The sequence below is a fragment of the Planococcus sp. 107-1 genome (genome assembly GCF_021513255.1).
Lineage (GTDB): Bacteria > Bacillota > Bacilli > Bacillales_A > Planococcaceae > Planococcus.
The window spans coordinates 1,381,219-1,438,889 of record NZ_CP090977.1; the positions used below are offsets into that span (position 1 = coordinate 1,381,219).

At 44.8% G+C, this 57,671-nt stretch carries 50 protein-coding genes, 1 tRNA gene, 3 pseudogenes, 1 riboswitch and 1 other annotated feature (2 of these 56 only partly in view); of the genes and pseudogenes, 46 read left to right on the forward strand and 8 right to left on the reverse strand.

Annotated elements, in window-relative coordinates; all coding sequences use genetic code 11:
- From pheS to L0M13_RS07365, 5 genes are all read left to right on the forward strand, one after another.
- Positions 1–886, forward strand: the 3' portion of a protein-coding gene (gene pheS / locus L0M13_RS07345) for a phenylalanine--tRNA ligase subunit alpha (RefSeq protein ID WP_235198933.1). Its footprint begins 152 nt before the window's first position; the window shows 886 of its 1,038 coding nt (coding positions 153–1,038); its start codon lies beyond the left edge, outside the window; its stop codon occupies positions 884–886.
- Positions 887–900: 14 nt separating this feature from the next.
- Positions 901–3,303: a phenylalanine--tRNA ligase subunit beta gene (gene pheT / locus L0M13_RS07350; protein ID WP_235198934.1), complete on the forward strand. Its 2,403-nt coding sequence runs from the start codon at positions 901–903 to the stop codon at positions 3,301–3,303.
- Positions 3,304–3,495: 192 nt separating this feature from the next.
- Entirely contained in the window at positions 3,496–3,873 is a 378-nt protein-coding gene (locus tag L0M13_RS07355; protein WP_235198935.1) for a type IV pilus modification PilV family protein, read from the forward strand.
- Positions 3,870–4,268 carry a PilW family protein gene (locus L0M13_RS07360; protein ID WP_235198936.1) on the forward strand — a complete coding sequence of 133 codons (399 nt, stop codon included), beginning with the start codon at positions 3,870–3,872 and terminating at the stop codon, positions 4,266–4,268. Before L0M13_RS07355 ends, L0M13_RS07360 begins: the two co-directional genes overlap by 4 nt.
- Positions 4,269–4,279: 11 nt before the next feature.
- Complete coding sequence (locus L0M13_RS07365) at positions 4,280–5,332, forward strand: hypothetical protein (RefSeq protein WP_235198937.1); 1,053 nt, start codon at positions 4,280–4,282, stop codon at positions 5,330–5,332.
- Between the two features lie 208 nt (positions 5,333–5,540).
- On the opposite strand, the gene rnhC is transcribed toward L0M13_RS07365, so the two are convergent.
- Positions 5,541–6,473 carry a ribonuclease HIII gene (rnhC, locus tag L0M13_RS07370; protein WP_235198938.1) on the reverse strand — a complete coding sequence of 311 codons (933 nt, stop codon included), beginning with the start codon at positions 6,471–6,473 and terminating at the stop codon, positions 5,541–5,543.
- An 84-nt stretch (positions 6,474–6,557) separates the two neighbouring features.
- On the opposite strand from rnhC, the gene zapA reads away from it, so the two are divergent.
- The 13 genes and pseudogenes from zapA (at position 6,558) to L0M13_RS07435 (ending at position 21,382) form a co-directional block, all read left to right on the forward strand.
- Positions 6,558–6,818: a cell division protein ZapA gene (gene zapA, locus L0M13_RS07375; RefSeq protein ID WP_235198939.1), complete on the forward strand. Its 261-nt coding sequence runs from the start codon at positions 6,558–6,560 to the stop codon at positions 6,816–6,818.
- Between the two features lie 5 nt (positions 6,819–6,823).
- Positions 6,824–7,360, forward strand: coding sequence for a CvpA family protein (locus tag L0M13_RS07380; protein WP_235198940.1), 537 nt, complete (start codon positions 6,824–6,826; stop codon positions 7,358–7,360).
- A gap of 62 nt (positions 7,361–7,422) precedes the next feature.
- On the forward strand, positions 7,423–9,126 hold the full coding sequence (polX, locus tag L0M13_RS07385; protein WP_235198941.1) for a DNA polymerase/3'-5' exonuclease PolX: 1,704 nt from the start codon (positions 7,423–7,425) through the stop codon (positions 9,124–9,126).
- A 12-nt stretch (positions 9,127–9,138) separates the two neighbouring features.
- A pseudogene (locus L0M13_RS07390) lies at positions 9,139–11,498 on the forward strand (endonuclease MutS2).
- A gap of 22 nt (positions 11,499–11,520) precedes the next feature.
- Positions 11,521–11,934 carry a DUF350 domain-containing protein gene (locus L0M13_RS07395; RefSeq protein WP_235198942.1) on the forward strand — a complete coding sequence of 138 codons (414 nt, stop codon included), beginning with the start codon at positions 11,521–11,523 and terminating at the stop codon, positions 11,932–11,934.
- Positions 11,935–12,174: 240 nt separating this feature from the next.
- On the forward strand, positions 12,175–13,866 hold the full coding sequence (locus tag L0M13_RS07400) for an AMP-binding protein (RefSeq protein WP_235198943.1): 1,692 nt from the start codon (positions 12,175–12,177) through the stop codon (positions 13,864–13,866).
- 146 nt (positions 13,867–14,012) lie between these two features.
- A complete protein-coding gene (locus tag L0M13_RS07405; protein WP_235198944.1) occupies positions 14,013–14,597 on the forward strand; it encodes a fatty acid metabolism transcriptional regulator FadR in 585 nt (194 codons plus the stop codon).
- A 17-nt stretch (positions 14,598–14,614) separates the two neighbouring features.
- Positions 14,615–15,388 carry an enoyl-CoA hydratase gene (locus tag L0M13_RS07410; protein ID WP_235198945.1) on the forward strand — a complete coding sequence of 258 codons (774 nt, stop codon included), beginning with the start codon at positions 14,615–14,617 and terminating at the stop codon, positions 15,386–15,388.
- Between the two features lie 20 nt (positions 15,389–15,408).
- On the forward strand, positions 15,409–16,182 hold the full coding sequence (locus tag L0M13_RS07415; protein ID WP_235198946.1) for an electron transfer flavoprotein subunit beta/FixA family protein: 774 nt from the start codon (positions 15,409–15,411) through the stop codon (positions 16,180–16,182).
- Positions 16,183–16,306: 124 nt separating this feature from the next.
- On the forward strand, positions 16,307–17,272 hold the full coding sequence (locus L0M13_RS07420; RefSeq protein WP_235198947.1) for an electron transfer flavoprotein subunit alpha/FixB family protein: 966 nt from the start codon (positions 16,307–16,309) through the stop codon (positions 17,270–17,272).
- Between the two features lie 378 nt (positions 17,273–17,650).
- Positions 17,651–17,965 carry a thioredoxin gene (trxA, locus tag L0M13_RS07425; protein WP_036806063.1) on the forward strand — a complete coding sequence of 105 codons (315 nt, stop codon included), beginning with the start codon at positions 17,651–17,653 and terminating at the stop codon, positions 17,963–17,965.
- Between the two features lie 49 nt (positions 17,966–18,014).
- Positions 18,015–19,811: an excinuclease ABC subunit UvrC gene (gene uvrC, locus L0M13_RS07430; RefSeq protein WP_235198948.1), complete on the forward strand. Its 1,797-nt coding sequence runs from the start codon at positions 18,015–18,017 to the stop codon at positions 19,809–19,811.
- A gap of 37 nt (positions 19,812–19,848) precedes the next feature.
- Positions 19,849–20,022, forward strand: a riboswitch (Lysine riboswitch).
- A gap of 145 nt (positions 20,023–20,167) precedes the next feature.
- A complete protein-coding gene (locus L0M13_RS07435) occupies positions 20,168–21,382 on the forward strand; it encodes an aspartate kinase (protein WP_235198949.1) in 1,215 nt (404 codons plus the stop codon).
- Between the two features lie 71 nt (positions 21,383–21,453).
- On the opposite strand, the gene L0M13_RS07440 is transcribed toward L0M13_RS07435, so the two are convergent.
- Positions 21,454–21,855, reverse strand: a complete 402-nt coding sequence (locus L0M13_RS07440) for a YslB family protein (RefSeq protein WP_235198950.1) — start codon at positions 21,853–21,855, stop codon at positions 21,454–21,456.
- A 222-nt stretch (positions 21,856–22,077) separates the two neighbouring features.
- Between L0M13_RS07440 and L0M13_RS07445 the strand changes: the two genes are divergently transcribed.
- The 26 genes and pseudogenes from L0M13_RS07445 to L0M13_RS07560 all read left to right on the forward strand — a co-directional run bounded on the left by L0M13_RS07445 (position 22,078) and on the right by L0M13_RS07560 (position 48,670).
- Positions 22,078–22,668, forward strand: a complete 591-nt coding sequence (locus tag L0M13_RS07445) for a succinate dehydrogenase cytochrome b558 subunit (RefSeq protein ID WP_311195664.1) — start codon at positions 22,078–22,080, stop codon at positions 22,666–22,668.
- 45 nt (positions 22,669–22,713) lie between these two features.
- On the forward strand, positions 22,714–24,462 hold the full coding sequence (gene sdhA / locus L0M13_RS07450) for a succinate dehydrogenase flavoprotein subunit (protein WP_235198952.1): 1,749 nt from the start codon (positions 22,714–22,716) through the stop codon (positions 24,460–24,462).
- Between the two features lie 18 nt (positions 24,463–24,480).
- Positions 24,481–25,251 carry a succinate dehydrogenase iron-sulfur subunit gene (sdhB, locus tag L0M13_RS07455; RefSeq protein ID WP_235198953.1) on the forward strand — a complete coding sequence of 257 codons (771 nt, stop codon included), beginning with the start codon at positions 24,481–24,483 and terminating at the stop codon, positions 25,249–25,251.
- A gap of 130 nt (positions 25,252–25,381) precedes the next feature.
- Positions 25,382–25,846, forward strand: a complete 465-nt coding sequence (locus tag L0M13_RS07460; RefSeq protein ID WP_235198954.1) for an acyl-CoA thioesterase — start codon at positions 25,382–25,384, stop codon at positions 25,844–25,846.
- Positions 25,847–25,921: 75 nt separating this feature from the next.
- A complete protein-coding gene (locus tag L0M13_RS07465) occupies positions 25,922–26,374 on the forward strand; it encodes a MarR family winged helix-turn-helix transcriptional regulator (protein ID WP_235199283.1) in 453 nt (150 codons plus the stop codon).
- A 16-nt stretch (positions 26,375–26,390) separates the two neighbouring features.
- Positions 26,391–27,194, forward strand: coding sequence for a glutamate racemase (racE, locus tag L0M13_RS07470; protein WP_235198955.1), 804 nt, complete (start codon positions 26,391–26,393; stop codon positions 27,192–27,194).
- A 76-nt stretch (positions 27,195–27,270) separates the two neighbouring features.
- The gene (rph, locus tag L0M13_RS07475) at positions 27,271–28,020 is read left to right on the forward strand and encodes a ribonuclease PH (protein ID WP_235198956.1); all 750 of its coding nucleotides are present in this window, start codon (positions 27,271–27,273) and stop codon (positions 28,018–28,020) included.
- Positions 28,017–28,622 carry an XTP/dITP diphosphatase gene (locus L0M13_RS07480; RefSeq protein WP_235198957.1) on the forward strand — a complete coding sequence of 202 codons (606 nt, stop codon included), beginning with the start codon at positions 28,017–28,019 and terminating at the stop codon, positions 28,620–28,622. Before rph ends, L0M13_RS07480 begins: the two co-directional genes overlap by 4 nt.
- 139 nt (positions 28,623–28,761) lie before the next feature.
- Positions 28,762–28,835, forward strand: a tRNA-Arg gene (locus L0M13_RS07485).
- Between the two features lie 115 nt (positions 28,836–28,950).
- Positions 28,951–29,250, forward strand: a complete 300-nt coding sequence (locus tag L0M13_RS18705; protein WP_397443523.1) for a TIGR04104 family putative zinc finger protein — start codon at positions 28,951–28,953, stop codon at positions 29,248–29,250.
- Positions 29,251–29,474: 224 nt separating this feature from the next.
- Positions 29,475–29,543, forward strand: a pseudogene (locus L0M13_RS18710) (hypothetical protein); the annotation flags it as partial.
- Between the two features lie 60 nt (positions 29,544–29,603).
- Positions 29,604–30,032, forward strand: coding sequence for a hypothetical protein (locus L0M13_RS07490; RefSeq protein ID WP_235198958.1), 429 nt, complete (start codon positions 29,604–29,606; stop codon positions 30,030–30,032).
- Positions 30,033–30,049: 17 nt separating this feature from the next.
- On the forward strand, positions 30,050–30,454 hold the full coding sequence (spx, locus tag L0M13_RS07495) for a transcriptional regulator Spx (protein ID WP_235198959.1): 405 nt from the start codon (positions 30,050–30,052) through the stop codon (positions 30,452–30,454).
- Between the two features lie 92 nt (positions 30,455–30,546).
- A complete protein-coding gene (locus L0M13_RS07500) occupies positions 30,547–31,527 on the forward strand; it encodes a tetratricopeptide repeat protein (protein ID WP_235198960.1) in 981 nt (326 codons plus the stop codon).
- Positions 31,528–31,630: 103 nt separating this feature from the next.
- The gene (gene tig, locus L0M13_RS07505; RefSeq protein WP_235198961.1) at positions 31,631–32,944 is read left to right on the forward strand and encodes a trigger factor; all 1,314 of its coding nucleotides are present in this window, start codon (positions 31,631–31,633) and stop codon (positions 32,942–32,944) included.
- Positions 32,945–33,157: 213 nt separating this feature from the next.
- Positions 33,158–34,431, forward strand: a pseudogene (gene clpX, locus L0M13_RS07510) (ATP-dependent protease ATP-binding subunit ClpX).
- A 136-nt stretch (positions 34,432–34,567) separates the two neighbouring features.
- The gene (lon, locus tag L0M13_RS07515; RefSeq protein WP_235198962.1) at positions 34,568–36,895 is read left to right on the forward strand and encodes an endopeptidase La; all 2,328 of its coding nucleotides are present in this window, start codon (positions 34,568–34,570) and stop codon (positions 36,893–36,895) included.
- Entirely contained in the window at positions 36,892–37,473 is a 582-nt protein-coding gene (gene yihA, locus L0M13_RS07520; RefSeq protein WP_235198963.1) for a ribosome biogenesis GTP-binding protein YihA/YsxC, read from the forward strand. Before lon ends, yihA begins: the two co-directional genes overlap by 4 nt.
- Positions 37,474–37,866: 393 nt before the next feature.
- Positions 37,867–39,234, forward strand: coding sequence for a glutamyl-tRNA reductase (gene hemA / locus L0M13_RS07525; protein WP_235198964.1), 1,368 nt, complete (start codon positions 37,867–37,869; stop codon positions 39,232–39,234).
- 84 nt (positions 39,235–39,318) lie between these two features.
- The gene (gene ccsA / locus L0M13_RS07530; RefSeq protein ID WP_235198965.1) at positions 39,319–40,149 is read left to right on the forward strand and encodes a cytochrome c biogenesis protein CcsA; all 831 of its coding nucleotides are present in this window, start codon (positions 39,319–39,321) and stop codon (positions 40,147–40,149) included.
- A gap of 17 nt (positions 40,150–40,166) precedes the next feature.
- Positions 40,167–41,096 carry a hydroxymethylbilane synthase gene (hemC, locus tag L0M13_RS07535; RefSeq protein ID WP_235198966.1) on the forward strand — a complete coding sequence of 310 codons (930 nt, stop codon included), beginning with the start codon at positions 40,167–40,169 and terminating at the stop codon, positions 41,094–41,096.
- On the forward strand, positions 41,089–41,808 hold the full coding sequence (locus L0M13_RS07540) for a uroporphyrinogen-III synthase (RefSeq protein WP_235198967.1): 720 nt from the start codon (positions 41,089–41,091) through the stop codon (positions 41,806–41,808). The genes hemC and L0M13_RS07540 overlap by 8 nt, the downstream gene beginning before the upstream one ends.
- Positions 41,789–42,769, forward strand: coding sequence for a porphobilinogen synthase (hemB, locus tag L0M13_RS07545; RefSeq protein WP_235198968.1), 981 nt, complete (start codon positions 41,789–41,791; stop codon positions 42,767–42,769). The genes L0M13_RS07540 and hemB overlap by 20 nt, the downstream gene beginning before the upstream one ends.
- A complete protein-coding gene (gene hemL / locus L0M13_RS07550; RefSeq protein ID WP_235198969.1) occupies positions 42,770–44,056 on the forward strand; it encodes a glutamate-1-semialdehyde 2,1-aminomutase in 1,287 nt (428 codons plus the stop codon).
- Between the two features lie 250 nt (positions 44,057–44,306).
- A complete protein-coding gene (locus L0M13_RS07555) occupies positions 44,307–45,338 on the forward strand; it encodes an AbrB family transcriptional regulator (protein ID WP_235198970.1) in 1,032 nt (343 codons plus the stop codon).
- Positions 45,339–45,379: 41 nt separating this feature from the next.
- Positions 45,380–45,601: a binding site (T-box leader), on the forward strand.
- Positions 45,602–46,033: 432 nt separating this feature from the next.
- Entirely contained in the window at positions 46,034–48,670 is a 2,637-nt protein-coding gene (locus L0M13_RS07560; protein WP_311195638.1) for a valine--tRNA ligase, read from the forward strand.
- Positions 48,671–49,115: 445 nt separating this feature from the next.
- Here the strand turns inward: L0M13_RS07560 and L0M13_RS07565 are convergent, their stop codons facing one another.
- The 3 genes from L0M13_RS07565 to L0M13_RS07575 all read right to left on the reverse strand — a co-directional run bounded on the left by L0M13_RS07565 (position 49,116) and on the right by L0M13_RS07575 (position 52,012).
- Positions 49,116–50,207, reverse strand: coding sequence for an NAD(P)-dependent alcohol dehydrogenase (locus tag L0M13_RS07565; protein ID WP_235198971.1), 1,092 nt, complete (start codon positions 50,205–50,207; stop codon positions 49,116–49,118).
- Between the two features lie 159 nt (positions 50,208–50,366).
- The gene (locus L0M13_RS07570) at positions 50,367–51,152 is read right to left on the reverse strand and encodes an ATP-grasp domain-containing protein (protein ID WP_235198972.1); all 786 of its coding nucleotides are present in this window, start codon (positions 51,150–51,152) and stop codon (positions 50,367–50,369) included.
- A complete protein-coding gene (locus L0M13_RS07575; protein ID WP_235198973.1) occupies positions 51,149–52,012 on the reverse strand; it encodes an ATP-grasp domain-containing protein in 864 nt (287 codons plus the stop codon). The genes L0M13_RS07570 and L0M13_RS07575 overlap by 4 nt, the downstream gene beginning before the upstream one ends.
- 73 nt (positions 52,013–52,085) lie before the next feature.
- Between L0M13_RS07575 and L0M13_RS07580 the strand changes: the two genes are divergently transcribed.
- Both L0M13_RS07580 and L0M13_RS07585 read left to right on the forward strand, forming a co-directional pair.
- Positions 52,086–53,282 carry a bifunctional folylpolyglutamate synthase/dihydrofolate synthase gene (locus L0M13_RS07580; RefSeq protein ID WP_235198974.1) on the forward strand — a complete coding sequence of 399 codons (1,197 nt, stop codon included), beginning with the start codon at positions 52,086–52,088 and terminating at the stop codon, positions 53,280–53,282.
- Positions 53,283–53,330: 48 nt separating this feature from the next.
- Positions 53,331–55,034 (forward strand): sensor domain-containing diguanylate cyclase, encoded by a 1,704-nt coding sequence (locus L0M13_RS07585; protein ID WP_235198975.1) that lies wholly within the window; start codon positions 53,331–53,333, stop codon positions 55,032–55,034.
- 42 nt (positions 55,035–55,076) lie between these two features.
- Here L0M13_RS07585 and L0M13_RS07590 read toward each other — a convergent pair whose 3' ends face one another.
- The 3 genes in view from L0M13_RS07590 to L0M13_RS07600 are tightly spaced (at most 46 nt apart) and all read right to left on the reverse strand, a layout consistent with a single transcriptional unit that may run on beyond the window.
- Positions 55,077–56,879 carry a hypothetical protein gene (locus tag L0M13_RS07590; protein ID WP_235198976.1) on the reverse strand — a complete coding sequence of 601 codons (1,803 nt, stop codon included), beginning with the start codon at positions 56,877–56,879 and terminating at the stop codon, positions 55,077–55,079.
- A 46-nt stretch (positions 56,880–56,925) separates the two neighbouring features.
- The gene (locus tag L0M13_RS07595) at positions 56,926–57,465 is read right to left on the reverse strand and encodes a PulJ/GspJ family protein (protein ID WP_235198977.1); all 540 of its coding nucleotides are present in this window, start codon (positions 57,463–57,465) and stop codon (positions 56,926–56,928) included.
- Positions 57,452–57,671 carry the 3' portion of a prepilin-type N-terminal cleavage/methylation domain-containing protein gene (locus L0M13_RS07600; RefSeq protein ID WP_235198978.1) on the reverse strand. It continues 197 nt past the right edge of the window, so only the last 220 of its 417 coding nucleotides appear in the window; its start codon lies off the right edge, out of view; its stop codon occupies positions 57,452–57,454. Before L0M13_RS07600 ends, L0M13_RS07595 begins: the two co-directional genes overlap by 14 nt.

The window sequence follows — 57,671 nt, forward strand, 5'->3', positions numbered from 1 at the left end:
TGAAGAACGTCCGAAAATGGGCGCACTAGTCAACGTAGTTCGTGAAGAAGTCACGACTTCGCTTGAAGAACGCATGGTGATTCTGGAAGAAGAAGCGATCAATCTGAAGTTGCAAAGTGAAACGATCGATATCACATTGCCAGGGCGTCCTGTTCGTACAGGAAACCCGCATCCATTAACGCGCGTTATCGAAGAAATCGAGGATTTATTCGTATCGATGGGTTATGAGATCGCTGAAGGTCCGGAAGTGGAAAAAGATTATTACAACTTTGAAGCTTTGAATTTGCCGAAAGGCCATCCAGCCCGTGATATGCAGGATTCCTTCTATATTACGGAAGACATTCTGCTTCGTACGCATACATCGCCGGTACAAGCCCGTACGATGGAAGCAAAAGGCGGCGAACCGATTAAAATCATCTGCCCAGGGAAAGTATATCGCCGCGATAACGACGATGCGACGCATTCCCATCAATTCACGCAAATCGAAGGATTGGTCATCGGTGAAGACATCCGCATGAGTGATCTTAAAGGGACGTTATCCGTATTCGCGAAGAAGATGTTCGGAGACGACCGTGAAATCCGCCTTCGTCCGAGTTTCTTCCCGTTCACAGAGCCTTCTGTTGAAATGGATATCTCGTGCTTTAAATGCGGAGGATCTGGCTGCAACGTCTGCAAAAAAACCGGATGGATTGAAATTCTTGGAGCCGGAATGGTGCATCCGAACGTACTTGAAATGGCCGGCTATGATTCAAAACGCCTGACAGGATTTGCTTTCGGCATGGGGCCGGAGCGTATTGCAATGCTGAAATACGGCGTAGAAGACATCCGCCATTTCTATACCAATGATGTCCGCTTTTTATCCCAATTCCAGCGCACTGAAGTTTAAGGAGGAAATAAAACATGCTCGTATCCATTAAATGGTTGAAAGAATATGTAAATACACAAGAGTTAGACCCGGCTGAACTGGGCGAGAAAATTACCCGTTCAGGCATCGAAGTGGACGCAGTCATCGACCGTTCACATGGCATGACGAACGTCGTAGTCGGTTACGTTGAATCATGCGAGAAACATAAGGAAGCGGATAAATTATCGATTTGCCAAGTAAATGTCGGAGAAGATGGCATTGAACAAATCATCTGCGGCGCACCGAATATTGCGGCTGGCCAAAAAGTCATCGTTGCCCGCCCTGGCGCTAAATTGCCAGGCGGCGTGAAAATCAAAAAAGCGAAGTTGCGCGGTGAAGTTTCAAACGGGATGATCTGCTCACTTCAAGAACTGGGCATTGAAGGGAAATTGGTTCCTAAAGCATATGCAGAAGGCATTTACGTGCTTCCGGAAAACGCAGAAATCGGTTCTGATGTTGTAACGAATTTTGACCTGGATGACACCGTACTTGAACTTGGCTTGACTCCAAACCGTGCAGATGCAATGAGCATGCTAGGTGTGGCTTATGAGGTCGGCGCTATTTTATCAGAAGAAGTAAAACTGCCGGAAGCAACATACACAGAAGCAGCGGATACGGCAGCGTCAATGCTGACATTGAACATTGATGCACCGGAAGCGAATCCGCTTTATGTGGCGAAAGTCATCCGCAATATCGAAGTGAAAGAGTCGCCGATGTGGCTGCAGCAGCGGTTAATGGCAGCAGGCGTCCGTCCGCATAACAACGTCGTCGATGTGACGAACTTTGTCTTAATGGAATACGGCCAGCCGCTACATGCGTTTGATTATGATTCTTTGAAGACCGGAAATATCACAGTTCGCCATGCGAAGCAGGACGAATTGATTACGACGTTGGACGATGCAGAACGGAAATTATCGCCTCATCATTTAGTGATTACAAACGGCGAAGAGCCGGTTGCCTTAGCAGGGGTTATGGGCGGCGCGAATTCAGAGGTAAGCGATTCGACAACAACGATTGTCATCGAATCTGCTTATTTCGCATCAGGATCGATTCGTCAAACTTCGAAAGACCATGGATTGCGCAGCGATGCGAGCTCACGCTACGAAAAAGGCGTTGACCCGAACCGTGTCATTCCTGCAGCAGAACGTGCTGCAAGCTTGATCGCAGAACTTGCCGGAGGAGAAGTGCTTGCAGGATCCATCATTTTTGATGAGCTTGAGCGCGAAGAAAAAATCGTGAAAGTAAGCCCGGATTTCATTAACACCCGTCTTGGAATGAAAATTCCATTTGAAGACATGCTTGAGATTTTGGAGCGCTTGAAGTTTAAAACGGAAGCGGCAAACAACCAACTGATTATTTCAGTGCCTACTCGACGCCAGGATATTCAAATTGAGGAAGATGTTGTGGAAGAAATCGCACGCCTTTACGGCTACGACGAAATTCCTGCCACTTTGCCTCAAACGGAAGCACGCCCAGGCGGTTTGACGCCGTATCAAGCGAAGCGCCGCATGGTCCGCCATTTCCTTGAAGGTGCAGGGTTATTGCAAGCGACGACGTATTCATTGACATCTGAGAAGTCGGCGAAGCAATTTGCTTTGACGGAAACGGATACGACAAGATTATTGATGCCGATGAGCGAAGAACGCAGCATTCTGCGCCAGAGCTTGTTGCCGCATTTATTGGATTCAGTGACACATAATACAGCTCGCCGCATCGATTCAGTGGCGCTGTATGAAACAGGCGCTGTGTTCTTGAAAACAGAGGATGAATTATTGAACGAAGAAGAGCATCTGGCAATTGCCATGACGGGCTTATGGCTCGATAATAGCTGGCAAGGCGAGAAGAAACCAGTCGATTTCTTCGTGCTAAAAGGCATCGTTGAAGGGCTTGGTGAAAAATTGGGTGTTGAATTGTCCTTTGAACGTGGACAAATGGACGACCTCCATCCGGGAAGAACGGCATTCATCATTCATGACGGACAGCGGATCGGCGTCATTGGCCAATTGCATCCGACAGAACAAAAAGAACGTGATTTGAAAACCACTGTCGTTCTCGAATTGAATTTAGCTGAACTATTGAATTTAGCAGCGGATCCATTGCTTTACACGCCGGTACCGCGCTACCCATCTATCACACGCGACGTAGCACTTGTATTGTCGAAGATTGTGGAAGCGGGCACGATTGAAAAAGTCATCCGAGGCGCTGGCGGCAAATTGCTGAAAGATGTCCGTGTCTTTGACTTGTACGAAGGCGACAAGATGGAAGCAGGCAAAAAATCAGTAGCGTTCACGTTAACGTACTTTGATCCAGAGAAAACCTTGACGGACGAAGAAGTCGTAGCCGTGCATGATAAAGTATTGAAAGCTTTAACAGAAGTTGGAGCAGAACTGCGGAGTTAATTAAATGAATAAGTAGAAGAGGCGGAATCAGTAAGATTCCACCTCTTCTTTTTTTATGTGAAAAAAGACCTTAAAGGTATTGTAAAAAATATTAAAAAATAACCACTTAAGTTCCATTAATATGGTAATATTAAGTTGTTAATTAATGGTATATAAAGAAAATAGTTAAAATTCGATAAATGGAGGTTGTATATGAAGAAAAATATAAAAAGTGAGAAAGGATTAACATTGGTAGAGGTTCTAGCAGCAACCGTTATTTTGGGGATCGTTCTAATTTCATTTATGTCTTTTTTTGCTCAATCTGCAAGATTCACTGTCCATAATAGCGAAAAGTTAACAGCTGTTGAGGTTGCGGAGGACGTAATGGGAGAAATTAGACAAGGAAAAACAGCCATTCCCACAGCTAAATACAAAAACTTTGAAATTTTTATTGCTGTAACGGATGGTCCAGCCAATACAAAGTTAAAAAAAGCCGTCATTACAGTGAAAAACACCTCGAAAAGCGAGTTGAAGAGCAAGGATTTTGTAACTGAAATGTACTTCAAACCGGCTAGCGGGGTGTCGTCATGAGAAATGAACGTGGAATATCTTTAGTAGAGATATTAGCTGCATTAGCCCTTGTAGGGATCATTATGGCTTTAGCAGTGTCTGTATTCGTAAACGGATCCAAAGCTTCAGTAAGGTCAACAGCAAACCAAAGAATTCAACAAGAAGCAAATTACATAGTAGAAGTAATTAGAAGCGAATACTTAAAAAACACTAGCGAGACAATCAAATTAGAGATAAAAACGGGAGGAAGTCCCGAAATCTTATTGATGAATGGAAAAAAGATTTCAGAAGGCTATGATTTTAATTCAACCACCCTTTTGATTGAACGAGTCAAAGACGTAAAATTTAATTTGGAATTAAAGTCTAATCAAGACAGCCAACATAAAATTGAAACCACTTTTAGTAAACTGCGATAAGGGGGATTGAAGTGAGACATATCAAAAACGAAAATGGCTATGCGTTAGTCATGGTTATATTGTTGGTTGTTGTTTTCACCACTCTAGGCATGGGATTGTTAGCGATGAATATAAACGCAAACAAGCAATTTAATGTGAAAGAAGATCAAGTGCAAGCAAGGCATCAGGCGGAGATGGGTGTACTGCATTATAAAGAAGAAATTAAAAGAGTTGTAGAAAGCTATGATTTCGTAACATATAAAAATAAAAGTGAACAAGAAAATTTAATGCTGAATGGGGATTTGCTATGTAATAAAATAAATTCGATAAAAATAATTAAACTTTCAGATTTAAATGATAAAAATTATGAAGTAAGTATTGTTTCTCCATGTAAAACTGCTACAGATAATCAATTAACAGTAGAAATATTAAGCGTAGGTAAAACCCTGAGTACTTTTAAATCTATAAAAAACACATTCAAAATGAGTCCACCAACTATATTAGCTAATCAACCGATAAAAAAATTTCCAGAGAAACCAAATCGTCCATCAAACTACACACCTAAAAACTCTAATGATCCTTTAGATGAGAGTGGATACGTTGAAATTACAGTGCCGTTTATAACTAAGAAACAAGAGCATCATTTTAAGGATCATTTTGTGATAAGTGGAGTTAAAGGTAATGCATTCACAGTAGGAGGTGGTAAAGAAGATAAAGTTTTGGTTGAAAAAGACCTATATATGGATGGGAATTTATATATTCAAAACCATGCATGTATTTTAGTAAGAGGAGATTTAATAATAAATGGGGATTTAACAAGCCAATCTAATGGTGGGGAAATTAATATTATCGTTTTCGGGGATGCGCTAATCCTTGGTAATGAAAATTTAAAGTCAGATGATCATTTGTTTGTGAAGGGAGATGTCTATTTAAGTCAAAATAAAACAAAAATCTTAAAGTATAATAAAGGAAGTTCTGGTAATTGTAAAGCTCCTGACTCTTGGTATGAACCTTTAAAACCAATACCTGATATAAATAAATATCGCTGGGAAGTACAAGATTCAATTGATCCAGTATATTTATAATGAAACTTTATAAAGAATTCAATACATAGCTACTATTTATGGAGGTAGTAATTAAATAAGTGAGTAAAAAGTAAACCGAAAAAAGCAGAATCCCAAGATTCTGCTTTTTTCTGTCCATCTTTATAAGGGTTCAAGTAATCATTTTGTAATCAAAATGTGCTAGTAATCTTTCCTAAGAATGATAAAATAAGAATATTCCAAAAAAATCTTAGTAGCGTTTTTTATTCGCCAATGCTTGGGCTTTCTTCGTGTTCGCAAAATGGGCTTTTGTGATGTTTTTTAAATAGCTCTCGCCGTGCTTCAATAAAATCTTGGCAGCAGCTTCATCCACTATTTTTCCGGCGCCTTTTGGCAAAGTGACACCGGTTTCGCTGCTCATGCGGTCCATTTCTTCCAAGAAAGCGACTCGCGCAATGATGGATGCGCAGGCAACGGAAACGTGGAGGCCTTCCGCTTTTGTCGAGAACAGGACATTTTCCTGGATGATTTCTTTTTCATCTTTTATGTGTTTATAATAAATGCCGCGTTCAGCAAATTGGTCGATCAAAATGGCATCCGGCTTTTCCGGTGCGATTTTACGGAGTACATGTTTTAATGCTTGGTTGTGCATCAAGGCTTTGATTTTTCCTTGCGACCAGCCTTGTTCCTGCACGCGGTTGTATTTTTCATTTTTTAAGGTCAATACGCTATGGGCAAACGCCGCTTTTAGGTCTGGAGCAACGCTGCGCATCCAGGCGTCAGTCAGCTGTTTGGAATCTTTTACGCCGAGCTCGTGGGCAAGCGCCACTTTATCCGCCGGAACGTAGCAGGCAGCGACAGTGATCGGACCAAAGAAATCGCCGGTCCCGGTTTCATCTGAACCGAGTACGGAAAGTCTGGCGAAATTCGGAGGCAGCTGATCACCTTTGGCTGTGGATGTTTTTGCGGCTGCGGCCTCAACTTCTCCCCAACGCGCAGCTTCCCGTTCGGCACCGGCACCTTGGAACATCACTTTTCCGGACGTGTAGACCGTGACGACTGCATCCGTTAATTTGGCTGTAAAGCGGATGTAAGGCGCTTTCGCGGCCACTTGTTTCGGCTTATAATGGGCAATGATTTGGAGGAGACTTTCCTCCGGCAGTTTCAACACAATATTTGACATGAAGGCGCCTCCTTTCTTATGATTCACATTGTACGCGTGTTCATGTTATGATTATCTATAGCATTTCTAAGGAGGGGTGGAGCATTGTCGGATGAACATAAAATAACGACTTCAGTCGAAATCTACGGCTATACCTATAAAATTGTCGGTACGGAAACATCCGGTCATATGCGGCAAGTGGCCTCGATGGTGGATGAAAGTATGCGTGAGTTCCATGCGATGAATCCATCTCTCGATAGTTCGAAGCTGGCAGTTTTGACCGCCGTCAATACGGCACATGAATATCTTAAACTGAAAGAGCGGGTAGAACAATTAGAAAATGAATTGAGAAAGTTGAAGGGTTGACGTAGATGCTTGATATTATTTTATTGATTTTATTGATTGGCGGCATAATCGTAGGCGCAAAACGAGGGCTGGTTCTTCAGCTGATCCATATGGTTGGATTTGTCGTGGCGCTCGTTGTCGCTTATCTCTATTATAAACCGCTCTCGGAATATTTTGTGCTGTGGATCCCGTATCCGGCTGTCAACGATGAATCCCGTTTCACGATGGCCATCGAACAGCTGGACCTGGATCAGACTTTCTATCAGCTATTTGCTTTTGCCTTGATTTTCTTTGTGGTGAAATTCGGTCTGCAGCTGCTTGCTTCCATGTTCGATTTCTTGAAGTACTTGCCGGTGCTCGGCTTTATCAGCAAGGTGCTCGGCGCGGTACTTGGATTTATTGAAGTGTACATACTCCTATTTATCTTTATCTATGTGTTTGCGCTGCTTCCGATGGACGCGGTCCAAAACCAGCTCGAGAATTCCAGCCTCGCTCAAATGATGCTGGAGCATACGCCTTATTTCTCTGAGAAAGTAAAAGAATGGTGGTATATTTATATGTAAGCAGTAACTTCTCTCTTACTGGAGGGAAGTTTTTTTAAGTCTAAATCTGGAGGTCTGTCTGCATGAATAAGAAAATCATCATCAGAACACTCGAAAAAATTGCGTTATATATGGAATTAAAAGGGGAAAACCCGTTTAAAGTATCGGCTTTCAGAAAAGCCGCGCAAGCGCTTGAGCTCGACCAACGGAGCTTGGATGAGTTAGGAGACGTAACGAAACTGAAAGGCATCGGCAAAGGGACAGGGGATGTCATTTTGGAATTGATGGACACTGGAAAATCCACGGTTCTTGAAGAATTGCAGGAAGAGGTGCCAAAAGGGCTGATTCCGTTGATGAAATTGCAGGGCTTGGGCGGCAAGAAAATCGCGAAGCTCTATAAGGAACTAGGCATCGATTCAGCGGAAAGCTTGAAACAGGCATGCCTGGACCATGAAATCCAGAAGCTTCCGGGTTTTGGGCCGAAATCGGAAGAGAAGATCCTGAAAGAATTGACCGATTTCGAATCGCGTCCAGGCAGACATCCGATCTGGAAAACGGAAGAAGCCGTCGAATTCATCCAGGACATTTTGTCGAAAATCCAGGAAGTCACGGAATTCTCCGTGGCAGGAAGTTTCCGCCGGACAAAAGAAACGAGCAAGGATCTGGACTTCATTGTAGCAACATCTGCTCCGTTAATCGTCAAAGAGCAATTGCTTGAAGCTTTGCCGGTCCAGGAAACCATTGCGTCTGGAGACACAAAAGTGTCGGTGACAGTGGAATTCCAGGATTTGATCGATATCGATTTCCGTTTGGTAGCGCCGGAAGAATTCACTACTGCGCTGCACCATTTCACCGGATCGAAAGACCATAATGTGAAAATGCGGCAGCTAGCGAAATCGCAGAATAAGAAAATCAGTGAGTACGGCGTTGAGCAGGAAGACGGTTCAATCGCGACCTTCGCTTCCGAAACGGATTTCTATGCTCATTTCGGTTTGCCTTTCATTCCGCCTTCCGTCCGGGAAGACGGCCGGGAATTGGATCGCCTCGAAGAATTGCCGGATCTTGTTGAGCTAAAGGACATCAAATCGGATTTGCATATGCACACCACTTGGTCGGACGGCGCGCATTCGCTGCCTGAAATGATTGATGGCTGCCGCGCAAAAGGCTATGAATACATGGTCATCACCGACCATTCTGAATACTTGAAAGTGGCGAATGGCTTGACGCCTGAACGCCTGTTAAAACAAAATGCGGAGATCCGTGAGCTGAATAAAAACTACAATGATATTGAAGTCTTATCCGGTACAGAAATGGATATATTGCCGGATGGTTCGCTGGATTTTGACGATGAAGTACTCGAACAGCTGGATTTTGTCATTGCGAGCATCCATTCCAGTTTTCAGCAGCCGCAGGAGCAAATCATGGCACGCCTGTTAACGGCAATGAAAAATCCGAATGTGGATATGATCGCCCATCCGACTGGCCGCATCATTGGCCAACGGAGCGGCTACGACCCGGATATCGAACAGCTATTGGACTGGGCGAAAGAATACGGCAAAATCGTCGAATTGAATGCAAGTCCTTACCGGCTTGATTTGGCAGTGGAACATTTGGAAATGGCGCAGGAAAAAGGTGTGCCGGTTGCCATCAATACAGACGCCCATGCCATTGAAGGATTGGATGTTATGGAAACAGGGGTCAAGCATGCGCAAAAAGCTTGGCTGAAAAGGGACCATGTAGTCAATACATGGCCGCTTGAACGCTTTAAAGAATTTTTGAAAAAGTAGGAGGTGTCTCGTTTGATCGCAGAACGCGCATTGAGAACACTTGAATATTATAAAATCCGCGAAGAAGTGGCTCGCTATTGCACTTCTTCGCTCGGGAAAGCCCATATTGAAAAATTGCTTCCTTCAACAGATATCAACGAAGTCAACCGTTTGTTGGAACAGATGGACGAAGGGGCAAGCATCATACGGGTAAAAGGGAATGTGCCGATGGGCGGCATTTTCGATATCCGCATGCATGCAAAGCGCGCACAAATCGGCGGTTCTCTTAGCCCGATGGAATTGATGGAAGTGTCATCGACCATCCGGGCGAGCCGGATTCTCCGCCAATTTTTTGAAGGCATTCGGGAAGAAGGGACAATCCAGATCCCGCTTTTCCTGGAAATGAAAGAATCGATGCCGATTTTGACGCAGCTCGAACACGACATCAATATGTGCATCGATGACAACGGCGGCGTCTTGGATAGTGCAAGTTCCGCACTTCGCACCATCCGCCAGCAGCTCCGGGCGCAGGAAAGCCGAGTGCGCGAACGGTTGGAAAGTTTAGTGCGCGGCAAAAATGCATCCAAAATGCTGTCAGATTCGATTGTGACAATCCGCAATGACCGTTTCGTTATTCCCGTAAAGCAGGAATACCGCAGCCATTACGGCGGCATCGTGCACGATCAGTCGTCTTCTGGCCAAACTTTATTCATTGAACCGGATGCAGTCGTCCAAGCAAACAATGAAGTTCGCCGCTTGAAGATGAAGGAAAAAGAAGAAATCGACCGCATTCTCCAAATGCTTTCTGCCCAGGTGCAGGAAGTGGCGCATGATCTGTTTTTGTTGGTCGAAGTGCTCGGAGAAATCGATATGATTTTTGCGAAAGCGAAATACGGCGCAGCCAATAAATGCACTAAACCTGAAATGAACACAGAAGGCTATATCAATTTAAAGAAAGCGCGCCATCCACTGATTCCGATTGACGAAGTGGTGCCGAATGATATCGAGTTTGGTCGTGACATCACGGCGATCGTCATTACCGGCCCGAATACCGGCGGGAAAACGGTGACCTTGAAAACGGTCGGGCTAAGCACGTTAATGGCTCAATCGGGCTTGCCGGTTCCAGCGCTGGAAGGTTCGGAGTTGGCAGTGTTCGATCAAGTATTTGCCGATATCGGCGATGAGCAATCGATTGAACAAAGCTTAAGTACGTTCTCTTCCCATATGGTCAATATTGTCGATATCCTGACGAAATTCGATGAAAATTCGTTGGTGATTTTTGATGAGTTGGGTGCAGGAACAGACCCTCAAGAAGGGGCAGCCCTTGCGATTTCGTTATTGGACGAAGTCCACGGACGCGGCGCACGAGTTATTGCGACGACCCACTATCCGGAATTGAAGGCCTACGGCTATAACCGGCCAGGTGTAGCAAACGCAAGCGTAGAATTTAATGTGGAAACCTTAAGCCCTACTTACCGGTTATTGATCGGTGTTCCAGGGCGAAGCAACGCATTTGAAATTTCGAAACGCCTTGGATTGCCGGAGCACATTATCAGCCACGCGAAAAGTTTCACCGGCACTGACCGGCGTGAAGTGGATTCGATGATTGCTTCTCTTGAAACGAGCCGCCGGGAAGCTGAGAAAGATGCGGAACGTTCGAGCGAAGTGTTAGAAGAATCCGAGCGTTTGAAAAAAGAACTGCAAAACCAACTGAAAGAATACGAAGAGCAAAAAGAGAAGCTGCAGGAAAAGGCGAAGGAAAAAGCACGGAAAATTGTGGAACAAGCAACCCGTGAAGCAGAAGGCGTCATGTCTGAACTTCGTAAAATGCAGATGGATCAAGCTTCATCGGTCAAAGAGCATCAGTTGATCGATGCGAAAAAACGGCTGGAGGCAGCGATGCCGGAAAACCGCATTTTGAAACGAGCGGCAAAAGCCAGCCAAGCGAAGCCGTTGAAACCGAATGATGAAGTCAAAGTGATTTCATTTGGCCAAAAAGGGACGCTGATTGAAAAAGTATCCAAAGATGAATGGATCGTCCAAATCGGCATTTTGAAGATGAAGCTGCCGGAATCCGATTTGGCTTATACAAAACCGGAAAAACAAAAAGAAACACGGGCGATGGCCACCTTGAAAAATCGGGACAGCCACGTGAAATTGGAACTCGATTTACGCGGGAACGTTACGAAGATGCACTTGCCCGTGTTGAAAAGTATATCGATGATGCGTTACTATCTAATTATCATCAAGTTTCAATCATTCACGGCAAAGGAACCGGTGCACTGCGCACAGGTGTCCAGCAGTATTTGAAAAAACATCCGAGAGTCAAAAGCTATCGCTTCGGGGAAGCAGGGGAAGGCGGCTCAGGCGTAACGGTCGCTGAGCTAAAGTGATTTCGTATAGGGGAGAATTGACATGTCAGAGACTGGGTTTTGGACACATCCGTTAGTGGAAACGGCGGGATATTTCAGCGTTGTCGTTTTATGTTTAATCGTCTCAATGGTGATTTTTGAATTGGTAACGAAGTATAAAAACTGGGAAGAAATCAAAAAAGGGAATCTGGCGGTAGCGATGGCGACCGGCGGGAAAATTTTCGGTGTCACGAATATTTTCCGGTTTTCCATCGAACGCCATAATACCTTGCTGGAAATGATCGGCTGGGGATTGTATGGATTTGCTTTATTGATTTTTGCTTATCTTTTATTTGAATTTCTTACTCCGAAATTCAAAGTGGATGAAGAAATTGAAAATGACAACCGTTCCGTCGGCTTCGTTTCGTTGACCATCTCAGTCGGACTGTCTTTCGTCATCGGTGCAAGTATTTCTTAGGAGTTGTAAACTATGGAGAATCTGATCAAGATCCTATTCGTATGCTGTGCATTGTTCATCATCGTAGGAATCGTTTTTCTGTTTGTTATTTAAAATTCAGCAGTCTGCCGAAAAGGCGGGCTGCTTTTTTATTCCTTCCAGGTTTCAGATTTTATTTGCTGTTGAAAGCGTTATCATTTACCGATATAATTAAAAATAGGAATATTCACACGATTTGAAAATCAAAAGGAGGAATAAAGAATGACAGAAAAGCCATGGCTTGCCCATTATCCGCCTGAAGTCCCAAAAACTTTGGAGTACAAAAGTATGCCCGTGCAGGAATATTTGACGCATGCCTACGAACAATTCCCGAAGAAAACAGCTATCCATTTTATGGGAAGAGATGTGAGCTACGAAGAGCTGTATGATTCCTCGATGAAGTTCGCCAATTATTTGCAAGGGCTCGGCATTGAAAAGGGTGACCGGGTGTCCGTCATGCTGCCGAACTGTCCGCAGGCAGTCATCAGTTTTTATGGCGTCCTCTATGCAGGCGGCGTAGTGGTCATGACGAATCCGCTTTATACAGAACGGGAAATCGCGTACCAAATGAACGATTCCGGTGCAAAAGCCATTGTCTCATTAGATATTTTATTCCCTCGGATTTCAAAAGTCGTGAAAAATACGAAACTGGAAAATGTCATTATTACCGGGATCAAAGACTATCTTCCTTTCCCGAAAAATATGATTTATCCATTTATCCAAAAACGCCAGACCGGATTATCAGTGAAAGTGGAGCATCGCGGCGTCAATCATTTGTTTACAGAAGTGATGAAAACCGCATCAAAAGAAGTGGAGCCAACTGAATTCGATTTCAATGAAGACCTCGCATTGCTACAATATACTGGAGGGACGACAGGTTCGCCTAAAGGGGTTATGCTGACCCATAAGAACTTGATCTCGAATGCGACGATGTGTGATTCATGGCTTTACAAATGCAAGGACGGCGAAGAGACGGTTCTTGGCATCATTCCGCTTTTCCATGTATATGGCTTGACGACAGTGTTGATCCTATCCGTGATGCAAGGCAACCGAATGGTGCTGCTGCCGAAATTTGATGCAGAAACGGCCTTGAAAACGATCAATAAACAAAAGCCGACTTTATTCCCTGGAGCTCCGACCCTTTATATTGGTCTCATGAATCATCCGGACATCGGGAAATACGATTTATCTTCCATTGATGCCTGCTTGAGCGGATCTGCGCCGCTGCCTGTTGATGTCCAAGAGAAATTCGAGGAGATTACAGGAGGCAAACTGGTTGAAGGCTACGGTTTAACGGAAACGTCCCCGGTTACCCATTCGAATCTGATTTGGGGAGAACGCGTTAAAGGCTCTATCGGCTTCCCGTATCCCGACACGGACTGCAAAATTTTCCTTCCCGGGACGACAGATGAAGTGCCGGCAGGAGAGATCGGCGAAATTGCGATTTCAGGTCCTCAAGTGATGAAAGGCTACTGGAACCGGCCGGATGATACCGCTGCAACCATCGTTAATGGCTGGCTGTTGACGGGAGATCTCGGCTATATGGATGAAAAAGGCCATTTCTTTATCGTCGACCGCAAAAAAGACATGATCATTGCAGGTGGATTCAATATCTACCCTCGTGAAATAGAAGAAGTCCTGTATGAGCACGAAGCTGTCCAGGAATGTGTTGTTGCTGGAATACCGGATCCTTACCGCGGTGAAACGGTAAAGGCATACATTGTGCAAAAAGAAGGGTATACTGTTTCTGAGGAAGAGTTTAATAAATATTGCCGTGAACATTTAGCAGCATTCAAAGTTCCGCGCATTTATGAATTCCGCAAAGAGCTGCCGAAAACCGCAGTCGGAAAAATCCTTCGCCGCTCATTAGTGGACGAAGAAGTCGCTAAGCAAAATGAAGCGGTGCCGTCTTAACTATAAGAGCGACAAAATTATTGCCTATCGCTGCAGAGTAAAGCTGGCAATTGATAAAAGCTTGACACGTCAATAGATAAACTATAATATGAAAATATGAATGAAGCGCCATTCATATTTTCATATTTTTTTTGGGTGGTGATGATTTGGTAAAAAAGGATAAACCAAAATACAAACAGATCGTAGATGCTGCGGTCGTGGTAATTGCAGAAAATGGTTACCATCAAGCGCAAGTATCTAAAATTGCAAAGCAGGCAGGAGTGGCTGACGGCACAATTTATCTCTACTTCAAAAACAAAGAAGATATTCTGATTTCTGTTTTCGAAGAAAAGATGGCAGTCTTTGTCGAGAAACTCGAACAGATTTTGGTTCGGGATATTCCGGCAGTGGATAAATTAGGCTTGATGATCGAAAGCCATTTTAGTTTGCTGGCAAGTGATCTGCATCTCGCCATAGTGACCCAGTTGGAGCTCAGACAATCGAATACTGAAATCCGAATGAAAATAAATGGCGTGTTAAGAGAATATTTATTGCTGCTTGATAAAATCCTTGTCAAAGGGATGGAAGACGGAGAATTCGATGAAAAAATGGATATCCGTTTAGCTCGGCAAATGGTTTTTGGTACAATGGATGAGACCATCACCACTTGGGTGATGAACGATCATAAATATGATTTAGTCGAATTGGCGCCGAAAGTCCATCGTCTTTTGATGAAGGGAATTCGCGCATAGGGGAAGGGGCTCTTCAAATGGAATTTATCAGTTGGAAAAAAGAAGATGGTGTTGCGGTTGCAACAATCAATCGTCCGCCAGCAAATGCGTTATCTCGTGCATTGATCATGGAAGTGAACAGTCTGCTTGATGAAGTGGAACATGATGAAGAAGTCCGTGCAATCGTCTTACATGGCGAAGGAAGATTCTTTTCTGCAGGAGCCGATATAAAGGAATTTACAGAAGTGACAAGCGGCGAAGAGTTTTCAAAACTCTCAGCAAGCGGACAGGCCGTATTTGAACGAGTCGAAACATTTCATAAACCTGTGATCGCAGCCATCCACGGAGCGGCTTTAGGCGGCGGTTTGGAATTGGCGATGAGCTGCCATATGCGTTTTGTTTCTGAAAATGCTAAACTAGGATTGCCGGAACTTCAGCTTGGCTTGATTCCAGGATTTGCAGGGACGCAGCGCTTGCCGCGGTATGTAGGTGTCGCAAAAGCAGCAGAAATGCTTTTGACAAGCGATCCGATTACGGGAGCAGAAGCAGCTCAGTTGGGATTAGCCAACCGTGCTTATGCAGAAGCAGACCTACTTTCGGAAACGCTTTCAATTGCAAAGAAAATTGCGAAGAAAAGTCCGGTGTCGGTTAAAGCGGCTATTGATATGCTGCAGTATTCAAAGTCTGCAAGCTATCATGACGGCGTGAAAGCAGAAGCGGCTTCCTTTGGAACGGTTTTTGTTTCAGAAGACGCAAAAGAAGGAATCCAGGCTTTCCTGGAAAAACGCGAAGCACAATTTAAAGGGAAATAATACTTGGGAGGTTTACGTTCATGAACATTTATGTATTGGTAAAACGTACTTTTGACACAGAAGAAAAATTAGTCATCTCTGGTGGCAAAATACAGGACGACGGCGCAGAATTCATCATTAATCCATATGATGAGTATGCGATTGAAGAAGCGATCACTGTCCGTGACGAACATGGCGGGGAAGTAACCGTTATCACAATCGGCGGAGAAGAAGCTGAAAAGCAACTTCGTACAGCTCTTGCAATGGGCGCGGATAAAGCAGTATTGATCAACACAGAAGACGATTTGGAAGAAATGGATGAGTTCACGACTTCCTACATATTAGCGGAATACTTGAAAGACAAAGATGCGGACTTGATTTTAGCAGGGAACGTAGCAATCGATGGCGGATCTGGCCAAGTAGGGCCGCGTGTTGCTGATTTGCTAGGCATCAACTATGTAACAACGATTACGAGCCTTAAAATCGATGGCACAACTGCGACAATCGTGAGAGACATCGAAGGGGATGCAGAAGAGCTTGAAACGTCATTGCCGTTGCTTGTAACAGCTCAGCAAGGTTTGAACGAACCTCGTTACCCATCACTTCCAGGAATCATGAAAGCGAAGAAAAAACCGCTTGAAGAGTTGGAACTCGATGATTTGGATATCGAAGAAGACGACGTTGAAGCGAAAACGGAAACAATCGAAATTTACTTGCCGCCGAAAAAAGAAGCGGGCCGCGTGCTAGAAGGGGACATTTCAGCACAAGTATCGGAATTGGTCGGATTATTGCGCAACGAAGCGAAAGTTATATAAAGCAAGAAAAGCGAAGGCTGCCGTTTAGCTCCGACAAGCGACTAGAGGAGCTGGCAGCCGGAGTCTGAACACTAAAAATAACTGAACGATAAATTTTCACATCTACTTAGGGGGTAAACAGACTATGTCGAAAAAAGTATTGGTATTGGGCGAAACGCGTGAAGGCGCTTTACGTAATGTAACGTTTGAAGCAATTGCCGCTGCGAAGAAAATCTCTGGCGGTGGAGAAGTAGTAGGCGTTTTGATTGGCGATTCAGTCGCTGACTTTGGCGCAGAACTTGTAAATTACGGAGCTGACCGTGTCATTACGGTAGAGCACCCTCATTTGAAGTCTTACACTTCAGATGGCTACGGGCAAGCATTCATGGCTGTCATCGAACAAGAAAGCCCAGAAGGCATCGTTTTCGGCCACACAGCGGTCGGAAAAGATTTATCGCCTAAAATCGCATCGAAATTGCAATCCGGTTTGATTTCTGATGTGACAAATATCGAAGGGGAAGGCGATGACGCTGTATTTGTCCGCCCGATCTATTCTGGTAAAGCATTCGAAAAAGTGAAATCAAAAGAAGGCCTTTCATTTATCACAGTTCGTCCGAACAACATTCCGCCATTAGCAAAAGAAGAGCGTTCAGGCGATGTAAGTTCACTTTCAGTGGATATTACAAACTTGCGCACGATCATCAAAGATGTGGTCCGCAAATCTGCTGAAGGCGTTGACCTTTCAGAAGCGAAAGTGATCGTTGCTGGCGGACGCGGCGTGAAGAGCACAGAAGGCTTCGAACCTTTGCAAGAATTAGCGAATCTTCTTGGCGGCGCTGTTGGTGCTTCTCGTGGAGCATGTGATGCGGATTATTGCGATTATTCCTTGCAGATCGGACAAACAGGTAAAGTTGTAACACCTGACCTATACATCGCAGCAGGAATTTCAGGGGCGATCCAGCACTTAGCAGGTATGTCCAACTCGAAAGTCATTGTTGCGATCAACAAAGACCCAGAAGCGAACATTTTCAAAGTAGCGGATTACGGCATTGTCGGAGACTTGTTCGAAGTCATCCCGATGCTGACAGAAGAATTCAAGAAAGTAATGTAATTAAGAAAAGCGAAAGCGGGCGTACAGCTCCGAAAGGCATAAGACAGAACAGCGAAGCGGCGCTGGCTTATGACCCGAGGAGTTGCCTGCTGGAGTCTGGACAAAGAAAAGCGAAAGCAACGGCCCTTGTAATAGAAAGGGCCGTTTTTTAATGGGAATTAACGCGAAAGCACCTCGATGTGAAAGTTTCGCACCCAAAATCGATTTTTCCGCACCTCGTAAAATTTCGTATTAAACTGGACAAAATAAGCCGCATTTATCCATCGTTTATTCTTCCGAGTAAGGGGTAGATAGGAAGTAGGCAAATAAATAGCTACAGTTTTTCACGCATGCTATAATCAAAACATAGTTTGGTTACATTATAAGGAGGAATTATTCATGGCAATAGTACACGGTACAGATCAGAACTTTTCACAAGAAATCTCAGAAGGTTTAGTATTAGTAGATTTTTGGGCTACTTGGTGCGGGCCTTGTAAAATGATTGCTCCAGTTCTTGAAGAATTAGACGCTGAAATGAGCGATAAAGTTAAAATCGTAAAAGTAGACGTTGATGAAAACCAAGAAACTGCAGGCAAATACGGCATCATGTCAATCCCGACTCTTCTATTGATGAAAGACGGAGAAACAGTTGATAAAGTTGTTGGCTTCAGACCAAAAGAAGCTTTGGCTGAATTAGTTAACCAACACGCATAATTCTTAACCGGGTCCAGTGATGGCCCCGGTTTTTTAATAGGGTGAGATAATGGCAAATGAATTGATCCAACATAAATTAGCAATTCTTCCCGATCAGCCGGGCTGTTACTTAATGAAAGACCGGCAAGACACGATCATTTACGTGGGCAAAGCGAAAGTGCTGAAAAATCGTGTGCGTTCTTACTTTACTGGAAGCCACGATGCGAAAACCCAGCGCTTAGTCGGAGAAATTGTCGACTTCGAATACATTGTAACGAACTCGGAAAAAGAAGCGTTGATCTTGGAATTGAATTTGATCAAAAAGCATGATCCGAAATACAATATCATGTTAAAAGACGACAAAACTTATCCGTATTTAAAAATTACAAGTGAGCGGCATCCGAAATTGATTATTACGCGGCAAGTAAAACGCGATAAAGGAAAGTATTTTGGTCCTTATCCGAATGCCTATGCAGCGAGTGCAACAAAGAAATTGCTCGACCGGCTGTATCCGCTTCGCAAATGCCATACGATGCCGGACCGTGCCTGCCTCTACTATCACATGGGGCAATGCTTGGCGCCTTGTGTAAAACCGGTCGAAAAAGAAACGTATCAGGAAATGATCGATGATATTTCAAGGTTTTTAAATGGCGGTTTCCGCGAAGTGAAGCAAGACCTTGTTGAAAAAATGTCCGAAGCCGCTGAAAACTTGGAGTTTGAGCGTGCAAAGGAATACCGTGATCAAATTTCCCATATTGAAACAGTCATGGAAAAACAGAAAATGACCATGAATGACTTTACGAACCGGGATGTTTTCGGCTATGCAATTGATAAAGGGTGGATGTGTGTACAGGTCTTTTTCGTCCGCCAAGGCAAGCTGATTGAACGGGATGTTTCCTTATTCCCGCTTTACCGGGACCCTAAAGAAGAGTTCATGACGTTCCTCGGACAATTTTATGAACAATCGAACCATGTAAAGCCGAATGAAATTTTATTGCCGGAAGGCGAAGATGCTGAATTGGTGCGTGAATGGCTGGATATGCGCGTGCTTATTCCGCAGCGCGGCAAGAAAAAAGATTTGGTGGCTTTGGCAAAGAAAAATGCGGAAATCGCCATCAAAGAGAAATTCCAATTGCTTGAACGCCAAGAAGAACGCACAGTTGGTGCATGCGTGGAACTTGGAGAAGCGATGAATATCGAAACGCCGCTGCGCATTGAGGCATTCGATAACTCCCATATCCAAGGGGCTGATGCGGTTTCTGCGATGGTCGCGTTTGTGGACGGAAAACCGTCCAAAAAAGATTACCGCAAATACAAAACGCGCAGTGCTTCAAAACCGGATGATTACGCAGCCATGCGTGAAGTTATCCGCCGGCGCTATACGCGTGTGTTACGGGATAATTTGCCTCTTCCTGATTTGATCGTGATCGATGGTGGGAAAGGGCAGATGGAGTCCGCTCGGGAAATTATCGAAGACGAACTGGGCTTGTCCATTCCAATTGCGGGCCTTGCAAAAGATGCAAAACACCAAACTTCACAGCTTCTTTATGGAAATCCAGTTGAAGTCGTGCCGTTGAAACGGACGAGCGAAGCTTTTTATCTGCTGCAGCGAATTCAAGATGAAGTTCACCGTTTCGTCATAACTTTCCACCGGCAGCTGCGCGGCAAAAACTCGATCCAGTCGGCGCTTGATGGGCTGCAAGGCGTCGGGCCTAAGCGCAAACAGCAATTGCTGAAGCATTTCGGCTCCGTCAAACGCATCAAAGAAGCGTCAATCGACGAGTTAAAAGATGCAGGAATGCCGGAAAGTTTGTCTCAAACCATTTTTCAGCATTTTCAAAATGACACATTGTCAACTGAGCAGTAACATGTTATCGTAGAAGAATAATTGAATCACTTGGAAAAGTGATGATAGAGGTGCGGACGTCAATAGTAGCCATTCGGAGATTTGCAGAATCGATGAAGGATGGTGAAAGGGGCGCCCGCCGAAGTGTGCTGTAATTTGCAATACGCATGCTGGTCCTGCATTTAATAAGTGCAGGGCTGTCAGAGTTTATCTCTGGAGGGCTATCTCACATGGACGTTTTTCGTATTCGTACATGCTAAAGAGGTAGTTTGCCGGTAACTCGGTGAGCTGCCTTTTTTTTATTGGCAGGCAAAGCCATATTCAGTCTTTGCTTTTCATGTTGAGGGCCACATCGAAAAAATGTGGGAGTGGATGGAATGAAAACGGTAGTCATGAAATTTGGCGGAACATCAGTTGCAACACCGGAGAAAATTATCGGTGTCGCGAAAAGAGCCATTACTGAAAAAGAAAAAGGCAGAAGAGTCGTGATTGTTGTTTCGGCGATGGGAAAAACAACGGATACATTGCTTGGCTTGGCTAACGAAATCTCTGCTGAGCCGCCGAAACGGGAGATGGATATGCTGCTAGCGACAGGAGAACAGGTGACTATTTCATTGCTCGCCATGGCATTTAAAGCGCTCGGCCATGAAGCTTTGTCGTTTACCGGTTGGCAAGCAGGCATTGAAACAGAATCAGTGCCGCGCAATGCACGCATTGAACAAATCCATACAGAAAGGTTGGAAAAGGTGTTGGACAATGGCTATTTCTGTGTAGTTGCCGGGTTCCAAGGCGTTGATAAAATCGGCAATATCACGACACTCGGACGCGGAGGATCGGATACGACAGCGGTGGCGCTGGCAGCTGCATTAAAGGCAGACCGCTGCGATATATACACAGATGTCGATGGCGTTTACACATCTGATCCGCGTTTTGTCAGCGGCGTACGGAAGCTCGAGCAGATTTCATATGATGAAATGCTGGAATTGGCCAATCTCGGGGCTGGCGTCCTGCATCCCCGGGCAGTTGAATTTGCGAAAAATAACCAGGTTTCCCTATCGGTCAGAGCAAGTTATTCCGATGAACCCGGCACAATCATACAAGAGGTGGTCACTGTGGAAAAAAATCTTATTGTCAGAGGCGTCGCATTTGAAAAAGGAATTGCACGTGTGACAGTCACATATAAAAAACCGTTCAATGGTTCATTGGCAAATATCTTTACAAAGCTTGCTGAAAACCACATCGATGTGGACATCATCGTCCAAAGCATCACGGATGCGTTCCCGCCGTCCGTTTCTTTTTCCATTAAAGAAGAAAGTTTAGAGGAAGCGCGCCGGGTGCTTGAACAACACAAAGAAGAGATCGGTTTTGTTTCCTGTGAATTCGAAGTAGGCCTCTCGAAAGTCTCCATCGTCGGTTCCGGAATGGTTTCAAATCCGGGGGTTGCAGCGCAAATGTTCGATATTCTCCGCATGGAAGAAATTCCGGTAAAGATGGTCAGCACCTCAGAGATTAAAGTATCGGTCGTTGTGCCGTTTGTTGACATGCAAAAATCAGCGGATGCCTTGCACAGAGCCTTTGGTTTAGATGAATAAAAAAGAAAACCCCGATAAATGAAATCGGGGTTTTTCAATGGAAGGAATAAATGAATGCTCAAAAAGTGGATTTATGCTTTTTCCCGCAGATCCGTTTTCAAGGTGATCCGCACTAAATTCTTTTTCGGAAGGACTTCTTCGTAGGCTTCTGTCAAAAAACCGCTCAATTTCTGTTTTTGTTCAGCCAGAAATCCGGCTTCAAGCTTAAAGCAGCGATTTTCGATTTTGTAGGGGTGAAGTGTATAGATGGTTTCATCTTTGCCGGCCTTTTCCAGGGACAATTGGCCAAAATTTGCTTGGCTAAAAAAATCAGGTGCTTCTTCCATCGCGAAAAGAGGGAATTTGCGGGCAAGCGATTTCCCAGCCCAGTAAAGGATATCAGCTTCGTGCTGGCCTAGAACTTCTGATAATACATAGTCCCGTATAATTTCATAACCGAACTCCTGATCGGTTTCAGCTTCTTTTACAGTCATGTCGAACCCACTTTCAGTATAATAAATTAATAGTAAGAATCACTTAGAAATATGCTAGTTGCCTTGACGCTCCAATTGGGGCGGAGTACAATAAATATGTCATATTATTGTATCATGATGTTGGTTGCAGTCAATGGATGCTTTCGTAACATATCGTTTGCTCTTTTTTCTGCGTATTATTGCTTGAGGGAGGTAAAAGTTTTGGACAATCGTGAATTTTTAATGCGCAGGTTACACTCATTACTAGGAATCATTCCAGTAGGGCTGTTCTTGACGCAGCATCTAATCGTCAACCATTTTGCTACACAAGGTGAAGCTTCTTTCAACAAAGCTTCTCACTTCATGGCGAACTTGCCGTTTGTTATTTTCTTAGAGATCTTCGTTATTTATTTGCCGTTGATGTATCATGCGTTCTACGGTGTATACATAGCGTTCACGTCTAAGCATAACCCAGGTAAGTACAGCTACATGCGCAACATTTTATTCGTTGCACAGCGCTACACAGGTGTTTTCCTAGTCATCTTCATTGCATGGCACGTCTTTGAAACTCGTTTCCAAGTTGCGATCGGCAATGCAGCGGAAGCAGATTTCAATATGATGGAAAATATCTTGAGCAACCCATTAATGTTAGCGTTTTACATTGTAGGTGTTTTAGCAGCGACGTTCCACTTGGCTAACGGCTTCTGGTCATTCTTAGTCACTTGGGGAATTACACAATCTGAAAAATCTCAGCGAATGGCATCTTATTTCACGCTTCTAGTGTTTGTGGTGCTTTCGATTATTGGTATCAGAGCTTTGTTTGCGTTCGTTTAAGAACGTTTTGATTATTGGTGAACTAAAAGAGGAGTGAATACCAAAATGGCGAGAGGCAAAATTTCTATCGTAGGCGGCGGCCTTGCCGGTTTGATGGCAGCAATTAAAGCTGCTGAAGCTGGCTCACCTGTCGACCTGTTTTCAATCGTTCCAGTTAAAAGATCTCACTCAGTTTGTGCACAGGGCGGGATCAACGGAGCGGTAAATACAAAAGGCGAAGGGGATTCCCCAGCAATTCACCTTGATGACACCGTTTACGGCGGTGACTTCCTGGCGAACCAAAAACCTGTTAAAGCAATGACAGATGCGGCACCAGGAATTATTCGCATGTTCGACCGCATGGGCGTTATGTTCAACCGTACGCCAGAAGGTCTTCTGGATTTCCGTCGTTTCGGCGGAACGATGCACCATAGAACGGCTTTTGCCGGTGCAACAACTGGCCAGCAATTGCTTTATGCACTAGATGAGCAAGTTCGCCGCCACGAAGTGGCTGGCTTGATCACAAAATACGAAGGCTGGGAATTCCTTGGCTTAGTTTTAGATGACAACGGCGTCGGCAAAGGGATCACTGCCCAGAACATGACGACAATGGAAATCCGTGCGTTCCGTGCAGATGCGGTTATTATGGCAACTGGCGGACCTGGGATCATTTTCGGCAAGTCGACAAACTCTGTCATCAATACAGGGTCTGCTGCTTCGATCGTTTATCAGCAAGGCGCGTATTATGCAAATGGCGAGTTCATCCAAATTCACCCGACAGCGATTCCAGGAGACGACAAGCTTCGTTTGATGTCTGAATCGGCTCGCGGTGAAGGCGGACGTATCTGGACATATAAAGATGGTAAGCCTTGGTATTTCTTGGAAGAAAAATATCCGGCATACGGAAACTTGGTTCCACGTGATATCGCGACACGCGAAATCTTCGATGTTTGTGTAAACCAGAAACTGGGCATCAACGGCGAAAACATGGTTTATCTTGACCTTTCCCATAAAGATGCTAAAGAATTGGATATCAAACTTGGCGGAATCATTGAAATCTATGAGAAATTTACTGGGGACGATCCTCGTAAAGTTCCAATGAAAATCTTCCCGGCTGTCCACTATTCGATGGGCGGACTATGGGTTGATGACCACCAAATGACAAGCATTCCTGGCGTTCTTGCAGCAGGAGAATGTGATTATTCGCAGCACGGAGCAAACCGCTTAGGCGCTAACTCATTGCTTTCTGCCATCTACGGCGGAATGGTTGCAGGCCCGAATGCAATGGAATACGTTCAAGGTTTGGATGTATTGGCTGAAGATCTTCCTTCGGACATTTTTGACCGCGCGGTTGCTGAAGAGCAGCGCAAATGGGACGAAATCCTAGCACTTGATGGAACTGAAAATGCTTACGTTCTTCACAAAGAACTTGGCGAATGGATGACAGACAACGTAACAGTTGTTCGCTATAACGACCGCTTGAAAGCGACAGATGAGAAAATCCAAGAGCTGCTTGAACGTTTCAATCACATCAGCATCACGGATACTCAGCTTTGGAGCAACCAAGGCGCAATGTTCGCACGCCAGTTGAAAAATATGCTACATTTAGCACGAGTGATCACGCTTGGGGCTTATTATCGCAATGAAAGCCGTGGAGCTCATTACAAACCGGACTTCCCGGAACGCAATGACGAAGAATTCTTGAAAACAACAATGGCCAAATTCAATGGCTACGATGAGCCGATCTTCACTTACGAAGAAGTCGATACATCGCTGGTTGAACCTCGAATTCGAGATTACTCATCAGCACACTAAGAAGGGAGCTAATTTACCATGGGTGAAGCAGCAAAAACGGTTATATTTGAAATCGAACGCCGAAACTCTACGGATGAAGCACCGTATTTCGAGAAGTTCGAATTGCCATATCGCTTGAACATGAACGTCATTTCGGCGTTGATGGAAATCCGCCGGAATCCAGTTACAATGGACGGCAAAAAAACAACTCCGGTCACTTGGGACATGAACTGTCTTGAGGAAGTATGTGGAGCTTGTTCAATGGTCATCAACGGCAAAGCACGCCAGTCGTGTACAGCTCTTGTCGATCAATTGGAACAGCCAATCCGCCTTCAGCCGATGAAGACATTCCCTGTAGTCCGCGACTTGATCGTAGACCGCAGCCGTATGTTCGATTCACTGAAAAAAGTCAAAGCTTGGGTGCCAATCGATGGAACTCATGACCTTGGCGACGGACCTCGTATGCCAGAACGCAAACGCCAATGGGCTTACGAACTTTCAAAATGTATGACTTGCGGCGTATGCTTAGAAGCATGCCCGAACGTCAATGATAAATCCGATTTCATCGGACCAGCACCACTTTCACAAGTTCGCTTGATGAACGCGCACCCAACTGGATCTATGACTCGCGATGAGCGCTTAAATGCAATCATGGGCGATGGCGGTCTAGGCAGCTGCGGTAACTCTCAAAACTGTGTTGAATCTTGTCCAAAAGGAATTCCTTTGACAACATCAATCGCAGCGTTGAACCGCGACACAACAGTTCAAATGTTCCGCAACTTCTTCGGAAGCGACAGAATGGTTGATTAGTCTTATTGAAAAAAATCCCTGCTGCGGCAGGGATTTTTTCTTTTGATTTAGATATATGATTTCAGGTAAAGGTCTAAGTTTTGCTATACTAATAAAATATGACCTTGTATTACATACTGGAGGATTTTAGATGAAAGCCAAGTACATTGAAAATTTTAATAAATGGAAAGAAGAGTTTCGCTTTTCTGCGCCGGTCCAAGTGCGTTTTTCAGAAACGGATATGTTCGGGCATGTGAATAATACGGTGCCAATTACGTATTTTGAATTTGCACGCATCGAGTATATGAAAGAACTGGGGCTTATGCAGCGTTGGCTAAAAGGCAGTGATTTGTTTCCCGTCGTAGCAGATATGCAAGTCGACTACGTAAAACAAGTTTTCTTTGACGAAAAAATGGATATTTACGTTAAAGTTGCATCAGTCGGAAATTCTTCGATAGATGTCCATTACTGGGCAGTCAATGAAAAAGAAGAAACCTGCTTTACAGGTAGAGGCGCGATGGTGCAGATTTCCAAGGAAACCGGAAAAGGATTTCCTTGGAGCCCGGAAGAGTGGGAATTGCTAACTAGCAACCAAGCCATTTCGATGGAAAACTGACTGGGTTCTTGCCATAACCATAAAAAACCTTCACTATAGAAGAGAAGATACGTAACCGAGGAGTGGATGATTGTAATGACAAACACCAATAACCATATTCCACACAATTCCGATAAAGTAGCATTTATGGAAAAAGAATTGCGCTATATATCCGGTTTGATCAAGCAAAAAGGGAGAGAGATCTTGAATTCCTATACGATCACACCTCCCCAATTTGTGGCGCTGCAATGGCTTTTCGAACATGGCGATATGACAATTGGAGACCTTTCCAACAAAATGTATTTGGCTTTCAGTACGACGACCGACCTTGTCGACCGAATGGAAAAAAATGAGTTAGTGGTCCGAGTGCGGGAGGAACAAGACCGCCGTGTCGTTCGGATCAAATTATTAAAAGAGGGCGAACGGATCATTGAAGAAGTGATTAAAAAGAGACAAGATTATTTAGAGACGGTGCTTGAAGATTTCAGTGCCGATGAAGTTGAGCGGTTTTCGTTCTTACTTGAAAAACTGCATACAAACATGAAATAGAATTGAGGTAACTAATTTGAATGCGCCAATCGGAGTTATTGATTCAGGAGTAGGCGGACTGACGGTGGCAAAAGAGATCATCAAACTTTTGCCGAACGAACAGATTTATTACATAGGGGATAATGCCAGATGCCCGTATGGACCCCGTTCTCTCCAAGAAGTCCGTAAATTCACATGGCAAATGGCCGAAGCTTTAATGAAAAAGAAAATTAAGATGCTGGTGATCGCTTGCAATACAGCAACGGCTGCTGCATTGAATTCACTGCAGAAAAAACTGCCGATTCCTGTCATCGGTGTGATTTTCCCAGGGGCGAGAGCTGCAATTAAAACATCCCATAGCAAAAATATCGCAGTTCTTGGAACCTTGGGGACGGTGAAAAGCGGCGCTTATGAAAAAGCGATCAAGTCATTGGTCTCTTCTGCGCATGTTGTCCAATTGGCATGTCCAAGGTTCGTGCCGCTTGTGGAGAGTGATGAATATGAGGGGGAATTTGCCCGGATTATGGTGCAAGATACCCTTTCCCAGATTGAAGAAGAAGAATTTGATACGGCAATTTTGGGGTGTACCCATTATCCGTTGCTGCAAGGATTTATCGAGGAAGTTTTCGGGGATGGCGTAAAAGTATTGTCTTCTGCTGAAGAAACGGCAAAAGACGTCGAGCGGCACCTGAGATACAAAAAACAGCTCGCTGACCGGCAAAAGCCGCCAATCCATCACTTTTACACATCCGGTTCCACACCGATCTTTACTTCGATTATTGAAAAATGGCTAAGCATTGATCATCCGTTGATCCACTCTATCCGATTTCCAAAAACCTGATGGCTTAGCTATCGGGTTTTTGGCTGTAGTAAAGGAAATATGGTAAGCTATTTGAGCAAATACAAGGAGGATTCTCATGACAAGAATTGATGAAAGAGCAATAAATGAACTGCGCCCGGTGCAGATGAAAGCGGATTATTTAATCCATCCGGAAGGCTCTGTATTGATTACGGTTGGCCAGACAAAAGTGATTTGTACAGCGACCATTGAAGACAAAGTGCCGCCATTTTTGCGCGGCCAAGGGAAAGGATGGATCACGGCGGAGTATTCGATGCTGCCGCGTGCCACCAATAGCCGGAATCGGCGGGAAGCTTCTGCTGGGAAAATCAGTGGACGGACGATGGAAATCCAACGTTTAATCGGCCGTGCCTTGCGTGCTGTCGTAGATTTGGAAAAGCTGGGTGAACGGACTTTATGGATCGATTGCGACGTTATCCAAGCGGATGGCGGAACACGAACAGCTTCGATCACGGGAGCGTTTGTGGCAATGGTAATGGCCATTGGAAAATTGGAGCTTCCTGCATTTCCGGTTACCGACTTTTTAGCAGCGACTAGCGTGGGCATCGACAGTGAACTTGGAGCTATCCTAGACTTGAACTATGTAGAAGATTCTTCCGCACAAGTCGATATGAATCTTGTGATGACTGGAGCCGGCCATTTTGTGGAACTGCAGGGAACTGGGGAAGAGTCGACGTTTACGCGGACTCAACTCAATGAACTTCTGGACCTTGGTGAAAGCGGAATCCAGCAATTGATTGAAAAACAAAAAGAGGTACTTGGAAGCTTGGCGCAGAAAATCGGGGAAGAGGTGGAATCGAACTTATGAAACAAGTAATCATTGCGACTCAAAACAAAGGCAAAGCGAAGGATTTTGAAGCCCTTTTCGGACCGCTCGGATACGAGGTGTTAACGCTTCGTGATGTAGCAAAAGACATGGACGTTGAAGAAACAGGCGTAACGTTCGAAGAAAATGCCATCCTTAAAGCGGAAGCGGTGGCTGAAGCCCTTCAAACTACTGTTATTGCAGATGACAGCGGGCTTGAAATTGATGCGTTAAACGGCGAACCTGGGGTCTATTCGGCCCGTTATGCCGGTGAAGCAAAAAGCGATGAAGCCAATATTGAAAAAGTGTTAGCGAAATTGGAAGGTGTATCTGAAGAACAACGTACAGCACGCTTCCGCTGCGTTCTCGCAATCGCTTCGCCAAATAAGGAAACTGTTACTTATTCAGGGTCGTGCGAAGGAATGATCCTTTCTGAACGAAGAGGCGACCACGGTTTCGGCTACGATCCGATTTTCTTTGTGCCTAACGAAGGAAAAGCAATGGCGGAACTTCTGCCAGAAGAAAAAGCAGCGATTTCCCACCGGGGCAACGCACTCCGCGAATTGGAAAAAGCGATGCCGGAATGGCTGGATAATGGCCAATAAAATAAAAAGAAATAAATTTTAATGTTTTTTTAAAATAGCATTGACTTTTCTTGAAATCATTTCTATAATTAAAATTGTCTTTCAGTTGAAAAACGCAGCCCACCCAGTGGTGTTGAAGTTTGGAAACGAAGAAAGCCATGTCCCAGTAGCTCAGCTGGATAGAGCAACGCCCTTCTAAGGCGTCGGTCGGGCGTTCGAATCGCTCCTGGGACGTAAACTTATCGAAATGATACATAGGAAGAGGCCTGAAGCAAATTGCTTCAGGCCTCTTCTATTATAAATATAAATACAACCATTATCTTCTTAATAGTAATTGGAGGGAAGAAATTTGCCGATATGTGAAAACTGCAAAACCGGGTGGACATGGAAACAGACTTTAAAGAGTTCTTTTGTTTTGACGACAAGCATGAAATGCCCATATTGCAGCAAAAAACAATACACAACTCCGAAATCCAGAAAACAGATCTTGCTTCTTAATATGCTAATTCCTTTGCCATTATTGATCCAAGCTTTTTTTGATATAGAAGGATGGGTAACCATCAACTTAATGTTAGGATTTTTCCTCCTTGCTATTGTTCTATTGCCATTTTGGATGAAAGTACAAAATGAGGAAGTATTTCTAAATTGAATTAATTTATCTGTCCGGAGCCTATGCTCCGGATTTTTCATTTATTTGTCCATAATGTGAATCCGCATTCAAAAAAATGATGAATAACATGAACTCGAGTTCATGTTATTGGGTGAAACGTGTTATTCTGTATAAAGAGGTGAGAAAATGCCACACGAAGACCTTGTTGGAAGTTTTCCGACTTCTCCTAAACAATCACGGTCAAAACAAAAAAAGAAGCCTTAATTGCCAGTGGCAAGGAATTATTCAGCCGAAAAGGGTTCGACCAAACCACTGCAAAAGAAATTGCGGCCCATGCACGTGTCGCGACTGGAACTTTTTATCGCTACTTTTCCGATAAACGCCAACTCCTGATGTCCTTGATCGAAAACCAATTGGATTCGATGATGCCGCTCGAGCTGGAATGGAAAAGCGGAGATCCGGAAAAGCTGCTCGCAGGACGCCTTGAAATCCATTACCACAAGATAAATGAATCCAATCTCCAAAAGTTGATGCCTGAGTTGCTGCTGCGTGACGCTGAGCTGGCAGAAATCATCAATAACGCAAAAGACCGGATGCATCAGAAGTTTGTAAAAGATTTAACCGTTTTGCAGAAGAAAGGGTATCTCTGGCCGGACATTGAGATTGAAACTTTAACCTGGTGTTTGGAGTCCTTATTAGAAAAGCTGCAAAATCGGGTCAGTAAAGGGGAGGACGTGGATTACCAGCAATTCGCGAAAATATTTTGCCGTACGCTGTTCCCTCCGGAAAGTCTCCAGAAAATGCGCACAGGAAAGATTTAAGAAAGGAATGTGAAATGATGAAAGCTAAATTATTCACTGCAACGAGCAATACCTCATGCCGAAAAGCGATCGCTTGGTTAGATGAGTATGAAATTCCATACGAAGAAAAAAACCTCTCCACGACACCCATCACCATAGAAGAGATTCAAGAAATTCTCTCCCTGACAAATGAAGGAACAGAAGAAATCATTTCGAAAAAAGCTTATGCAATCAAAAAGCTGAAAATCGATTTCGATGCTTTGTCTTTGCCTCAGCTTTATAAAGTCATCCAGGACAACCCGGGCGTTCTTCGCTTGCCGATTATTCATGATGGCAGAAAATTGCAGGTGGGCTATAATGACGATGAAATCCGCCAATTCTTGCCACGCTGGTTCCGGTTAGACCAATTCAAAAATTTAATTAGCTTGTCAGGCAATATTTAATACAGCTCCCAGGAAATGAAAAAAATCCATGGTTTTATTTTCCCGATAAATCCCCTTATGTTATGATAGAGGCAATAAATGGGGTGGTAAAAATGCGGAAGAAATATAGGGAGCTTAAACGGAAAGGCAATGTCATCGTATTTCCGACCACGATCAACCGCTTGTTGACAGACGGCATGAATCTCCTGAAAGACGAGCAGTACACCGAAGCCCGCGATAAGCTCTACCAAGTGCTGGCGTATGAACCTGAACATGCGGGAGCGCTTGGAGCCTACGCTTATTGCTTATTTGAGCTGGGGGATTATGAAGAGGCGCTCGACGTCTGCCGCGAGCTGTTAAAAGTGGGTCCGATCCATTATTTGGAGACGATGGAATTATACATAAGTTTGTTGATGCAAGTGAGGGAATTTGAAGAAGCTGAGCAAATGATCGAAATGCTGATTGAAGAAAAAATCTTGCCGGAAGAGCGGCTTGAACAATTTCAGCAATTGCGCGAGCTGAACGAACGGATTGCAGCGAATGTATCCAAAGAAAAAGTGGATATCCGTTTATACGAAGCTGAACATTTCACCGCGCTTCGGCCGAGCGAGCAGGAGCATCTCATCATGGAACTGCAGCCGGCATATTACGAGCCGCTGAAAGAGAAGTTGTTTGCGCTTGCTGAACACCAAGATACCGATCTGCTCACTAAAACATACATATTATTTACGCTCCACCAGGAAAAAGTGGCCGGCCGGCTCAAAATCAAGAAGTTCCATTACGAAGGTGAATTTTCAGCCGCCGCCTTGCCGGACCCTATAAACAATAAACGCATTAAAATGATCCGCAGTTATTTGGAAGAAGCTTTATCGAAAGACCCGACCCGCCTGGAAATGGCGATTGAACTGTTTGAACGCCATATTTACTTGATCTATCCTTTTGCGTGGGATGAATTTGAAGGGCGGGAAGTTGCAGAAGCCTATATGGGTTATCTGGATAGTTTGTTTACCGGAGAAGCATCAAATGGGGTGGATGAAGAGCTGCTCAAGCTGATAATTCAGGCTGAAGCTTGGTTCGAGTTTCGGAATGGGTAGAAATAGTTGAACATGACGCCATCTATGCTATAATATGGAGGTTGTCAAAATTCGTATAATACACGTAATATGACTTTGTAGAAAATGTTTGGAGGGCTAATATATGTCAGCAAAATGGGAAAAACAAGAAGGTAACACAGGAACGTTAACAGTAGAAGTGCCTGTAGAAGTAGTAAATGCAGGATTGGATCAAGCATTCAAGAAAGTTGTAAAAGAAATCAACGTGCCAGGTTTCCGTAAAGGAAAAATGCCTCGCCAAATGTTCGAAAAACGTTTTGGTGTAGAATCATTGTACCAAGATGCTTTGGATTTCATCTTGCCGGACGCTTATGCGAACGCTGTTGAAGAAGCCGGAATCAACCCAGTTGACCGCCCGGAAATCGATATCGACACAATGGAGAAAAACAAGCCATTGGTATTCACTGCTAAAGTGATCGTTAAACCTGAAGTTCAGCTTGGCGAATACAAAGGCATCGAAGTAACAAAGCAAGATACAGAAGTAACAGACGAAGAAATCGAAAACCAATTGAAAGAAAACCAAGAGCGTTTTGCTGAACTTGCTGTTAAAGAAGACGAAGCAATCGTTGAAGGCGATACAGCTGTTATCGATTTCGAAGGGTTTGTTGATGGAGAAGCGTTTGAAGGCGGCAAAGGAGAAGATTATTCTCTTGAAATCGGTTCAAACTCATTCATCCCTGGATTCGAAGAGCAATTGGTTGGCGTGAAAGCAGGAGAAGAAAAAGACGTTGAAGTCACTTTCCCTGAAGAATACCACGCGGCTGAGCTTGCAGGAAAAGCTGCAACTTTCAAAGTGAAAGTAAACGAAGTGAAAGCAAAAGAACTTCCTGAACTTAACGATGAATTTGCAAAAGAAATTGATGCGGAAGTCGCTTCTTTAGATGAATTGCGCACAAAAATGAAAGAAACATTGTCAGCTGAAAAACAATCAGCTTCTGATGCTCAACTTCGCGATGAGTTGGTTCAGAAAGTTGCAGAAAACGCAACAATCGACCTTCCGCATGCAATGATCCACACTGAAATGGACCGCATGATGCAAGATTTCGAACAGCGTTTGACTCAACAAGGCATGAACCTTGACCTTTACTACCAATTCTCAGGACAAGACGAGCAGGCACTTCGCGCTCAAATGCACGATGACGCTGAAACACGCGTACGTGTATCGCTAGTTCTTGAAGCAATTGCTGCTGCAGAAAACATGGAAGTAACAGCTGAAGACATCAACAAAGAACTTGAAAAAATGTCTGGCCAATTCAACATGGATGCAGAACAGATCAAAGCTGCTTTAGGCGGTACTGAAATGCTTGAAAATGACATCCGTATGCAAAACACAGTTGAATTCTTAGTGGAAAACGCTAAAATCACAACTGAAATTGCAAATGCTGAAGACGCTGAATAATTAAAGCCTATAATTTACAACCGAAAACAAGGCACGGCATCGTGCCTTGTTTTCCTCTACATAAAACCAATAAAACAGACATAGCCTATATAAAAGAAATCAACTAACATCAATTTAATACCCTACATAATGCTTTCCTTTTGGTTTAATTCTAATTAGTTGATACAATAACGAATATCTTGTAAGATAATGGCTTGAATAGGGGTGAATACATTGTTCAAATTCAATGACGAAAAAGACCATCTTAAATGTTCATTTTGCGGTAAACCGCAAGAGCAGGTCCGTAAACTGGTTGCAGGACCAGGTGTATATATTTGCGACGAATGTATTGAGCTTTGCACGGAAATCGTAGAAGAAGAGCTTGGTACAGAAGAAGCAGTAGAATTCAAAGAAGTTCCAAAACCGAAAGAGATTTTGGACATTTTAAACGGTTATGTAATCGGACAGGAAAAAGCGAAGAAGTCGCTTGCTGTCGCTGTGTATAACCACTATAAACGTGTGAACTCGAACAGCAAGATCGACGATGTCGAGCTGTCGAAATCGAATATCGTTTTGATTGGACCAACAGGGAGCGGGGAAAACTTTGCTTGCTCAAACTTTGGCTCGCATCCTGAACGTTCCTTTCGCAATCGCAGATGCTACTTCTTTAACAGAAGCAGGCTACGTAGGTGAGGACGTTGAAAACATTCTATTGAAATTGATCCAAGCTGCGGATTATGACGTAGAACGCGCAGAAAAAGGCATCATCTATATCGATGAAATCGATAAAGTGGCCCGTAAATCGGAAAACTCCATCGATTACACGCGATGTTTCCGGTGAAGGCGTTCAGCAAGCTTTGTTGAAAATTCTTGAAGGAACGACTGCAAGCGTGCCACCGCAAGGCGGACGCAAGCACCCTCATCAAGAATTCATCCAAATCGATACGACGAATGTATTATTCATTGTCGGCGGTGCTTTTGACGGCGTAGATCAAATCATCAAACGCCGTTTGGGCAATAAAGTCATCGGTTTCGGTGCAGATCCGAACAAAGAGGAATTGGATGAGAAATCATTGCTTAGCCAATTGATTCCTGAAGATTTGTTGAAATTCGGTTTGATTCCTGAGTTCATCGGGCGTTTGCCGGTATTGGCAAGCCTGGAGCAATTGGATGAAAACGCATTGGTGCAGATCTTGACTGAACCGAAAAATGCATTGATCAAGCAATACCAGAAAATGATGGAGCTTGATGATGTCGAATTGACATTTGAAGACGATGCCTTAGTGGAAATCGCGAAATTGGCGATTGAACGCAAGACAGGTGCCCGAGGACTTCGTTCAATCATTGAGAATATCATGCTTGAAGTCATGTTCGACCTGCCGTCCCGCGAAGATATCGTGGAATGCGTCATTACAAAAGAAACCGTCACTGATAGCGCTCAGCCGAAACTTTTGCTAGAAGACGGCTCAGAATATAAAGGCGACAATAACGAGAAAACATCCGCTTAAGTAAAACTGCTTTCAGCGGGAAGCCGCTGCAAGCAAGCGGAATATAGGATGATACGGGCTGACTCTGATCGTGCACATCCGCGCGTTTAGGGTCAGCTTGTTTTTTTGACGAAAATAACCGGAGGTGTTCTCCCGAATGGCTAAGAAAAAAATAACGAAACGCGTGCCTTTATTGCCGCTGCGAGGGCTCCTCGTATTTCCGACGATGGTCTTGCACATTGATGTAGGCCGGGAGCGGTCCATTGCGGCTCTAGAGCAAGCAATGCTTGAAGACAATATCATTTTCCTGGCGACTCAAAAAGAAATGAGTACCGAACAGCCGGAAAAAGACGATCTGCATAAAATCGGTACACTCGCATACATTAAACAGATGTTGAAATTGCCGAACGGCACCATCCGGGTCCTTGTAGAAGGGCAGGAACGGGCGCAGTGGAAGCAATATACAGAAGAAGAAAACTTGACGATGGTTGAAGTGACGACGTTCCCGGATGAAACGGAACGGACAGCAGAGCAAGATGCATTAATGCGCTTGCTGCTGGAGCATTTCGAAAAATATGCAAAAGCTTCGAAGAAAATTACGACTGAAACTTACAACACTGTGGCTGATATCGAAGAGCCGGGCCGCTTAGCGGATATGGTGGCCTCGCATTTGCCGATCAAAGTGGCTGGCAAACAGGAGATTCTTGAAACATTCGATATCGATAAGCGATTGGAAATGCTGATTACACGCTTGCATAATGAGCAAGAAGTGATCGATCTGGAAAAACGCATCAGCCAGCGCGTTAAGAAATCGATGGAACAGACGCAAAAAGAGTTTTACCTTCGTGAACAGATGAAAGCGATCCAAACAGAGCTTGGCGATAAAGACGGCAAATCAGCTGAAATCGTTGATCTGAAGAAGCGCATCGAAGAAGCTGGCATGCCGGAATCTACGGAAAAAGCAGCACTGAAAGAATTGGACCGTTACGAAAAATTGCCGTCAGCAGCAGCTGAAAGCGGCATTATCCGCAATTACATCGAGTGGCTTGTGACGATTCCATGGTCGAATTCGACTGAAGACCGTTTGGATATCAAATACGCCGAAGAAGTCCTTGACCGTGACCATGACGGCTTGGAAAGCGTCAAAGAGCGTGTATTGGAGTATTTAGCCGTACAGCAGATGACGAAATCGCTTCGTGGGCCGATCCTTTGTTTAGTAGGGCCTCCGGGAGTCGGGAAAACTTCTCTAGCAAAATCGATTGCTGAATCGCTTGACCGCAAATTTGTCCGTGTATCCCTTGGCGGCGTGCGCGACGAATCGGAAATCCGTGGACACCGCCGCACGTATGTCGGCGCGATGCCAGGACGCATTATCCAAGGAATGAAAAAGGCATCTACTGTAAATCCAGTGTTTTTACTCGATGAAATCGATAAGATGTCGAATGATTTCCGCGGAGATCCTTCATCAGCTATGCTTGAAGTATTGGATCCGGAACAGAACAATTCATTCAGCGACCATTATATAGAAGAAACCTACGATCTTTCGAATGTTTTATTCATCGCGACGGCAAATGATCTTGGATCGATTCCAGGACCGCTTCGCGACCGGATGGAAGTCATTACGATTGCGGGCTACACAGAAGCGGAAAAACAAATGATCGCGAAAAACCATTTAGCGCCGAAGCAATTGAAAGAACATGGGTTGGAAGAAGACCAATTGACTTTCGATGACGCTGCATTGCTTTCCGTTGTCCGTTATTACACACGGGAAGCGGGAGTCCGTGGCCTTGAGCGCCAACTTGCTTCCATTTGCCGCAAAGTGACGAAACAGATTGTCAGCGGTGAAAAAGAATCGGTGGCAGTAACGGCTGATTTAGTAGAAGAGTATTTAGGGAAGCGCAAATTCCGCTACGGCATGGCTGAAACGGTCAACCAAGTCGGCGTGGCGACAGGCCTTGCCTACACGACAGTTGGCGGAGACACGCTTCAGATCGAAGTTTCGTTATCGGCTGGCAAAGGCAAACTCCAATTGACTGGTAAACTTGGAGACGTCATGAAAGAGTCGGCACAGACGGCCCTTTCGTTTGTCCGAGCAAATGCCGAATCACTTGGCATTGATCCGTCTTTCCATGAATCGCAGGATATCCATATCCACGTACCTGAAGGAGCGGTGCCAAAAGACGGACCATCTGCCGGGATCACGATTGCGACTGCACTGGTATCTGCGCTGTCTAAACGCCCGATTCGCCGCGAAGTCGGCATGACCGGTGAAATTACGCTGCGTGGACGCGTCTTGCCGATTGGCGGCGTGAAAGAGAAAACATTAAGCGCACACCGTGCTGGATTGAAAACGATCATCTTGCCGATAGATAACGAGCGGGATATCGAAGACATTCCGGAGAGTGTCCGTGAAGAATTGACGTTCAAACTTGTTTCTCAAGCGGAAGAGGCACTCGAAATCGCATTAGAAGGAGAAAATGAATGATAGTCAATAATGTAGAACTTGTAATCAGCGCCGTCCGTCCGGATCAGTATCCGGAAGACGGCTTGCCGGAATTTGCTTTAGCGGGACGTTCAAATGTCGGGAAATCGTCTTTCATCAACAAAATGATCGGGCGTAAAAGCATGGCGCGCATTTCCTCAAAACCGGGGAAAACGCAGACCTTGAACTTTTACAAAATCGAAGAGAAATTGTTCTATGTGGATGTACCGGGCTATGGCTACGCAAAAGTGGCAAAGACGGAACGCGAAGCATGGGGCAAAATGATCGAGCGGTATATTACGGGGCGCGATGAGTTAAAGGCGGTTATCCAAATCGTCGATCTTCGCCATCCGCCAAGCCGCGACGATATCGCAATGTACGATTTCATGAAGCATTATGATATTCCGTGCATCATCATTGCGACAAAAGCGGATAAGATTCCAAAAGGCAAATGGGACAAGCATAAGAAAATTGTCCGTGAAACCTTGGAAATGGAAAAAGGCGATCCGTTAATCGTCTTTTCATCTGAAACCGGGCTTGGCAAAGATGCAGCATGGGCTGAAATCGAAAAAAGAATGTAATTGGGAAGAGTGCAGCTATGAGCTGCACTCTTTTTTTATGGGGAAACAGCTTTCTGCAATTAAAACCCTCTATTCCGCAAATAAAATAAGAAATTCCGCAAACAACTCGTTTATTGCGCAAATGAACACCCGTATTCCGCAAACAACTCCAATTCTCATCTTTAATATGCCGAAAGTTAATGCACTATTTCGACTAAGAGCGTTATACTTGTTGTCGGAAGGATGCTTTGCTAAACTTACATTATAATAATTATAAAGTAATAATATTAACTCCCACTGTACAGCAAAATGTAATAGTTTCATGGCTTGTTCACATTTTGAAAGGCTTCTGAAACTATAATAGTGGTATACTTATAGATAGGAAATATTGAACGTGAAAGGTGTTTTGATCCCATGCATACATTAGTAGTCGGGGTGAATTATCGCTCTGCACCAGTGGAAATCAGAGAAAAACTGTCGTTTATCGAGACTGAACTTCCACAAGCGATGCAAGCGTTAAAAGAGCAAAAAAGCATATTGGAAGATGTCATCGTATCGACCTGCAATCGGACAGAGATCTATGCAGTCGTCGATCAGCTTCACACCGGCCGTTATTATGTGAAGCAATTCTTGGCGGATTATTTTGGCCTTCCGCAAGAGTCATTTTCCCAATATTTATTTGTCTATGAACAAGAAGAAGCGGTTGAGCATTTGTTCCGCGTAACTGCCGGCATCGATTCGATGGTGCTCGGGGAAACTCAGATCCTTGGACAGGTCCGGAACAGTTTCCTGGCTGGCCAAGAGTACGGGACGACGGGAACGGTTTTCAACCAATTGTTCAAGCAAGCAGTGACGCTGGCAAAACGTGCGCATTCAGAAACAGCGATCGGCGAGAATGCCGTATCGGTTTCGTATGCAGCAGTGGAACTCGGCAAGAAAATCTTCGGCAGCTTGAAAAACAAGCATGTCGTGATTTTAGGTGCCGGGAAAATGGGCGAACTGGCGATTAAGAACTTGCAGGGCAGCGGAGCTAACCACGTGACGGTCATCAACCGTACGTTCGAGAAAGCGGAAGCTGTAGCAGAGAAATTTGAAGGCAAAGCGTTGCCGATGAATCAATTGCAATGTGCACTTTTAGATGCAGACATTCTCATTTCTTCAACGGGTGCAACGGATTTTGTCATCGATTTGGAATTGATGCAATACGTTGAAAAGCTCCGCAAAGGCAAGCCTTTATTCATCGTCGACATTGCGGTGCCGCGTGATATCGATCCGCGTATCGGTGATTTGTCCAATGTCTTTTTATACGACATCGATGATATGCAAGGAATAGTTGAAGCGAATTTGGCTGAGCGTGAACGCGCAGCTGGGCAAATCATGGCGATGATCGGGCAGGAGTCGAATCAGTTCAATGATTGGCTGGCGACGCTTGGTGTAGTTCCAGTGATTTCGGCATTGCGCCAAAAAGCATTGGCGATCCAGTCGGAAACTATGGCGAGCATTGAAAACAAAATGCCGGACCTGACAGACCGTGAAAAGAAAATCCTCAACAAACACACAAAATCGATCATCAATCAATTATTGAAAGACCCGATTTTGCAGGCGAAAGAAATGGCTGGTGCGCCAAAAGCGCGTGAGCAGCTCGAACTGTTCCAGCAGATTTTTGGAATTGAAGAGGAAGTCGAAGCAGAAATCCAGAAGCAGACGGCAGCTGTTAAACCAAAAGCGGCCGCACCTTCTAAACAAGCAGAGCAACAGGAAATTCCCGGATATTCATTTTAAGCTTTCTGAAAGAGGCGTTTTCGAATCTATATGTTAAAATGTAGATACGAAACGCCTTTAACTATGGAAACGAAGGGGAATAGGATGGCTGATATAACAATGGCAAGGCTGCACGAAGCTATGGTTATTCTATATGCTGTCAGCCTTGTTTTTTATTTTATCGATTATTTATATAAAGAGAAAAAAGCCAGCCGCATTGCCATGACGTTGCTCGGGATTGTTTGGGTTTTGCAGACTGTGTTTTTAGTGCTGTATATTATTGAAACGCAGCGCTTTCCAATATTGACCCTTTTTGAAGGGATCTATTTTTATGCGTGGCTGCTCGTGACTTTGTCACTTGTCCTTCGCATATTTTACCGCTTCGATTTTGCGGTATTTTTCATCAACATCATCGGATTTATCTTTATGACCATCCATACATTCGCGCCGGTCCAGATTGAACGGTCACCGGTGGGTGAATCGCTCGTTTCTGAGCTATTGCTGATTCACATCACGTTTGCCATTTTGTCTTATGTGGCGTTTTCACTGTCCTTCGTCTTTTCAGCGCTTTACATGATTTTGTACCGCTTGCTGAAAAAGAAAAAATGGACGAAACAGTGGAGCAATCTGCCATCGCTTGGGCAAGCGGAGCTCGGCATGACAATTTCGATACTGGTCGGCATTTCTTTGCTGTTTGTATCGCTCGTGCTTGGGCTTCAATGGGCAGTCATTTCGCTGAATGAATTCTCGCTCTTCGACATGAAGATCGTCGGGTCCTTCATTTTGCTGCTCGTCTACAGCTGGATTCTATACCGCAACCGCAAAGGTTCACTTAGCGGCATGCCGTATGCGATGGCCCATATTTATGCATTTTTATTATTATTGATCAATTTCTTTTTAGGAAGTCGGTTATCTGAATTTCATTTCTGGTATTAAAGAAGGGTAGGATTCAAATGAGAAAAATTATTGTAGGTTCAAGAAGAAGTAAACTTGCGTTGACGCAAACGAATCAGTTTATCGAAAAATTAAAAGCGGCAGGTGCGCCGTTTGAATTTGAAATAAAAGAAATCGTGACAAAAGGCGACCGAATTCTTGACGTGACGCTTTCTAAAGTTGGAGGCAAAGGCTTGTTTGTTAAAGAAATTGAACAAGCGCTCTACAATAAAGAAATCGACTTTGCAGTCCACAGCATGAAGGATATGCCATCTGTTCTTCCGGAAGGCCTTGTCATTGGCTGTATCCCGGAACGTGAAGATCCACGTGATGCTTTCATTTCAAACGATCACGTGAAGTTTATGGACCTTCCAATTGGAGCAGTTGTCGGAACTAGCAGCCTGCGCCGCAGTTCCCAATTGCTATTGCTGCGTCCGGACCTTGATATCCAGTGGATCCGCGGAAACATTGATACACGCCTGGCGAAATTGCATTCAGGCGATTTCGATGCAATCTTGCTGGCTGCTGCCGGACTAAAGCGCATGGGCTGGAAAGAAGACATCGTGACGGAATTTTTGGAAGTTGAAGAATGCCTTCCTGCAATCGGCCAAGGTGCGCTTGCTATCGAATGCCGCGAAGAAGATACGGAATTGCTTGCGGAATTGGCAAAACTTAATGATGAGAACACAGCGCTTGCAGTTAATGCAGAACGCAAATTCTTAAAAGATATGGACGGCAGCTGCCAAGTGCCGATTGCCGGCTATGCAACGGTTTCTGAAGGAGAAATTTCATTTACTGGTTTGATTTCATCGCCTGATGCTGAGCAAGTGTTCAAAGAAACAGCTATCAGCCGCGATCCGATCGAAGCAGGCCGTACGGTAGCTGAAAAAATCAGTTCACAAGGCGGCTATGAGTTGATCCAAAAAGTAAAAGCTGAGAGCAATGTCTGAGAAGATAAACGCTTTAAAGGGTGAGACCATTGTTTTTACCGGTTCAAGAAAGCCGGAAGAAGCGGTCTTAAAAGTAGAACAATTGGGCGGCAAAGCTTTGTATTTGCCGCTTATTGAAACTTCCATTCGCCAAAGCGAAATGCCGAAGGTCCAACTATACGATTGGCTGATTTTCACGAGCGGCACGAGTGCGGAGGCTTTTTGCCAACTGCACGTTCCGACTCAAGCGAAAATCGCCGCCGTTGGGGAAAAGACGGCTGAAACTTTAGAGCAGCATGGCTACCGTGTGGATTTTATTCCCACCGTCTATAGTGCAGATGTCTTTGTAAAGGAATTCCGGGCATTTGTCGGAAGCGATGTGAAATGCCTGTTTGTGAAAGGGACGCTTGCGAAGAGCACGATTGCTTCGATGCCGCTCCATGTTGATGAATGGACAATTTATGAGACGTCCCTTAAAATCGGCAATGCACGCACATTGATGGAAATGAAAGGCCTGATTGTGATATTTGCCAGTCCTTCAGCTGTCTCGGCTTACCGGGAAGCAGGAGGGGATTGGTCAGGCATCCGGACGGCGGCCATTGGCCACATTACGGAAAACGCCATCAAACAGAATGGCGGCCATGTCGATTACCGCCCGAAAAAGTATACGTATTTAGAAGTGATCAACGAAATAGCGAAAGGGAGTTGCAATGATGACAGAATTGAATTTTAGACGCCATCGCCGTTTGCGCGGATCGGCTAATATCCGTTCGATGGTTCGCGAAACGAGCGTACAGAAAGAAGATTTTATTTACCCGATTTTTGTAGTGGAAGGCGAAAATGTAAAAGAGGAAATTTCATCAATGCCGGGCGTATTCCATTTTTCATTGGATAGACTAGGCGAAGAATTGGACGAAGTGGTTTCTTTAGGAATTCCTTCTGTCATTTTGTTCGGTGTGCCGAATGAAAAAGACGCTGTCGGGTCGCAAGCTTACCACGACCACGGCATCACGCAGGAAGCGATCCGCTTCGCAAAAAATCGCCATCCGGAATTAGTGGTGATTGCCGATACATGCCTTTGCCAATATACAGACCACGGCCATTGCGGCGTGATCGAAAATGGCGTCATCTTGAACGACGAATCGCTTGATTTGCTTGCCCGTACAGCGGTGTCCCAAGCGAAAGCAGGAGCGGACATTATTGCGCCGTCGAACATGATGGACGGCTTTGTCGCAGCAATCCGCTACGGTTTGGACCAGGCTGGATTTGAAAATACGCCGATTATGTCCTACGGCGTGAAATATTCTTCCGCTTATTACGGCCCGTTCCGTGAAGCAGCGCATTCAACACCGCAGTTTGGTGACCGCAAGACTTATCAAATGGATCCGGCGAACCGCTTGGAAGCTTTGCGCGAAGCAGGCTCAGATATTGAAGAAGGTGCGGATTTCATGATCGTGAAACCGGCTCTTTCTTATTTGGACATCATCCGTGAAGTACGCGACAACTTTGATGTGCCGATCGTTGCCTACAACGTCAGCGGCGAGTATGCAATGGTCAAAGCTGCGGCTTTAAACGGCTGGGTTGACGAAAAACAGATCGTTCTTGAAACTTTGCTCAGCATGAAACGCGCTGGAGCGGATATCTTAATGACGTATCATGCAAAAGATGCGGCACGCTGGCTGGAGGAGAAGTAAATGGGATACGAAAATTCGATTGCAGCATTTAACGAAGCGAAAAATTTAATGCCGGGCGGCGTCAACAGCCCGGTGCGTGCGTTTAAATCGGTCAATATGGATCCGATTTTCATGGCTTCCGGCAGCGGTGCGACGATTACGGATATCGATGGCAATACGTATATTGACTATGTATTGTCTTGGGGTCCGCTGATCTTGGGCCACACGCATCCGGAAGTAGTGAAGGCGATCCAGGCAACTGCGATGTCAGGTACAAGTTTCGGTGCGCCGACTTTGCTTGAAAACGAACTTGCTAAACTTGTAATGGAGCGTGTACCATCGATTGAAATGGTGCGCATGGTTTCTTCAGGAACGGAAGCGACGATGAGTGCATTGCGCGTTGCGCGCGGCTATACCGGACGCAATAAAATCTTGAAATTTGAAGGCTGCTACCACGGCCACGGCGACAGCCTTTTGATCAAAGCGGGTTCAGGCGTTGCGACGCTTGGCTTGCCGGATTCACCGGGTGTGCCGGCTTCAGTTGCACAAAATACGATTACGGTTCCTTACAATGATTTGGAAAGCGTGAGACACGCCTTCCGTGAATTCGGCGCCGACCTTGCTGCTGTCATCGTTGAGCCGGTTGCCGGCAATATGGGAGTTGTCCCGCCGAAAGACGGTTTCTTGCAGGAGCTTCGCAATTTGACGACTGAAAACGGCACAATCTTGATTTTTGACGAAGTCATGACCGGCTTCCGCGTCGGCTATAACTGCGCACAAGGCTATTTCGGCGTAACGCCGGATATGACATGCCTAGGCAAAGTTATCGGCGGCGGGCTTCCTGTCGGTGCATTCGGCGGCAAGCGCGAAATCATGGAACAAGTGGCGCCAAGCGGTTCAATCTACCAAGCAGGGACGCTTTCAGGCAACCCGCTTGCGATGACTGCAGGGTTCGAAACTTTAAGCCGTTTAAACGAAGCGAGCTACGAAACCTTCATCGAACGCGGTGATCAGCTGGAAGCCGGTTTCCGTGCAGCAGCTGAGAAATACAACATTCCGCATACGGTGAACCGTGCGGGTTCCATGATCGGCTTTTTCTTCACGAACGAAGAAGTGGTGGATTTTGAAACAGCAAAAACATCTGATACGGCATTATTTGCCGATTACTACCGCTTGATGGCGGAAGAAGGCATCTTCTTGCCGCCGTCCCAGTTTGAAGGCATGTTCTTATCAACTGCCCACACAGAAGAGCATATTGCGAAAACGGTGGAAGCTTTCCATAACGTATTTGCTAAATTAGCACGTTAATAAAAGAAGGGAGCGTTCGGGTTTTATTATTTACCCGACGCTCTTTTTTTGTGGAATAAAAGAGGGCGGATGATCATAGAATCGGGTTTTCCGCTCATAGAACGTAGAAATATGCTCATAAAAGTTTCGAAAGTGCTCATAGAAGTTCTGAATATGCTCTTAGAACTTCAAAAAGCGCTCATAGAGTTCATAGCGCTTCTATTTTGGTGTATCATGGACAATAGCTTAAGTTGTGAAAGTAGGAAATTTTGTGAGACCGTTTATGTTAACTGCGTTGATCGCGATTGCTTCAGGCGCTTTATTTGAAGCCATCGGCATGTTTTTGCCGTGGCTTCTTGGCCCGATGTTCGTGCTGCTGATCCTGAATCAATTTACAAAACTGAAATTCTACTGGCCAAAAATTTTGAAAGTCGCTGGCCTAGTGCTTCTCGGGGTGCAGATCGGCTCCTCGTTTTCGCGTGAAGCCGTATTTTTGATGTGGCTCGATTTGCCGTTCATGGCCTTTCTGACGCTGTCTGTCGTGGCCATTTCGCTGCTTCTCGGCTTGCTGTTCCGCAAGATGGCCGATGAGAGCTTAGCGACAAGTCTGCTCGGATCGATGCCGGGTGGCTTGTCACAGATGGTCGTCATTTCGGAAGATGTTAAGTCTGCGAATGTCACAGTCGTGACGATGATGCAGACTTTCCGGATCTTACTAGTCGTAACGATTGTGCCTTTTTTGACCGTATTCCTGGATGGGCGAGAAGCTGGCGAAATCCTGTCGCAGGAATTTTCGTTTGCTCCTGTCCATTTCTTCTTGGCGATTGCTGCCGGGATCCTTGTTTACTTCGGAATGAAAAAAATCGGATTCCCAGCGGCGGAAGTGCTCGCACCAATCCTCACAATGGCCGGCATGCAAACAATCACTGGGGAAGTATTAGTTGAAATGCCCTACTGGCTCATTGCCATGGCGCAGATTTTCATCGGGGCAAATTTGGGGCTGCAGATGGAACAGATTCGTGAAAAAATGAACATCCGTCTTGGTACAGCCATAGTCGTGAATAATATTTTGCTGATTGTCTTCTCGACTGGCATCGCGTACCTCTTAACGAGCTGGCTGCCAGGCTATCTATTCCTTGATTTCTTCTTGAGTGCAGCGCCCGGGGGCATGGCAGAAATGGCAATTACTGCACTTGATGCCGGAGCGGATGTGGCCTTGATCACCAGCTTTCATTTATTCCGCCTCTTTTTTTATCCTGCTCGTCGCCTCGCCGATTGTGGCCGTTATCGTGAAAAAGCTTGACGCTAAAAGCGCAAATTGAGTACAATGGATTCAAGTAAATAATTAATGCGTTGATGAGGATAGTAAAATGTGCGTACATTTCAGAGAGAAGGCCGCTTGGTGAAAGGCTTTCATGAACAAACATTTGAATGTCACCTCGGAGCAGTTTCCGTGAAATTCGAGTAGCGGAGACCGGATGTGAAATCCGTTATCGAACTTGAGAGCCAGGTTCTTTTTGACTTGCGCATAAAGGTGGTACCGCGAACAACTCCTTCGTCCTTTTACAGACGAAGGGGTTTTTTTGTTTTCTAAATAACTTTTAAAAGTTGAATTAGATAACTGCAGCAGCCGATATTCCGCAAAACAGCTTCGAAGCCATTGGCCGAAGCTTACGAGGGCAATGGCTTTGCGACAAAGTGCGCAGCACTGAAGGAGCACGTTTTTCAAGCTACGCTATTGCTGAGGTATCTTCTCCGCTGTTTTGCTCCATATCTTTGGAGAGTTTTCCAGCGCCGGCGCGCCTCAGGGCTAGCCGAAGCAATAAGACGAGTGGTTTTCTCGGCTTATTGCGTAAGGCATGCCCAAAGCGCCGAAGCGGTTTACAAAAACTCTTCTTTTATTCCAAAGATATGACGATGAATTCGACTCTAATTTACTTTTGGAAAACAACGCGCCACACTCAAGTCCGTACTTTAGTAAAAAAAGGAGGAATTTCAATGACTGAACAAATGCCGACAAAGTATGATCCGCAAGGGATTGAAAAAGGCCGCTATGAGTGGTGGATCGACAACAAGTTTTTTGAAGCGAAGCCGGAAAGCGGCAAGACCCCGTATACGATTGTGATTCCGCCGCCGAACGTAACGGGGAAATTGCACTTAGGGCACGCATGGGATACGACGCTGCAAGATATCATGACGCGCATGAAACGCATGCAAGGATACGATGCCTTATGGCTTCCAGGAATGGACCATGCGGGAATTGCGACGCAGGCGAAAGTGGAAGGGAAATTGCGTGAAGAAGGCAAATCCCGTTATGACCTTGGCCGCGAAAAGTTCCTTGAAGAATCATGGAAATGGAAAGAGGAATACGCTGGACATATCCGTGAACAATGGTCAAAACTGGGCTTAGGACTTGATTACTCCCGTGAGCGCTTCACGTTGGATGCAGGCTTATCGGATGCCGTTAAAGAAGTATTCGTAAAATTGTATGAGAAAAAACTCATCTACCGCGGCAAATACATCATCAACTGGGATCCGGCGACGAAAACTGCTATTTCCGATATCGAAGTTATCTACAAAGATGTGCAGGGTGCATTCTATCATATGCGCTATCCACTGGCTGACGGCAGCGGGCACATCGAAATCGCGACAACGCGTCCGGAAACGATGCTTGGCGATACAGCCGTTGCGGTTCACCCGAAAGACGAGCGCTACCAGCACTTGATCGGCAAGAAAATCATTCTTCCGATTGTTGGCCGTGAGATGGAGATCGTTGCGGACGATTACGTCGATATGGAATTCGGAAGCGGTGCGGTGAAAATTACGCCTGCTCACGACCCGAATGACTTTGAAATCGGCAATCGCCACAATCTTGAGCGCGTCTTGATCATGCACGAAGACGGTACGATGAACGAAAACGCCGGCAAATATGAAGGCATGGACCGCTTCGAATGCCGCAAGCAGATCATTAAAGACCTGCAGGACATGGATGTTTTATTTAAAATTGAAGAGCATATGCATTCGGTTGGACATTCCGAGCGCAGTGGCGCCGTAGTTGAGCCGTATCTATCGACGCAATGGTTCGTGGATATGAAGCCGCTTGCGCAAAAATCGGTGGATCTTCAAAAAGGCGATTCAGGCGTGAATTTCGTGCCGGACCGTTTTGAAAAAACGTACCTTCACTGGATGGAGAACATCCGCGACTGGTGCATTTCCCGTCAATTATGGTGGGGCCATCAGATTCCAGCTTGGTACCACAACGAAACTGGCGAAATTTACGTAGGCATGGACGCACCGGAAGATGCTGAAAACTGGACACAGGACGAAGACGTTCTGGATACTTGGTTCTCATCAGCTCTATGGCCGTTCTCTACGCTTGGCTGGCCGGACGCAGATAATGAAGAGCTGAAACGCTACTACCCGACAGACGCACTTGTAACGGGCTACGACATCATCAACTTCTGGGTTTCGCGCATGATTTTCCAAGCGCTTGAATTTACGGAAGAAAAACCGTTTAAAGACGTATTGATCCACGGACTGGTTCGCGATGCGGAAGGGCGTAAAATGTCGAAATCCCTTGGCAACGGCGTCGATCCGATGGATGTAATTTCTGAATACGGCGCGGATTCGCTTCGCTACTTCCTGGCAACGGCGTCGAGCCCAGGGCAGGATCTCCGCTTCTCGATGGAAAAAGTGGAGTCGGTTTGGAACTTTGCGAATAAAATCTGGAATGCTTCCCGTTTCGCTTTGATGAACATGGAAGGCGTGACTTACGATGAAATCGATCTTTCCGGCAAGCGTTCAGTAGCCGATTCATGGATTTTGACCCGTTTGAATGAAACCATCGAACAAGTGACGCATCTTGCGGAACGCTACGAATTCGGTGAAGTGGGCCGTTCGCTTTACAACTTCATCTGGGATGATTTCTGTGACTGGTACATCGAGATGGCGAAATTGCCATTGTACGGGGAAGACGAAGAAGCGAAGAAAATGACGCGTTCGGTTCTTGCGTACGTACTCGACAACACTATGCGCCTATTGCACCCATTCATGCCGTTCATCACAGAAGAAATCTGGCAGAACTTGCCGCACCAAGGCGAATCGATTACGGTTGCCGCTTGGCCGGTAGTTGACGAATCTCTGTCCGAACAAAGCCAGTCGACGAACATGAAATTATTGATGGACATCATCACAGCTGTTCGGACAATCCGTGCAGAAGTGCAGTCGCCGATGAGCAAGAAAGTGGCATTGACGATTTCAGCTAAAGACGAAAACACGCATAATGTCTTGACGACAAATGCGGCGTACATCGAGCGTTTCTGCAACCCTGAAACATTGACGATCGGGCAAAACATTGCAGCACCGGAAAAATCAATGTCGGCTGTTGTATCTGGAGCGGAACTCTTCATGCCGCTTGAAGGTTTGATCGATGTTGATGCAGAACTTGCGCGCCTTCAAAAAGAACTCGAAAAATGGGCGAAGGAAGTCAAACTCGTTCAAGGCAAACTGTCGAACGAGCGCTTCGTTTCCAAAGCGCCTGAAGCCGTAGTGGCCGAAGAACGCAAAAAAGAAGCCGACTACCTCGAAAAACACGCAACCGTTGAAAAACGTATGGAAGAATTGAAGAATCTTTAAAAGTTGAAAGCCGGCCATCCTCGAATTTGAGGGTGGCCGGCTTTTTTGTGTTTTATTGACACTACTCGACTCTTTATAGACACTATCCGAGTTTCTATTGACACTATAAGGATTTCTTTCGACACTCATCGGAGTTCTATTGACACTATGGGAGTTTCTTCTGACACTAATCGAGTTTCAACTTCAATTGTGTCGGCCTTTGCCAGAAAAGCGAAATAAAAAAGCCCACTTTATCAGCGAACTTCCATAACACACGAAATGAGGCGTCTTTCTCCAATTTCTGAAGATGCTGCATCAATAATTCCACAATATTCTCTTCATGCGTTTAAAAATACGGTCGAGCGCAAATTTTGAAAGTAAAGAAGAGGGGATCCATGGCGATGAATGAGCTGCAGACGAATCCCAGCTAAAATAAAAGCGCTCCTGAAAAGTCAGGAGCGTTTTGTTATTCAGCGATTTTGACAATCGGTTTGATGGTCGAGCCGTTTTTCGAATCCTCGAAGGCTTCGTTGATCTGTTCAAACTCATATACTTTCGTCAGTTTGTCGAAGGGGAACATGCCCCGTTTGAAATAATTCACGAGCTGCGGAATGAACACTTGCGGAATCGAGTCGCCTTCGATAACGCCCATCACAGTTTTCCCTTCCGCCATGATGTCGTTATGGACATCAAAAGTCATTTCTGGCGTCACACCGACGATTGCACAAGAGCCGAGTGGACGAAGCGAATGGATTGCCTGTTTAACGACCGGAGGAACACCTGTCGTCTCTACTGCGTAATGAAGGCCGCCACCCGTAATTGCCTTGATTTCTTGTACCACATCTACATTTTGGCCGTTCAGTATATGGGTTGCACCGAGTTCCTTTGCCAATTCCAGCCGGTTGTCGTGTATATCGACTGCAATGATATTGAGGCAGCCTGCAATTTTCGCAGCCATTACTGCACTCAATCCGACGGCGCCACTGCCAAAAACAGCAATAGAAGAGCCGAATTCCGGTTTCAAGCGGTTCAATACCGTCCCGGCACCTGTCTGAATACCGCATCCAAGCGGCCCAAGCAGGGTTAAATCCACTTCTTTATCAACTTTGACGACATTTCGCTCATTTGTAACCGCGAAAGTGCCGAACGACGACTGGCCGAAAAACGTTGAAACAGCATGGTCGTGATGGTGAATCCGGTTTGTGCCGTCCTGCATCTTTCCGCCAAAGTTCAAATCGTTAAAGTTCAGGCACACCGTCGGATGGCCGGTCAGGCAATTTTCGCAATGGCCGCAATAGGCAAACGACAAAACAACATGATCACCGGCCTCAATTGAGGTAACCGCCGACCCGACTTTTTCAACAACACCGGCGCCTTCATGGCCAAGCACCGCTGGAAAAGGCGACAATCCTAAATCCCGGGCTACGGCATCTGTATGGCAAACGCCAGTCGCTACAATTTTCACGAGTACCTCATGGTCTTTCGGTTCGCCAAGTTCCACTTCTTCAAATTTAAAATCCTCACCCAATCCGTGCGTCACTGCTGCTTGAATCTTCATTGAATCCCTCCTGTTATTTTTTCTGCTCAATTAGTAAGATACCCGCTTTCATAGAGGAATAGTCAGTGAATGGAAATTATCAAAATTGCTGAAAGATAATCGAATTTGTCTCTAAAATCATTAATAAAAAATCCAGCCGCTAAAGCAGGCTGGATCCGTTTACTCTTCCTTCAGGCGAAAAGGCCGTTCTTTTTCAATCTTTTTCAAATGCATTGCCAACAGTTCAGCAATATTTTCTTCGTGTGTCTCATACAAAGACCGCGCACCGACCGGATCTTCGATTTCATTGAACAAATGCTGTCCATCTTGCAATAAAAGAAAATCGACACCGATGTAATCGCTTTTCAGCGCACGGGCAATCTTCAATACGTCTTGTTCTTGCGCCGCTGACAAAACGTATTTCTCCGCTTTGCCGCCGAGTGAGTAATTCGCTTTAAATGAATCGGTAGAACTCCGCTTGACTGCACCGACCACTTCGCTGCCAATTACATAAGCACGAACATCCGCTACGTGGTCGACAACGGGCTGAAAAATAGAAGCATCTGTCGGGATCTCGGCAGCCGAGTGGACCAATTCAACGCCGTTTCCCCCGTGTCCGTCGGCTGTTTTAGCGACACACGGAAATTCTTTCGCTTCCCGGTAAGTCGGAATCACAGGAACCCCCATCAATTGCATAAACTGAAAGCTTTGCCATTTGTCATTGGCAATCCGGTTCACTTCGGCACGGTTCACTAAATGAATCCTTTGGTCTTCCAAAAAGCGTGCGGCAGAAGGACGACGGATCCGGAACAATACGAGCGAACCTGAAAGTTTACCTGCAAGCGCTTCTAACCCCTCATCCGACCAATCGTCCCAGCACACGAGTTCAAAGCTGCCGAACTTCTGCAGCTCGTCAATAAATCCTTTATTGCGCACAGCGTCCGCCGTTTCATACAATAGGATCATTTCAAGTCCTCCAGTATAAATTTGATCATGGCATCTGCGACATTGATGCCCGTGACGTTCAAGATATTGCGGATGTGGGCAGCGGCATTCACTTCACAGACGAGCGGCTGTTCGTGCTCATCAAACAACAGGTCGACACCGGCAAAAACAGCGCCGACCGCCTCAGCTGCCTTCAGCGCAAGCGTCCGCTGTGCGTCCGTCAATTCAATCGGTGAAGCTTTCCCGCCATTCGTAATATTTGCCCGGAAATCCGTCTCGGAATGGCGGTACATCGCTGCGACGATTTCGCCGCCGACAATATTGACGCGAATGTCGCGTCCGCGGCTCGAAGCAATAAATTCCTGAAAGACAAAATCGATGCCGCGAAGCGATTCCACCTTTTCGTAAAACTGCTCTTCCGTTTCAATCAAATAAACTTTCATGCCAAATGAGCCATGGCCTTCTTTAATGATCATCGGCAGTTTCAATGTATCGATTACCCGTTCAAAATAGCCGGACTCCAGTATCGAGAAATTTGGATAGACTTTCGGCGCGACAATGGTCCGCGGCATCGGAAGGCCATGAGACGCAAGCTCGATATACTGCTTCGCTTTATTGTCGCAAAGGTCAATGATGGACGGGTCATTGTATACTGGGACCCCTCGGCTTTTCAGGAAATAGCCAAGCAAAATGTCTTTGTCGAGGAGCACCGCAAAATCAGGGAGATCCGGTTCGGCAGACAGATCCATCATCGCCTCGTAGTTTTTCATCATTCTTGCCGAAACGCCGGCACGTTCAGCCGCATCTGCGGTTAAACGGGCTTGGTCAGCGAATTTATCAGAGACCAGACTTCCGTTATAAATCACCCAACATGTTGTCATTTCCAGTTCTCCTTCATGGTATAATTAATCTTAAAAAAAGTGTATCACGTTTAAGAGAGAAAGAAGGGTAAAAATGATAAATGGACTCGACACCTACAAGAAGAGATGGAACATCCAGACGGAAGCTGCTATCAAACCCGGCCTGCATGCCATTACGGCTGCTTTAAAAGAATTAGACAACCCTCATCAAAAAGGGACGTTCATACATATTGCCGGTACCAACGGCAAAGGCTCGACTGTCACTTTTCTGGCAAGCATCTTGCGTGAGCACGGGTTATCGGTCGGCAATTTCTTCTCCCCGGAAATTGAAGATCTCCATGACCAAATTCAGATCAACGGAGAGCCGATCCCGGCAGAAGAAATGGACCGTGCGATGAACCGGCTAGCGTCGCTCCAGACGCCGCTTACGGATTTCGAATTGCTGACTGCTGCAGCATTCCTGGTATTCAATGAACATCCGCTTGACGCCGTGATTATTGAAGCAGGGATGGGCGGACGCTTCGACAGTACGAATGTCATCGATCCATTCCTTTCAATCATTCCGTCTATTTCGATGGAACATACGGCTTTTCTCGGCGATACACTGGAAGAAATTGCTTGGCATAAAGCTGGGATTATCAAAAAGTGGAAACCAGTCGTTGTCGGTAATCTTCCAGAAGCCGCAATGGCTGTCGTAAATGAAACCGCTGACAAGCTCCATTCCGAAGTCATCAAAGCTAAAGAGCCAATTACGGTGGAATTAAAACTGAAAGGGGAGCATCAAAACCGAAACGCCAAACTTGCGGTAGAAGCAGCGAAAGAATTATTGCTGCTGACATTCGATCAAGAAAAAGCGAATGCCGGCCTTTCTAAAGCCACTATTCCGTTTCGTTTTGAAGAATTATATCCAGGGCTAATCTTAGATGCGGCGCATAATGTAGAAAGCATCGAAGCCCTAATTGCCACAGTAAAAGAACAATATCCGAATAAAGAAATCCATTTTATCGTCGGTATTTTAAAAGACAAAAATTATCCGGAAATCTTGCGGAAACTCGAGCGTATCAGTGATCGCTTCACGTTTATTGAATTTGAAAGCGAGCGTGCGCTAGCTGGAAATATTTTATTTAAAGAAAGTAGAAGTAAAATAAAGACAATTCAAAATCAATGTGATATATTACCTGTACAAGGTAAAGACGTCGTGACAATAGTCACGGGTTCGATGAATTTATTGTCAATTCTTAAAAACGAAGATTTCAAGATCTTTGCTAATTATAAAAACGGCGCCAGCTAAAGGTCCATTGGCGATTTGTGCGAAAATATCCGGGGAGAAGATGATGCTATGTCGGACTTAAAAAACAGAACAGTAGTGCTTTGGTTAGTTTGGCTGCTCATTGTGCCGCCAGGATTCTACTTCATATACCAGTATTTTCCGCCGCCTGAAATCGATCCTTGGAATCTTCTGGCCTTTATTTTATTTTTTGTCTTAACTTGCTTAATGCCGATGAATATAAACGGCGCTTCGACATTTCTGGTTCAATGGATGACCGTTGCGGTATTCCTGAAATACGGCATCGTTGTCGAGTTGATGATTTCCCAATTGACTATGCTTGTCGTATTATTCAGAAGCCGCACAGATGAAGCACAGTCGATTCGCATTCCTTTTAACTCAACGATGTTTTTCCTCATTTCGGCTTTTGCCGGTTTGGCTTTCATAGGAGCAGGAGGAGAAATCGGTTCACTCAATTTGATGCACATCCTCTTATTTGGATTGATCTTTCAAATTGTTTCGGTCTTTGCAAATCAAACAATTTTTTACGTATACGATAAGATTACCGGAACACCAAGCAAGTTTTTCTCAATCGATGCCATCTGGGATTTCACTTTAACTTTATGCGTATTCCCATATGCCATCGCACTTTATATTACAGAAGCCTACATTGGCAGCGCTGCATTGCTGCTTCTGGGAATTCCGTTTTTCATCATGACAGCGGTCATGAAAATGTACAATAGCTCGGAACAAGTCAACATCGATCTGAAAAAAGCGGGGGAGATCGGCCATCAATTGGCAGCCCGCCTTTCTTCAGAAGAAGTGCTTGACCAGTTCGTTCTCCACGTGGCTGATATGTTCAAAACCGATTACGCCTATGTCATCGACTATCGCGGCGGCGAATTATTGATGCTGCGGATGTTTGAAAATAATGAATTCGTCGAGTTGGATATACCGGCCGTCCGGTATAACAAAGGAATTGCCGGCAACGTCATCGTTACAAATACGCCGGTTGTCTACCAGAAGAAATCACAATGGAAAGAAATCGTGACCGGCTATATTCCAGTGGATGCCGAAAGCATCATGTGCACACCGGTTGCCCGGAACAATAAAATCGAAGGGGTGCTCGTGCTCGCATCCAAGAAAAAATACGCGTACGTCAGCCACCAGCTGCAGATCCTCGATATCTTGAGTACGTATTTTGCTGTATCGCTTGAAAAAGCAGGCTACGTACAAAAAGCGATTGCGAAGAGCGAACGCTGCGGCTTGACGAAATTATACAATTACCGCTATCTGGATGAAGCACTTGAAAAATGCATGAACAAAGTCAAATCCGGCGAGCTTGAAAACTTGTCACTCGTCATGATGGACATCGACCACTTCAAGAGCATCAACGATACGTATGGCCACCAAAGCGGCAACGATATCCTGATCGAACTCGCAAGGCTACTTGAAGCAGAGGTAGGAGAGGAAGGGACTGTTGCCCGCTACGGCGGCGAAGAATTTGTCGTTCTCTTCCCGAACTACGGCAAAGATCTATCGATGTTATTTGCAGAATCTTTGCGCAAGAAAATCGAAAAGCACGCATTCAAAATCAAAACCGATTTAGGTGCCGATCGGGGCATCCAAGACGTCCATATCACCTTAAGCATCGGTGTTTCTACCGCTCCAGACGACAGCGACGAACCGAATGCACTAATCCGCAATGCGGACAGAGCGTTGTATATTGGGGCGAAGCAGGCGGGGCGGAACAAGGTTGCGGCTTATGTGAAATAGAAAAAGAGTGGAAATCCTAGATTGTAGGATTTCCACTCTTTTTTAATAGCTTCGATCTTTTTCGAGAGGGGGGTCAACTTTATAGATGACTGGCTCTTGTTGTTTTAAATCGGAATAAGTGGAGATGATTTCAGAGTCATAGATAACTTGTAGGCGAGAATCTCTAGTTTGTTGTCCATTAACATTTTCAAAATAATCAGCTCTATTTGGAATTTGATATGAGCCTGTGAAGAAGGTATCTTTTGCCCGACCACGGATGGCATTTAATACAATTTTTCTTGCTGAAATTCCACCGTCGATTTTAATATTTGATCCTACTCCAAACATTTCAAAATCTTGTTCCGTATAAAAGAAGCCTTTGATGTAACTAGGAGCATCTTGATTAACCGAGTTGTTTGAAATTTTAATATTGCCATTTGACAGGATAATTAAGGAACCTCTTTTTCCTGAGCTAAGACTTTTGCCATTAATCCTCGAATATTCTATCGTTACACTTCCATTCACATATAAGAGGACGTTGCTAAGTAAATCGGCGCCTTTAATAGTAACATTCCCATTAACATAAATTGGACCATCTAAAGTAATTGCCGAATAACTGGCTACGTTTTCAGAAGTGCTATTATTGCCGATTAAAAGGTTTCCATTTACATACATACCACTTTCAAATGTTGAATTTGTATCAAGAAAAGTTGCACTACCGTTTGTTGAAACTTGTTTGAATTTATTAATGCCTTTAAAAGTGAAAGTTCCGTTATCATCATATCTTTCAACATCAGCGTATCTTATACAGAAAATAAGGAAATATTCTACACATGCTCCTCTTTCAATTGTAGTAGATGTTAAATATGCTTTTGATGTTGGTTTATTAATATTATTAACAGTTTTGCTAGATCCCGTATTAAAGTTTTCGACTCCAGCACTTGTACGGCTGTATTCAAAATTTGCTTTTTGGCTTGTGATACCAATCGGACTTCTAACTGGTTCTCTAGAAACTAAATCTGGTGCATAACCCGGCCTAAATAAATCATCGATATTACTTTTTTCTGAATATCCGCTTGCAGTAAAATTAGTTAATGCAATATGGCTTGAATAAGTTGGACTATGGGTAAAGAAATAAGCTTTTTTGCCGAGGAACAGCCTAGAAGAATCCGTACCAGGAAGGGGGATAGCTGAAGGTGCGATACTTGGAATCCAGCGATCGCCTCCTAGTTGAGCATAACCATTCGAGCTGGTTACTATATTCCCGTCCACTTTAACGTCTCCTGTAATATCCACGCCGCCATGCATCAGCAAATTACCTTCTCCAGGCTGCAATCCATCTGTACTGTCGATATTAGTGCCTACTGCATATCTTAAGGCTTCAGGAGCCGTCTCAGCTCCGATTTCAATTTTACTAACCAGTTCCCTATCTGATTTGCCTGAAGTTCCAATACTTTTAAAAGTTACTAGCTTTTTTAAAGGATTGACTTCATTTTCTTCCGTAATACTATCGACATAGGATACAATGCAAACTTTGTACGTACCGGTCGTAGAGGTAACAGGAGTAGAACTCGTTGCAGTACATCTGTATTTATCCAGAATTCTTTCAAGCTGAAATAAAAAGTCGGTTCTTGGAACCCCATTGGCCCCCAAATATTTTGTGAGATCATCATTAATCTGCGTAGTCATAAGATCAATGCCTTTTTGAGACAGGTCCGCGGATTGCGTAATATCTTCTCGCACTTCGTTTTTGCTTCCGCCATTCAAAGTGAACATCATGAGGGTAGCACCTAAAACGCTAAATACAACCAAAATCAACAATGTAACCAGTAAAGCATAACCATTCTGTTGTTTTAGGTATTTCATCAATGACTCCCCCTACTAATTAAATGAAATCCATTTTTTGTGGCCATTATAATTTATCCTCAATAATTGAGATAGTGTTTTTAAAATCCATTTGGTGGACTCTTCCTTTTACAGTAGTTTCTAGAGTGAACTTAATCGTAAATTCAACACCATCTCTGGAATTAATATTAGCTATATTTGAAAGGTTAGTTGAAGTAGTGCAAGGTATAGGAACAAATTTCACGTTTGTATTATTTAACCTTACTGGTTGACCACGTACAATAACATCTTTATTTATAACACCTGTTTTATAAGAAGTTCCATTGCTTTTCGTTACACTGACTTCTGAATTTATGAATCCATTAGTGCAAGAATTGACCAACTTCGCTTCCGTTTTTTTCATCACATAGAAATCTGAAATGTAATTCGCCATGATTAAATCAGCTTCGTCTCGAAGTTCTGTTTCAACTTTGACCCGATTGTAATTATTATAACCTTGGAAAAGGATTGAATAAGCTAATGCTCCAATAATACTCATAATCACTAAAGTGGCTAGAACTTCGACTAATGTGATTCCATATTCATTATTAATTTTACGGTTTAACATAAGGCAGATATCCTTCCACAGTACTGGATAAATTTGAAGTTGGAGATTTGGCGGTTACAGTTACGTTATATAATGACAAATTTGATTCCGATGTATTTTGAGTAAAATCAATATTTATAAGATAATTCTTACCGTTTATGGTATCTGTACGAGTTATATCGATGCCGCTTTTTAATGTAGTTGGTGGAAACGCATAACCTGTATTT

Bases quoted from the DNA above. Each gene is read 5' to 3' on its own strand.
- pheT (WP_235198934.1), top strand. From the start codon at position 901: ATGCTCGTATCCATTAAATGGTTGAAAGAATATGTAAATACACAAGAG.
- L0M13_RS07355 (WP_235198935.1), top strand. From the start codon at position 3,496: ATGAAGAAAAATATAAAAAGTGAGAAAGGATTAACATTGGTAGAGGTT.
- L0M13_RS07360 (WP_235198936.1), top strand. From the start codon at position 3,870: ATGAGAAATGAACGTGGAATATCTTTAGTAGAGATATTAGCTGCATTA.
- rnhC (WP_235198938.1), bottom strand. From the start codon at position 6,473: ATGTCAAATATTGTGTTGAAACTGCCGGAGGAAAGTCTCCTCCAAATC.
- L0M13_RS07380 (WP_235198940.1), top strand. From the start codon at position 6,824: ATGCTTGATATTATTTTATTGATTTTATTGATTGGCGGCATAATCGTA.
- polX (WP_235198941.1), top strand. From the start codon at position 7,423: ATGAATAAGAAAATCATCATCAGAACACTCGAAAAAATTGCGTTATAT.
- L0M13_RS07395 (WP_235198942.1), top strand. From the start codon at position 11,521: ATGTCAGAGACTGGGTTTTGGACACATCCGTTAGTGGAAACGGCGGGA.
- L0M13_RS07400 (WP_235198943.1), top strand. From the start codon at position 12,175: ATGACAGAAAAGCCATGGCTTGCCCATTATCCGCCTGAAGTCCCAAAA.
- L0M13_RS07410 (WP_235198945.1), top strand. From the start codon at position 14,615: ATGGAATTTATCAGTTGGAAAAAAGAAGATGGTGTTGCGGTTGCAACA.
- L0M13_RS07415 (WP_235198946.1), top strand. From the start codon at position 15,409: ATGAACATTTATGTATTGGTAAAACGTACTTTTGACACAGAAGAAAAA.
- L0M13_RS07420 (WP_235198947.1), top strand. From the start codon at position 16,307: ATGTCGAAAAAAGTATTGGTATTGGGCGAAACGCGTGAAGGCGCTTTA.
- trxA (WP_036806063.1), top strand. From the start codon at position 17,651: ATGGCAATAGTACACGGTACAGATCAGAACTTTTCACAAGAAATCTCA.
- uvrC (WP_235198948.1), top strand. From the start codon at position 18,015: ATGGCAAATGAATTGATCCAACATAAATTAGCAATTCTTCCCGATCAG.
- L0M13_RS07435 (WP_235198949.1), top strand. From the start codon at position 20,168: ATGAAAACGGTAGTCATGAAATTTGGCGGAACATCAGTTGCAACACCG.
- L0M13_RS07440 (WP_235198950.1), bottom strand. From the start codon at position 21,855: ATGACTGTAAAAGAAGCTGAAACCGATCAGGAGTTCGGTTATGAAATT.
- L0M13_RS07445 (WP_311195664.1), top strand. From the start codon at position 22,078: ATGCGCAGGTTACACTCATTACTAGGAATCATTCCAGTAGGGCTGTTC.
- sdhA (WP_235198952.1), top strand. From the start codon at position 22,714: ATGGCGAGAGGCAAAATTTCTATCGTAGGCGGCGGCCTTGCCGGTTTG.
- sdhB (WP_235198953.1), top strand. From the start codon at position 24,481: ATGGGTGAAGCAGCAAAAACGGTTATATTTGAAATCGAACGCCGAAAC.
- L0M13_RS07460 (WP_235198954.1), top strand. From the start codon at position 25,382: ATGAAAGCCAAGTACATTGAAAATTTTAATAAATGGAAAGAAGAGTTT.
- L0M13_RS07465 (WP_235199283.1), top strand. From the start codon at position 25,922: ATGACAAACACCAATAACCATATTCCACACAATTCCGATAAAGTAGCA.
- rph (WP_235198956.1), top strand. From the start codon at position 27,271: ATGACAAGAATTGATGAAAGAGCAATAAATGAACTGCGCCCGGTGCAG.
- L0M13_RS07480 (WP_235198957.1), top strand. From the start codon at position 28,017: ATGAAACAAGTAATCATTGCGACTCAAAACAAAGGCAAAGCGAAGGAT.
- L0M13_RS07490 (WP_235198958.1), top strand. From the start codon at position 29,604: ATGTCCTTGATCGAAAACCAATTGGATTCGATGATGCCGCTCGAGCTG.
- spx (WP_235198959.1), top strand. From the start codon at position 30,050: ATGAAAGCTAAATTATTCACTGCAACGAGCAATACCTCATGCCGAAAA.
- L0M13_RS07500 (WP_235198960.1), top strand. From the start codon at position 30,547: ATGCGGAAGAAATATAGGGAGCTTAAACGGAAAGGCAATGTCATCGTA.
- tig (WP_235198961.1), top strand. From the start codon at position 31,631: ATGTCAGCAAAATGGGAAAAACAAGAAGGTAACACAGGAACGTTAACA.
- lon (WP_235198962.1), top strand. From the start codon at position 34,568: ATGGCTAAGAAAAAAATAACGAAACGCGTGCCTTTATTGCCGCTGCGA.
- yihA (WP_235198963.1), top strand. From the start codon at position 36,892: ATGATAGTCAATAATGTAGAACTTGTAATCAGCGCCGTCCGTCCGGAT.
- hemA (WP_235198964.1), top strand. From the start codon at position 37,867: ATGCATACATTAGTAGTCGGGGTGAATTATCGCTCTGCACCAGTGGAA.
- ccsA (WP_235198965.1), top strand. From the start codon at position 39,319: ATGGCTGATATAACAATGGCAAGGCTGCACGAAGCTATGGTTATTCTA.
- hemC (WP_235198966.1), top strand. From the start codon at position 40,167: ATGAGAAAAATTATTGTAGGTTCAAGAAGAAGTAAACTTGCGTTGACG.
- L0M13_RS07540 (WP_235198967.1), top strand. From the start codon at position 41,089: ATGTCTGAGAAGATAAACGCTTTAAAGGGTGAGACCATTGTTTTTACC.
- hemB (WP_235198968.1), top strand. From the start codon at position 41,789: ATGACAGAATTGAATTTTAGACGCCATCGCCGTTTGCGCGGATCGGCT.
- hemL (WP_235198969.1), top strand. From the start codon at position 42,770: ATGGGATACGAAAATTCGATTGCAGCATTTAACGAAGCGAAAAATTTA.
- L0M13_RS07560 (WP_311195638.1), top strand. From the start codon at position 46,034: ATGACTGAACAAATGCCGACAAAGTATGATCCGCAAGGGATTGAAAAA.
- L0M13_RS07565 (WP_235198971.1), bottom strand. From the start codon at position 50,207: ATGAAGATTCAAGCAGCAGTGACGCACGGATTGGGTGAGGATTTTAAA.
- L0M13_RS07570 (WP_235198972.1), bottom strand. From the start codon at position 51,152: ATGATCCTATTGTATGAAACGGCGGACGCTGTGCGCAATAAAGGATTT.
- L0M13_RS07575 (WP_235198973.1), bottom strand. From the start codon at position 52,012: ATGACAACATGTTGGGTGATTTATAACGGAAGTCTGGTCTCTGATAAA.
- L0M13_RS07580 (WP_235198974.1), top strand. From the start codon at position 52,086: ATGATAAATGGACTCGACACCTACAAGAAGAGATGGAACATCCAGACG.
- L0M13_RS07585 (WP_235198975.1), top strand. From the start codon at position 53,331: ATGTCGGACTTAAAAAACAGAACAGTAGTGCTTTGGTTAGTTTGGCTG.
- L0M13_RS07590 (WP_235198976.1), bottom strand. From the start codon at position 56,879: ATGAAATACCTAAAACAACAGAATGGTTATGCTTTACTGGTTACATTG.
- L0M13_RS07595 (WP_235198977.1), bottom strand. From the start codon at position 57,465: ATGTTAAACCGTAAAATTAATAATGAATATGGAATCACATTAGTCGAA.